A 57,671-nucleotide genomic window follows, 5' to 3' on the forward strand; every position below is an offset into this window, starting at 1 on the left:
TTGCATGTATTAGGCACGCCGCCAGCGTTCATCCTGAGCCAGGATCAAACTCTCCATAAAAGAAGTAAGCTTGATAAGCTCATTTTTGATTGGTTAAGCCAATCACTCTGAAGTACTTTCAGTACTCAATTATTGGAATTAACGTTGACATATTGTCATTCAGTTTTCAATGTTCATTATAAAATAATTTGGAGCGGGTGATCGGAATCGAACCGACAACATCAGCTTGGAAGGCTGAGGTTTTACCACTAAACTACACCCGCTTAGCTATATTAAAATTGATGAATGGTGCGGCCGAGAGGATTTGAACCTCCACGGGATTTCTCCCACTAGGCCCTCAACCTAGCGCGTCTGCCATTCCGCCACGACCGCGCATGGTTTGCAGTACTCAATCAATTTGTTATTTAAGTGACTGTCATTAAGTATATTACATTAAGTTTACAAAGTCAATAAAAATACTTAACTTTTTAATGTAATTTTACATCGAATAACTTGTCTTATTATTTGTTACGTTTCGTTCAAGCAACATTAACTATAATACGCCGGATCAATTATTTCGTCAATGCTTTTTCATTAAAAATTTAAATAAAAAGTACTACACTAGCATATTTTTAGTGTAGTACTTTCCCAATTATTCTTTATGTTATATTTTTTAACTTTCCACCACATGTTCCACATCTATATTTACGTGTATTAACACGTTTAATACGTTTGAATTCTGCCCTACATTGTCCACATTGATATAAATAGTTAGCACGTTCTTCATAACTTTGAACTGCTTTACAAAATCGTGGTGCCCCTACTTCGTTACTTAATTCTTTAAATGCTTTGTCTTTATGCTGATATCCTTTACCTTCTATATGTAAATGATAATGACAAAGTTCATGTTTAATAATATCTATAAGCGCTTCAACACCAAAATTTTCATATTGTTTCGGATTAATTTCTATATCATGACTATTTAATAGATACCTTCCGCCAGTTGTTCTTAACCTTTTGTTAAATACTGCATTATGTTTAAAAGGCTTATTAAAATATTCCATTGATATATTAGAAACAAGTTCTTGAAGTGCCTTATTGTCCATTAGGGTCTATCATAGTTAATGATACTTTTTGTTTTTCTTGGTTTACATCTAATACCCAAACATCAACTATATCTCCTACACTTACAACATTCATAGGATGCTTAACATATCCTTTAGATAATTTAGAAATATGAACAAGACCATCTTGTTTGACACCTATATCTACAAATGCACCAAAGTCTACAACATTTCGTACTGTACCACTTAAAGCCATATTTGGTTTCAAGTCTTCCATAGAAAGAACATCTGATTTTAAAATTGGTGTTTCAAATTCATCTCTTGGGTCTCTTAAAGGTGCTATTAACGAAGCAATAATATCTTCTAGAGTTGGTATACCTATATTTAATGTTTCACTTGTATCTTGTATATCTAATTTATTCAGTTTTTCTTTTAATACATCAGAACCAATATCTTCTTTTTGTAAACCAACATATTGAATCAGCGCATAAGCCGCTTCATAACTTTCAGGGTGAATAGCTGTTTTATCAAGTGGTTCGCTTCCATCTAGTATTCTTAAAAATCCAATACTTTGTTCAAATGTTTTATTACCTAATCTAGGAACTTTAGCTATTTCTGAATGATGTGTAATAACACCTTTTTCTTCTCTAAATTTAATAATGTTATTTGCAACTGTATTGCTAAGACCAGAAACATAACTTAGTAACGATGGAGATGCTGTATTCACATCAACACCAACTTGGTTAACAGCAGTTTCCACGACGAATTTTAAAGTTTCACTTAGTGCTTTTTGATTTACATCATGTTGATATTGTCCTACACCGATTGATTTAGGATCTATTTTAACAAGTTCACTTAATGGATCTTGTACGCGTCTACCTATAGATACAGCACTTCTCTCTTCAACTTTAAAATCAGGAAATTCTTCTCTAGCAATATCTGAAGCTGAATAAACTGAAGCGCCAGCCTCGTTGACGATAACAAATTGGCAAGGTAAGTTATGCTTTTTAATCATTTCAGCTACAAATTGTTCTGATTCTCTACTTGCTGTTCCGTTACCAATCGCAACTAATTCAATGTTATGTTTCTTTATCATATCTACAAATATCTTTTCCGCTTGATCAGTTTTAGAAACTGGTGGATGAGGAAATATCACGTTTTTATCAACAAATGAGCCATATTCATTAATAACTGCTAACTTACAACCTGTTCTGTAAGCTGGATCTAGTCCTAGAATTTTTTTACCTTTTAATGGTGCTTGTAATAAGAGGTTTTTTAAATTCTCAGAGAAAATCTCAATTGCATGTTCTTCAGCTTTTTGTGTTAATTCACTTCTAATCTCTCTTTCAATAGAAGGTAAGATTAATCTTTTTAAACTATCTTGAATGGCTTCTTTAATAACTTCAATATGTTTATGTACTTTTTCAACAAATTGAGCCGTTAAATAACTTTCTAATGATGCTGTATCTATTTCAAATCCTACTTTTAAAATGCCTTCTGATTCTCCCCGGTTAATTGCTAGAACTCTGTGAGGTACTATTTTCTTAATTGGTTCTTCATATGTATAGTACATTTCAAAGATATTTTTCTCATCTTCAGCTTTCTTTTTCTTCTCAGTAACTAATTTACCTTGTCTTTCAACACTGTTTAAAATGTATTTACGGTATTTAGGTTCATCTGAAATCATTTCAGCTATAATATCTCGCGCACCTTTGATGGCATCTTCATGAGATTCAACTTCTTCAGTAATATATTTTGAAGCTTCTTCTACTAAATCAATATTAGAAGTACCTTCTAGTATCCATTTAGCTAAAGGTTCTAACCCTTTTCGTTTTGCTTCTGTAGCTCTTGTTTTTTTCTTTTTCTTAAATGGTCGATATAAATCTTCTATTCTTTGTAATTTTGTTTGTTTTAAAATGTCATTTTTTAAGTCTTCTGTTAGTAAACCTTGTTCATCAATTAATCTGATGACTTCTTCTTTTCTATTATGCAAGTTAAGTGCATATGTATATTCATTTTCAATTTGTTTAATTTCAACTTCATCAAGTCCACCAGTTAATTCTTTTCTATATCTTGCTATAAAAGGCACGGTATTCTTATCTTCTAGTAATTCTAGTACAGTTTTAATTTGTTTTTCTGTAAAAGGATGATTTTTCTTTATGATTTCTATTAGTTCTTGATTCATAATTGCCTCCTAAAAATGGTTATATTCTATTTTAACATAAATAGAATATAACCATTTTTGATTTTAAAAAGAGACAGAAACATTTCAAATGTTTCTGTCTCTCCTAATATATGAATTATTTCATTGCAGCTTCTTTTAATTTTTTTATTGCTGTTCTTTGAAGTCTTGAAACATGCATTTGACTGAGACCTATTTTTTCTCCGGTCTCTTTTTGACTTAAGCCCGTAATAAAGGTGTATTGAATTATTTCTCTTTCTCTATCCGTTAAAATAGGCAGAATTTTTTCTAATATCATTCTTTTTTCAGTTAAATCATAACCTTCTTCTGATTCTCCCATAATATCTAGCAATGTAACGGTAGATCCGTCTTTATCCGCTTCGATAGAATGGTCAACACTTAAGGCATTATAACTTTGACCCATTTCCATTGCTTCTAGAACATCTTCTTCGGTTACTTCTAGTCTATTTGCAATTTCAATAATTTTAGGTGACCTTCCTAATTCATTAGTCAATTCTTCATTTGCCTTTTTTATTTTAGGGCCAATTTCTTTAATTCGTCTAGGTACATGTACACTCCAAGTTTTATCTCTTAAATATCTCTTTATCTCACCAATTACAGTTGGAACTAAAAATGCTTCAAACTTTCTTTCAAATGAAACATCAAATCTTTTTATAGCACCTAATAAACCAACCATACCAACTTGAACAAGATCTTCATGATGTGCTTGGCCTTTAGAATATTTATATGCTAAAGATTCTACTAATTTTTGATAATGTAATACTAGCTTTTCTTGAGCTTCGCTATTATCATTTTCTTGGTAATCTGCTATCCAAGCATTAATGTCTTCTGGAGAAACTTCATTATAAACTTTGGACTCTTCCGTCATGTGTTTGCACCTGCTCTTTAGATAAATACTTTGTCATACTTATTGTAACACCAGCATCTTTTTGGACACTTACTTCATCCATTAATGATTCAATAAGAAATAGTCCTAATCCACCTTGTCTCAAGAAATTGATATTATCACTTTCTTGGTATGGTCCAAGCACTTTTTTAGCTTCTTCATAATTAAAGCTTTTACCTGAATCTGATACAATGATTTCTATTTTATCTTCAAACACAAGATAACCTATTAATATTTCGCCTTCAACTTTATCACTATATGCGTGTTTTACTGCATTTGTTACCGCTTCTGACACTGCAATTTTTGAATCTTCAATATCTTCATATGAAGCACCAGCTCTATTAAACACGCCAGATAATGTCAATCTGACTAGACCAACATATTCTGGAGCTGCTGGGAATCTCATCTCTATATAATCATAGTTAGATGTCATCACGTTATACCTCCGTTCCTTTGTTGACATGCATTAATTCTTTAAGACCCGTAATATCAAATAATCTCTCAATTCTATCAGATACACCAAGCACATATAGTGATTTATCATGTTCATTGAGTGATTTTAATGTGCCAACAAATAAACCTAAGCCAGTAGAATCCATATAACTTACGTTCTCCAAATTAACATGTATATCATGCGTTCCTTTTTGTCTAATCGGTTGTAATACGTCTTGAAGTTGAGGCGCAGTGTACACATCCAATTCTCCGCCAACTTTAATTTCATAGTAATTTTCATGTTCTGTAGTTTCAATGTTAAGATTCATTCCTTGTTACACCCCTAAATGTATTAGACTTTCATCATTTATTTTTACCCGTTTTTAAAATATTTAATCTTATTTAACACATCTTAAATATTTTTACCTTACAACTATTTAACACGTTTAACAATTAATATCGTTAAATCATCTCTTTTATTTGGATTCTGTAGTTTGACAAGTTCTTCATATAAAATTTGAACGATGTCTTGCGGATGAAGTTGTTTGTACTCATCAATCATACTTAATAAATCTGTCGTTTTGATAAATTCATTTTGTTGATTACGTAATTCCGTGACACCATCAGTAAAGACGATAATCATATCTTGTAATTCTATTTTTATTTCACTTTGTTTATAACGTGTATGTTTATTAACGCCGAGCACAATACCTCGTTCAGACATTTCTTCAAATTCTCCAGTCTGACTTCTATATATGTATCCAGGCTCATGTCCTGCTGAACTATAATAAAGCATATTATTAATTTCTTCATATAAACCATAGAACATTGTCACAAACATATTTTGATTAACGTTCTTTTCCACAACTCGATTCAAACGTTTTAAACCGTCACTCGGCAATTGCGAATGGCCGTATGAATCCATGCCAAATTTAATCATACTCATCGCTAATGCTGCCGGTATCCCTTTACCGATAACATCTGCTACTGCAAAACTCATAGTTCCGTCATTATGATCAATTAAATTAAAATAATCTCCACTTACTTTTTGTGCTGGAACAGAAATTGCCCCAATTTGAATACTATCAAATTGAGGGATTTGAGGCTTTAGCATCGTTTGTTGCAAACTAGACGCAACTTCCATTTCTTTATCATGAATTTTAATCTTATTTAATAACTTCTTATAATCACGGTATGTAAAGCCATAACCTATCATGACTTCTAAAAGAACATCAAATGAACGAATGATTTGTTCTTTAGTCAAGTCTTGTTCCTGATCCATTATATTTACATGTAATTGTACTATCTCCTCTGGTGAAACATTATCTTCTATGGCTTCAGTTGAAAATGTTTGGCATGATGATAAAATTTCATCATCATTTGTTTGAACATAATCAAGTAATAATTGAAGATACTGTTGTTTCTTTTGTTCTGACACGAAGTCACCTCGTTTCAAATATACTAAAAAAGCTTTAGGTTAATCCTAAAGCGGAAGACGTTTTAAAGTAATATTGATTCTTTTAAAACTATTTCATTATGTATTACCTAATGTATCAAATTTTTGTTGCAAAGTTAGATTGAGGCTGATGGCAATAGCGATATCAACCTCTTTCATCTTTGCATCAGATAAATATGTTAATTTTTCTTTTAAGCGTTTTTTATCAATTGTTCTGATTTGTTCAAGCAAAATTACGGAATCTCTGTCTAATTTATATTTCGCTGCCTCAATTTCTACGTGAGTGGGAATTTTGGCTTTATTTATCTTACCAGTAATTGCTGCAACAATCACAGTCGGGCTATATCGATTACCTGTATCATTCTGGATAATGACGACTGGTCTTGTTCCCCCTTGTTCAGAACCTGTAACTGGTGAAAGATCTGCGAGATATACATCTCCTCTTCTCATTTATTCACCTTGCTGAGAGGCTAAATGCGATTCATTTGAATCACAAGCTTCGCATTCGCTATAGTATGCTTCAGATGCAAGGGAGAGATTTAAATCGGCCATTGAACGATAGCCTTCTTTCAGTGTTTGTTCTAAACTTTGTGTACGATTTTGCGTTAAAGATGTCATAACAAATACCTCCAGATAAAATAAATGTAAATTTTGTTGATTAAGTTATTAATATCATAACAAATGTAACTCTATTTGACTATGCTATTTTAATAATTCGTTCGTAATTTCAACATTTTCACCATCATGATATATACGTGGTAATCTTTTTTTCAAGTTACAAAGTACTTCATAATTAATGGTATCTTGCGCTTCAGCAATCTTTTCTGCTGATTGTTCTGAATCAACATCATTATCCATGAGAATGACTTTATCACCTGTTTGAACATCATCTGGCACTTTTATCATTGTTTGATCCATACATACTCTACCTATGACGGGACAATTCACACCATTTACATTCACGAGTGTATCTTGCATCTTTCTTAAATAACCATCTGCATAACCTATTGGCAATGTGGCTACTTTAATACGTTCACCAGCAGTAAATGTAGCACCATAACTCACTGTTTCGCCTGGTTCTAAATACTTTGTTTGAACGACTTCTGTTATTAATTGTGCAGAAGGTTTTAATTTTAAATTAGAAATTTCTTGAATATATTTTGATGGATAATATCCATATAATGAAATACCAAATCTAACAGCTGTGCAAATGGACGCATCATACCTTAAGGCTCCTGCTGAATTTTGAGCATGTATATATTCAGGTGTTTGAGACGACTCTACAAATTCTTCAAATAATTCATATTGCTTTTTAGAGAAATCATTTGGTTCATCTGCAGATGCAAAATGTGTGTACACACCTTCAAATATAAGACGTTCATGTTGTTGTATTTTATGCACGACATGTTGGTAACTTTCAATATCTTTTAATCCAATCCTACCCATGCCTGTATCAATTTTCACGTGCATCCATAAAGGTTTGTCAGAATCATCATCTATTGATTCTATTGCATCATCTAACCATTGTTCAGATGGAACGGTTAATGCAACTCTATGTTGAACAGCTTTATTAATATCTTTAGTATTAATAACGCCGAGTACTAATATTTTTGCTTTAATACCATGCATTCTTAATTCAATTGCTTCATCTAATGTGGCAACTGCAAAGAAGTCTACACCTTCATTCATTAAGTATGTCGCAATCGGTACACTTCCTAATCCGTACCCATTTGCCTTAACGACTGCCATAATCTTCTTATTTGGGTGAAGTCTTCCTACTGCTTGATAATTTTCTAGTATTGCCTTTAAATCGACGTTGATATAAGTTGGCCTATAATATTTTTCGGACAACAGCAAGGCACCTCCTCTTATAATATTTGTATTTTATCATATAGAAATCAATCTTGCTTAATATTTTCTATAATCACAATGGCTTCTGCATAATGTTTCGTGTGTGTAATGGAAGGATGAACACGATAGCCTTCACAAATGATTTCTGGTTTACCATTTTCATCTGGTAAACAATTAATCGAGTGAAAACCGTACTTTTTACCGATCCCTGTACCCATAGCTTTACTAAATGCTTCCTTCACAGCAAATCTACCGGAAATGAATTCGATTTTTCTTGATTCTAATTTAATTTTGTTGAAAATATTTAATTCGTCTTTTGTTAAAATTTTATTGACCATTTCTGGTCGTTTCGTATACCAATCTTGTATACGTTCTATTTCGACTAAATCTATGCCGACACCTTGAATCATCGTTAACACCTTCATTTTCACTGATTAAAAATCAATTTTCAATTCTATTTTGTATCGCGTGTTTAATACGGTTTGCCTTATCTTTATTTAAATATTGAATCATACGATTTCCTCCAGCCGTAGACAACGTAATATTAGCCAGGTTAAACTTTCTCATTATGAATCCTTCATATAAATCAACATTTTGAATTCTACCCATAGGTATCGTTGTTTCTCTAATCATAAAAATACCTGATTTAATGTTTATTTCATCGTCATTTATTTCATATCTGAAATTTCGATACATATAATAAGGCTGGATGATTAAACCATATATAGCTATTACTACGATAAGCGCTACTGGAATAAGAAGAAACCATTTTAAAGCTGTCGTCCACCATAGATTAAAAATAACTGCCATAACGATTAATATGATAATAAGTATTGAAATTGTAATGAGCGATCCAATACGTTCAACGACCATTCCTTTTTTATCCATTCTATATCTAGGAAGCATCTATGTGACCTCCTTTATCTTTATACCATTTATAAATATTTAACGTATCTTGTTTATTGATAAATCTTAATCCTTTAGACAACATACCATTTCCATATGCTATTTGAATTGAGAAATGTGCAATATCTTTACGTTTAATAATTGGATTTTCATGTAATTCAAAAGTTAAAATCTTATTTCTATTCGCCCAAATTGTTGTATATTCAAACGGTGTTGCATTCAATATGACAATTGAGTCGTCATAAATTCTATATCCAGATTTCAACGTAATAATACTTGCGTAAAATAGCATAACTAAGAATATCACTAATCCTATAATCCAAGTATAAGACCATAAATATATTTGGATAGGAACCACAATTAATAATAAAATAATTGTCGGAATCAACACTCTTCTACGAATACCTTGTTTAGGTAATCCTTTCTTTACTGAATGAAACTGAAACTGTGGAATAATGTCTTCAAGCAATTGATAAGCTTCTTTTTTCTTCATAAATGGCAAGATTGTCACAGTACCTACATCAGTATCTTCTCCATTTTCAAAATGTCCATCTGAAGTAATAATCGCTGATATTTTTGTGTATCCGATCACTTTTCTAAATATAGATTCTTCTTCTTTTAACGCTTGTATTCTTCTGATTGGAACGGTACGCTTTTGAACAGTTAACAGACCATATTTAACCGTTAAAAGTTCCCCATCAAATGTTAATTGATATTTATAATTTTTAATAAATACAATGAGTGATCCAATAATATAACTTAATATGATAAATACAAGCACAATTGAAATGATTACAAATGTTAAATTAACAACTTGATTAATTAGTGGGCTAATATAATCTTCGATATCGATTATTTGTGTTACAAATCCAAGTAATGAGCCAAGTGCCGCAAATACAATTAAAATACCACCACTTGTAAAACTCATTTTCAATAAATCTTTAGTTGATAATCTAAAGAACACGACTTCTTCTTTCTCATTAATAATATCTTGATGTTCAGAATCAGTCGACACAACTTGTTCCTCGTTTAAATCATCTTCGCTTTGCTCTTTATTTTTGATAGCAAATTTTCTTTCTTTTAAATATTTCGAAAGACTATCACTTTGTGACTTCGTAATTGTATCTAATTCAATGCCATCACTCGGTGTTTTAATACTTAAACTCACGCCACCTAACAATTGGTGTACTATATTTTGAGAAGTATCAACAGATTGAATCCTTTCAATATTTAACTCTTTACGATTTTTTGAAAAGACACCCCAAGTCATAATTAATTGGTCATTCTCAATCCAATAACGTGTATTGTAAATCTTAATTGCTTTAAAAATGCTACTTATAAGTGAAAAACCTAAAATAACAATAGGAAATGTAAGTTCCCAAATATTATCTAATCCACGTGTCATAACGATAAACGCAGCTATTATTAATGGAAATATATTTTCTTTTAAACTAGCTAAAAACCCACTAACATAAGATATTGGATGTAATCTTTGCGGATCAAACATCATCAGTCACCTCTTTAACCTTAGTCATGATATTTAATCTCGTTTGGTCAGCTATCTCTCGGCTGACCATTGGCAACACTTCTAAATTACCTGCTGTTACAACAACGACAAAATAAATATTAAACAATCTTGAAATTGGTCCGTGCTTTATCGTTACATATTGAATTCTGTCATAAGGCTGTACAAATCTCTTTTGATAATAAAGCCCACTTTGTACTTCAATATACTGTTCTCCAATTTCAAACGATGTTCTTCTAAGTCTTATGATCGGACTAATAAATCCTATCGCTATAATCAACAGCGCAATCGGTGTCACAATATAAATGAGAAATGTCCACCAATCATATTTATGCCATAAAAATACAAATACACTGTACAAAATTAAGATAACTATGACATTTACAATATGATTTACATACTCATATTTTATAGACTGTTTTGGCATTTTATGTTCGAGTATTGGTTTATACATATAATCTCCTCTATCGTTCAATTTACGTGTATTATATCATAAAAAAAGTGTGCGTAACCTTAGAGATTACACACACTTTTTGTTTAGTTTCTATTTTGAATGCTCAGCAAATGTTCTACCTGAGAATTGTTTTTTTGAACGTTGTTTGTTTGGTTTATTGTTTTTACCTTTGTTACGGTCAAATTGATTGTTTTTATCATTTCCGCGACGTTTGTTGTTTTTACCATCAAATCTAGTTCTAGATTTACCACGTGAGTTACCACCACGGTTACCTTGTTTGCCTCTATGATTAGATTTTTTAGATAATGGTTTTTCAAATGTTAGTTGAACTTCTGCATCGTTGTTAGAAGTAATTAACTCTTGTAATAATGCAGCAACTAATTTTTGGTCACCATATTCTTTAATTAATGATTCAGCAATTTTTTCAATGCGACCTTCGATTGGACTTTCTACCCAACCTTTAACTTTAGCTTTAACATCTGATTCTTTAGCTTTCATAACTTCACCTGGTGTTGGTGGACGTAAAGCACTCATTTGACGTTTATTAGCTTTTTCTATTTGACGGATATAATCCATTTCAATTGGATTTACAAATGTAACGGCAACACCTTGTTTACCCGCTCTACCTGTACGACCAATACGGTGAGTATAACTTTCAGTATCTTGAGGGATATCAAAGTTATAAACGTGACTTACGCCAGAAATATCTAATCCACGAGCTGCAACATCTGTAGCTACTAAAATATCGATTTGATCATTTTTGAATTTTTTCAATACTTCTAATCGTTTAGCTTGAGTAATATCTCCGTGTAAACCTTCAGCACGGTATCCTTTAGTAATTAACGCACTTGTTAATTCGTCAACACGACGTTTCGTACGACCGAATACAATCGCTAATTCAGGATTTTGAACGTCTAATAAATTCGTAAATGTCTCGAATTTTTCTAATTCTTTAACGATTGTGTAGAATTCATCAATTTGTGGATCTGACAATTCGTTAGACATTGTTTTAACGATTTGTGGACTCTTCATGAATTTTTGAACTAATTCTTGAATAGCTTTAGGCATTGTTGCTGAGAATAGTAATGTTTGACGATTTTCGGATGGAAGTTTAGACATTATAAATCTCATATCATCTATAAAGCCCATGTTCATCATTTCATCTGCTTCATCTAAGATCAATGTAGAAATTGATTCTGTTTTTAATGTTCTTCTATTTAAGTGGTCAATCACACGTCCTGGTGTACCTACTACAATTTGCGGACCTTTTTTAAGTGATTTGATTTGTCTGTCTATTGGCATGCCACCGAATACAGTTACAACACTTACGTTTTGTCCTTTACTGAAACTACGTAATTGTTCTGCCACTTGGTTTGCTAATTCACGTGTTGGTGCAAGAATCAATGCTTGTACACCTTGTTTATCTGCTACTTTATCAATTAATGGAATACCAAATGCACCAGTTTTTCCTGTTCCAGTTTGTGCTTGTCCTAGCACGTCCGTACCTTTTAATGTATGTGGAATACTTTCGATTTGTATTGGTGTTGGTTCAGTAAATCCCATTTTGTCCAAAGCATTTAAGGTAGCTTCAGAAATACCTAATTCTTTAAATTTTTGCAAAATAATTCTCCTTTTATATAGTTAATTCTTCTCGTCTTTTTTATTCAACTTCTATATACTACCACCCTTTTACCAATAGCGCAATGCGATTAAATCGTCGTTTACATTTAATTTTCATAAACAAAAACACAAAAAAACTGCACTAAAAAGGGATTTAGTACAGTTTTACTTCTTTATTTATTTTTAAATATAAATTTTTCAACTTCATAAAAAACTTTATAATTAACTTTTGATAAACAAATTTCATGTGGTCCTTTATCAATTTCAACTAAACGTGCATGCTTAATTCTCTTCACTAACGTTCTAGATTTTTCAATTGGAACAAGACCATCTATTGTGCCATGTATAATTAATGTTTTAGCTGATATTTGTTCTGGAACATATAGCGCACTTTGCTGTAATTTTTTAAAAGCTACAAATGATTTATAGTTAATTTTGACTGTGCGTCTCACCATGAAATCAAGAATTTTCAAATCTGCATATCTCATATTATTGATAAATGTATATGGTGATTTCACCAAGTATTGTATATTGATATTTTCAAAAGCTGGGGCAATTAACACTAATTGATCAGGTTGTTTAATTTTAGCTAACAAACCTGCAATAATGCCACCCATTGAAAATCCTATAACAATGACTTTATCTGATTTCTTCCTTAATGTCTCATATGATTGTTTCGCTCTTTCAAACCACATATCTTCATTTGTATCTTTAATCAATAAATTCAAGCCATGTCCTGGGTATTCCGGTGCTTCAAGTATAAAATCATAGCGACTACTCAAATATTCAATTAATGGTAATAACTCATAACGACCACCTGTATAACCATGTAAAAACAAGATACCTACTTTCATGTAAGTGCGTTAATAATCGTTTCGAGTGACATACCTCTAGAACCTTTAAACAAAGTGATAGAGTCTTCATTTAAATGATTTTTTAAATAGTCTGTGATTTCTTCTTTATCCTCAAAGTGATAAGTTTCAGTTATATATGCTTTCGCAATATTTGATATATGAGCCGCTTCTTCACCATATGTAATTAACGTTTGTATAGCTTTATGTTCTAAATAATAGCCAACTTGCTCATGCATCTCTCGACTCATTTCGCCTAATTCTAATACATCCGCAAGAATAAGTGTCTTATCTGTTTGTTCCATATTATGCAGTGTATCTATTGCTGCTTTCATACTCGTTGGACTTGCATTATATGCATCATTAATGAGTAGACCATATTGTTCTGTTTCAATTCTTTGCATACGCATATCGGTTAATACAAGATCATCTAAGGAGCTTTGAATTATGTCTTCCGTTACACCTAAATGTTTAGCAACTTGTATTGCATATGTTGCATTTTTAACATTGTGTTCACCTAATATATTTAAATGATAAATGAAGTGACTATTATTCAAATGAAAGTTTATACCGTGACTTGATGATTGATTCGTTTTGATGATGACATCATTATCATTCGCTATCCCTACAGATAGTTTGTCATGTTGCAATTTAGATACGAAAGGTTTAAGTAATGGCTCATCTCCATCGTAAATAAATAGTCCATTCTCTTTAAGACCTTCTGTAATTTCAAATTTGGCTTTTGCAATACCTTCTCTAGAACCTAAATCTTGCATATGAGACTCACCAATATTCGTGATAATCGCAACATCAGGTTCTGCTAAATGAGTTAATTCACTAATTTCACCAAATCCACTCATACCCATTTCTAGAATGGATACTTCAGTATCTTCATTTAAGTCTAGTATCGTCAATGGGCAACCAATCTCATTATTATAATTTCCTTGTGTCTTCTTAACTTTAAATGATTTATTCAATACACATTCAACCATATCTTTAGTTGTTGTTTTCCCATTTGAACCGGTAATCGCAACAACTTTAGGGTTTACATATTTTAAATATGCTTTAGCTAAATTTTGTAATGCTGCTAATGTATTATCAACAAAAATAATGGGTCCTTCTGGCGGATTCGGAACATCTTTTTGCCAAAATGATGCACCTGCACCATCATCAAGTGTTTGACGTACAAATTTATGACCATCTACATTTTCACCTTTAAATGGTATAAACAAATTTGATTCAGCAATTTTTCTTGAGTCTATACATGTACCTTGAACAACGACATCAAGATATTCATCTTGAATTTCACAATCAATCCATTCTTTTATTTTACGTAAATTAATATTCATTCTATTTACCCTCAGTCAATTTTATATTTGATATTCTTCTTGTTATCGTATCGTTCAATAGCAAGTTCAATTAACTTAGTTATAAGTTCTGTATAGCTTAAGTTCATGTTCTCCCATAATAATGGATACATGCTATATTGTGTAAATCCTGGCATTGCATTTGTTTCATTAATATAAATTGTATTGTCTTCTGTTAAGAAGAAGTCTGCTCTTACTAATCCAGAACAATCTGTTGCTTTAAAAGCTTCAATAGCCATATTTCTTAAAGTTGTTGCTGTTTCTTCATCTACATCAGCAGGTATTTGAAGTTTAACTTTGCCATCTTTATATTTAGATTTATAATCATAAAATTGTACATCTTTCACAACTTCACCTGGTAAAGTTGTTTCTGGATAATCATTACCTAATACAGCTACTTCAATTTCTCTTGCATCAACACCTTGTTCGATAACAAGTTTACGGTCAAATTGAAATGCTTCTTCAATACCAGAAATTAATTCTTCTTTATTCGTACATTTACTAATACCAACACTTGATCCTAAATTTGCTGGTTTAACGAAAACAGGATATTCAAGTTTATTTTGAATAAGCTCCACTATATTACGTTCATATTTCTCGTATTCACTTTTTAAGAAACTTACATATGGTAATTGAGGTAATCCTCTGTGAGCGAATAAATGTTTCATAACTAATTTATCCATTGAACTTGATGCTGCAAGCACACCATTACCAACATAAGGAATATCCAATACTTCAAATAAGCCTTGAATTGTACCGTCTTCTCCGTTAGGGCCGTGTAATAAAGGAAATACTGCACTATATGCGTTTCCATCATTACTCGCTTCTAATAATTTAGATATTGGTGTTAATGTTTCACTTGTTAATTTTAATTGTTCAACATCTTCGACTTTTCCATCAATAGATTGGTCGCTTTTAATCCAATCCCCATCATTTGTAATATAAATGATATCAATTATGTATTTAGATAGATCAACTGCATTGATCACATTTTGAGCCGTTAAAATTGATACATCGTGCTCTGCACTTTTCCCACCATATATAATGCAAATATTTTTTTTAGACATATATAAGCCTCCAAGTAGATTATTAGCCTATATTTTATCATGTTTTTAGCTATTGTTGCACGTATCAACATGACTATTTTAAAAATAACGCTTTTCTGAATAGCAAAATTGTATCACTTTATGTACAATCAAGTTATAATAAAAATTATGAAATTTAGTGTTAATTAAAGGAGTCTTTTAATGGAAACTTCTACTCGTACATTAAATAAATCGTTTCTAGAAAGAATAGATTGGCGATTAATCACGATTATTCTTATCCTATTTGGAACGAGTTGTTTAATAATCAATTCTGCAATGTCTGGCGGACAATATGAAACAAACTTTTTACTTAAACAAGTCTTGTACTATGTGCTTGGTTTTATTTTAGCCATTGCCTTAATGTTCATATCTCCAAAGACACTAAGAAAATATGTTTGGATTATATACATAATTGGAAACTTATCATTAGTTGGACTATTAATTCTACCTGAATCTAGCTTTACACCTATTATTAATGGTGCTAAAAGTTGGTACAGACTGGGACCTATCAGTATCCAACCATCTGAGTTTATGAAAATCATTTTAATTATTGCGCTATCTAATGTTATCTATCAACATAATAGATTTACTTACAATAAATCATTATCAAGAGACTTTAATTTATTACTAAAAATTGGTTTAACTTCTTTAGTACCAATGTTATTAATACTTTTGCAAAATGATTTAGGAACAACACTTGTATTAATTGCGATTATACTTGGTATCGTTGTTGTTTCTGGCGTAACATGGAGAATACTCGCACCAGCATTCATCGCATTATTCGGACTTGGTTCAAGTATCATTTTATTAATGATTTTTAAACCAAGTGTTATTGAGAAAGTTTCGGGTATTAAGACGTATCAATTAGGACGTATTAATTCCTGGCTAGATCCTTATGCATACAGCTCAGGCGATGGATACCATTTAACAGAATCTTTAAAAGCAATTGGTTCTGGTCAAATATTTGGTAAAGGCTTAAATAACGGTGAAGTTTATATTCCTGAGAACCATACCGATTTTATATTTTCAATCATTGGTGAAGAATTTGGATTTATCGGAACGATGGCAGTACTAATTATTTTCTTAGCTTTATTCATACACTTAATTAGAATGGCTACTACGACACGTCATCCGTTTAATGTTGTATTTATAATCGGATATTTATCATTCGTACTATTCCACGTTGTACAAAATATCGGTATGACAATTCAACTGCTACCTATCACGGGTATCCCATTACCATTTATAAGTTATGGTGGGTCAGCTTTATGGTCATTAATGGCAGGTGTCGGTATATTACTATCCATCTATTACCACGAAAAAGATAAATTCACAGAATCTGGTCAAAAAGCCGACATATAAAAAAACCGCATCCTCAAATCGAGGATGCGGTTTTTTAGTTCACCTATTTATTTCAACTTGTTAGTTGCGACATTCGGCAAACTACGCATTATTTCTATTCGTGACTTAGTTTCTGTTATGTTTACGCCTAATGATGATAAAAGTTTGACCACATTCTTTACCTTTGACTTAGGTTGATTCATGGGTACCACCTCTTATTCAATTTAATTACCTTAAGTTCATTCTACTCTAAATTAAGTAGTTTGACTATAGTTCATTCGGCCTATATTGTTATTTTTTTGTTTAATTTGTTATTTTTTTATAATAATTATATGAATGATTTCTTAAACAACTTCATATCCAGCATCGAAAATAGCATTTTCGATATTATCGATACTAGCAGGATCTTCATAAACGACACGTACTTGATTATCATCAGGACTAGCGACAACTTCTTTAACACCGATTAATTGACCAACTGATTCCTCAACTGCTTGTTTGCAATGCCCACAAGACATACCTTCAACATTAATAATTTGTTCTTTCATTTATAACACTCCTATATATTTAAATGATATTTTAATTGATGCCTTTTCATAATCATTATATGCATATGTTTTAGAAGGGTCAAATACAACCTTTTCAATTTTAATTTAAATGTATTATACTAGTTTAAAGATAAAGAAACGGAGGCATTGGTATGAACTACTTCTCATATTTTTCATTTGATTTTTCCATCATAGTATCAGTGCTACTTATTACAGCATTTATTCTGAATGTTGTGTTTGGATTTATTATCATATTCTTAGAACCAAGAGAAGCTGGTGCGATTTGGGCTTGGTTGTTAGTGCTTTTATTTATTCCAATATTAGGATTTATACTTTACCTACTATTTGGGAGACAAATTCAAAGAAAGAGTATTTTCAACTTAGATGAACAAGATAAAATAGGTCTTGAACACATCATTAATGAGCAAATCAAAGCAATTGATGAAAATAATTTCGAAATTGATAAGCCTGAGATATCTAATTATAAGCATCTTATTCATATGTTGCTTTACAATAACTCAGCCTTCTTAACAACTGACAACAAAGTTGAAATGTTTACAGATGGACATGATAAATTCAATGCACTTATTGAAGATATTAGAAAAGCTGAGTCATATATCCATATTCAATATTATATCTTTAAGAAGGATAACTTAGGTAAAAAGATCTTATTTGAACTTGAAAAGAAACTTCAAGAAGGTTTAGAAGTTAAAATGTTATATGATGACATGGGATCTCGTAAATTAAATTTATCTTCATTCAAGAAATTTAGAGCACAAGGTGGAGAAGTTGCAAGTTTCTTCCCTTCTAAACTCCCACTCATTAACTTTAGAATGAACAACCGTAACCATAGAAAGATTGTTGTTATTGATGGAAAAGTTGGTTACGTAGGTGGCTTTAATGTCGGAGATGAATATTTAGGTTTAGATAAAAAATTTGGTTATTGGCGAGATACGCACTTAAGATTAGAAGGTGACTCAGTCAATGCGTTACAGCTTAGGTTTATGTTGGACTGGAACTCTCAATCTACACGTGACAAGATGCGCTATGAATCTAAATACTTCCCTGATGTTGAATCTGGCGGAAAAGTTGGTATTCAAATTGCTTCAAGTGGTCCTGATGAAGATTGGGAACAAATCAAATATGGGTATTTAAAAATGATATCAGAAGCTAAAAAACATATTTACATACAAACACCTTATTTCATTCCAGATTTATCATTTTTAGACGCCATTAAGATAGCTGCCCTTTCCGGAGTAGATGTTAATGTGATGATTCCTAATAAGCCCGATCACCCATTTGTTTATTGGGCAACATTTGCCAATGTCGGCGAATTAATAAAAGCTGGTGTCAATGTTCATATTTATGAAAAAGGCTTTATACACACTAAGATGGTAGCCATAGACGATGAAGTTGTAAGTATTGGTACAGCAAACATGGATAATAGAAGCTTTGTATTAAATTTCGAAGTTAATGCCTTTATTTACGACGATGAAATCGCTAAAAATTCACGCTTAGCTTATGAGAATGATATGACACATTCATCATTATTAACAGTTGAAAGATATGAAAACAGAAGCACGTGGATTAAATTAAAAGAAGGTATAGCACGATTGCTATCACCATTATTGTAAATACTTAGCGGGTAGAAGAGACGATTGTTCAAACTTTTCTACCTGTTTTTTTTAAGGAGAAAGATATGAATAAAGAACAAATTATTAAAGAAGCAGAATCATATGTTAGCACATTACACAAAAACGATACGACTGGACATGACTTTGAGCATATTTTAAGAGTTAGACATCATGCTCTAGATATTGCTCAGTTTGAGGAAGTGGATTTGTTTGTAGTTGAATTAGCAAGTTTACTACACGATGCTGTCGATAAGAAATTATTTAAAGATGGCAACACAGCTTGGCAACAACTTTATCAATGGATGAAAGACATGGAGATAAGCGAATCTATTCAAACAGAGATTATCCATATTCTAAAGTATATTAGTTATAATGGTGGTAAAAATGAAGGTAAACTTACAAGCTTAGCAGGAAAGATCGTCCAAGATGCAGATCGAATTGATGCGATTGGCGCTATAGGAATAGCAAGAACATTTCAATATGCTGGTCATTTTAAAGAGCCTATGCATATCTCCACTCAACAACCACGCAATTTAAATGATTTACAAGAGGATCAATATCATAATGAACCGAATACGGCAATTAATCATTTTTACGAGAAATTATTATTATTAAAGGATTTAATGAATACTAAACGGGGCAAACAAATCGCTGAAGAACGCCACTTATTTATGGAGAACTTTTTAAAACAATTTTATAAAGAATGGGATATAACTAAAAAAACAAACTAATCACGATGATTAGTTTGTTTTTTTGATTTTATTTCTTTTTCTTCTTATTAGATACGAGTTTAGCTGGTTTCTTCTCTTTATTAGCTTCTTGTTGATTTTTCTCATGTGCTTCAATGATTGGTTTCATTTCTTCTTCTACTTTGTTGTTATAGAAGACGTTACCTAACCATGTTTGAACAACTAAGAATGCACCACCGACTGCCCAGTATAAACCTAATGCAGATGCTGAAATGTATGACATCCAAATAATCATAATTGGAGAAATAAACATCATCATTCTCATCATATTTTTCTGTTCATCTGGAACATTTGCATACTTCATAGAAACAAATGCTTGTAATGCATAAATGATACCTGCAATGATTGTAATAATTAAATCAGGTTCAGTTAAATTAAACCATAAGAAATTCGGATATTCTGTAATTCCGCCTTCAGTAGGATATTTTAATACATAGAATAATCCCATGACGATTGGCATTTGTATAACGATTGGTAAACAACCCATGTTCATTGGATTAATACCATGTTTTTTGTATAATGCCATCATTTCTTGATTGGCTGCCATTTTTTCTTCTTGAGTACGAGCACGCTTAACTTTTTCTTGAATTGCTTCCATTTCAGGTTTAGCAAGTTTCATTTTTTCACGCATTAACTTTTGATTCTTATACGTCTTCATCATAAATGGGAATAACGCAAAACGAACAATTAATGTTATAACGATAATAGCTAGACCATAATCGTGATTCAAATTTGTACCAAGCCAATGAATAACACTATCCATCGGTTTTACGAATGTATTATAAAAGAATCCATCCCTATTCTCAGGTTTAGAATAATCACAACCAGCTAGCACAACCATTACACCAAATAATAATGGCCATAAAGCTTTTTTCTTCATTTTTCCACCTCTATTGATATACTCACATAAAACTCATTCTATCATAGAATAGCGACAACATAAATCAATATATTAATTTTATCAAATATTTTTATACTGTTTATGAAAGCCCTTCACAGTTTGTTCAATATTTTGACTTTTCGCTATAGCAGAAATAACACTTACGCCATTTGCGCCCGCTTTAATGAGCGGTTGCACATCAACTTCAGTTATACCACCGATTGCAACGATAGGAATATCTTGATTGATTTTTCTCACCTTCTCAATCATTTGATATCCACCTTCATCTCCTGCATCAGCTTTAGAATTTGTAGAATGTATAGGTCCCGTTCCAATATAATCGACTTCAGATATATCAGAGTGATCATATTCAATTTTATTTGCAACACTCAAGCCAATTATTTTATCTTTAAACTTATCTTTAAACTCAGATACATTTCGGTCATCTTGTCCAACATGAATACCATCTGCATTTAATTTAATTGCTAAATCTACATCATCATTGACGATAAATGGAACTTGATATTGTTTACACAACTCAAATAATGATTGCGCAAGTGCTTCTTTTTCTGATCCTTTTTTACTCTTCTCACCTTTTTCACGAAACTGAAACATCGTGATGCCTGCTTTTAAAGCTTCTTCAACAACACTTATTAGATTACCATCAGCAATATCTTGACTACCTGCTATAAAATATACTTTCAAAGTTTTTGGATCAAACATTTAGTTCACTACTTTCACGATTTTTTTCTCATTAACAAGTTCTTCAGTTATTACATTAAGTTGATCTATAAATGAAATTTGGAATGTACCAGGTAAATGTGCACCAGGTTGTTGATATGCCAAATCACTTGCTATATTGTATGTTGCTAATGCTTCTTCTAATACATCAATAGTAATTGTTTTTTCATGAGATAAGAATGCAGCTATTACGCCACCTAATAAACAACCTCCACCAGTTACTTTCGTTAACATCTCACTACCATTGTGCAATTCTATAATTTTGTTATTACAAGCAATGACATCAACTTTTCCAGTTATGATAATCGGTAACTTTAATTGCTGATGCGCTTTTTTCGCAATTTTAATAGCATCAAGCGTATCATCACTATCCGTACCTTTCATAATTGTGTCTTCTTCAATAAGTGCTAAAATTTCTGATGCATTACCTCTAATAATATCGACAACTTCATCATTTAATAACGTCGTACAAAAAGTCTTTCTTAATTGTGATGCACCAACTGCTACGGGATCAAGAACTACTGGAACACCATTTCCATGCATAATTTCAGCATATTTCTTCATATCATAAGCTTTATCAGTCGTAATCGTCCCTATATTAAGAAGAAATGCTCCTGCTGCTTTTGAAAATTCTTCTGCTTCTTCAGGTTCTTCACTCATTGCGGGGCTTGCGCCTAATGAAATTAAACCATTAGCTGTAAAGTTTTTAACGACATCATTTGTATAACATACGATTAATGGACTATTTTCTCTAATATTTGTTAATTTACTCATAATCTAATCCCTCTATCTTTTGGTATACAAAGTGGTTCACTGGACCTCTACCTTTGCCTATTTCAGGTGTATATTGAATAGCTAACGTAATAAATCGTTTAGCTACTTCTACCGCTTCCTCAATTGAATGACCTTTAGCTAACTCTGCTGTTATCACTGCACTAAATGTACAACCTGTTCCATGTGTATGTTTCGTACTAAATCTTTCACTTTTCCAGCTTTTCACGCCATTCTCAGTAAATAAATAGTCGATTGCATCCCCGTCCAGATGTCCACCTTTTATAACAACACCTTTAGATCCAATTTCATTTAAGAAAAATGCACCAGCTTTATTAATTTCTTCTTCAGTTTGAATTTTAAATCCAGTAATATCTTCTGCTTCTGGAATATTAGGTGTAACAACTGTAGCTAATGGTAGTAATATTTCTTTAAGTTTCCCTTTCCCTTCATCATCCATTAGCGCATCACCACTTTTAGCAACCATTACTGGGTCAATAACATACGGCTTTCCAGATTGTTCAATAAATGGTTTAATCGTTTGCATCATTTCTTCTGATGCAATCATGCCTGTTTTTATAGCATGTGGCACTTCATCATCAAAGACACTTTTTAATTGGCTTTCAATAACTTCAACAGGTAAATGGTAAACATCTTGTACACCTAAACTATTTTGTGAAACGATACTTGTAGCAACAGCCATTCCATAAACGCCTGATGCATGAAATGATTTTAAGTCCGCCATAATACCCGCTCCACCACTTGGGTCCGTTCCAGCAATTGTTAATGCTATATTCGGTTTTTTCATTGTAATCCACCTCAAATTTATATTTATAATTCTATTATTCATAACTTCATAAAAAATGACCTCTTTCATAAGAAAGAGGTCAATTAATAGTTGTAAAAACGTTCATCGACCACTTTCCTACGTTGGCATTATCCAAATCAGGTGTTAAGGGACTGAATTTAATCATCTCAGCCAAATGGCGCCCCTAGCAGTCACTCATATATTCAGTTTACTTAAGATTATCAAATAGACGTATTGTGGTCAAATTAAAAAATCGCCTAGGATATTTCCTAGACGATTGGATTAATTAATTTATAACCACTTTAGATTAAAGTGTATGGCTTACCACCATCCGTTAGCTTGACGGAAAGCAATAGCAGCTGATTCTGAACCGTAACGGTTTTTAGCGTAGTTTAACATACCTTGAGTTTGTGTAGCTACTGATCCAGTACCCCAAGATTCTTTAGTTTGACCAAGACCTTGGTAACCATTTGGACTTACTGCATTTGGATTACCACTTGATTCTGGTAATACAATCGCATTCCACATAGCTTCTGAACCACCAGCAGCTAAGAATTGAGCTTTAGTAGATCCACCAGTGCTAGCTGTTGAAGTTTGAGTAGTTCTAACTTTTTGAGCTGGTGCTTGGTATGATTGTTGAGCTGGCGCTTTATATGTTTGTTGAGCTGGCGCTTTGTATGATTGAACAGGCGCTTGGTAGCTTTGTTGTTGAGCTGGAGCTGCAACTTGTTCTTGTGTTTGTTGAACTGGCGCTTGTTGTGCTACAGGCGCTTTAGCTGGCTCAACTGATTGAGCTGGAGCTTGTAATGATAAAGTTTGTCCAACAATGATTAGATCTGAAGATAAGTTGTTCCATGCTTTTAATTGAGATACAGTTACATCGTATTTAGATGCAATTTTACCTAAAGTATCTCCTGATACTACAGTGTATTCTGTAGTTGATTCTGAACTTTTCTCGTTAACCTTGATTACTTGGTTAGGGAAGATTAAGTTAGATTTTAAACCATTTTCTGCTTTGATAGCACTTACTGAAGTACCGTATTGTTGTGAAATACTACCTAAAGTATCACCAGATTTTACTGTATGTGTTGCTGCATCGGCTGTAGCTGTTACCCCTGTAGTAACTGCAACTGCCGCAGTTGAAACTGCTAATAATTTTTTCATGATTGAATGTTTCCTCCTGTAAGGTTTTCACTTTTTATATGATTTTTACTGTTTAAACTATACCACTTATTTTTATGTCATAGGTTACAGGTATATGAAAAAATTACAGCTAATATTACAGTTAGATTACGTTAATTTTCAGACAATATTCTGAATATTAATGAACAAAATACCTAAACAAAGCCATTTATAAAGATTGAACAAAATTAATTATCAGACAATTTGTCATATTCATGTAATTTTTTAAACAATTACTTGTAATTATGTATACTTGCTGCCCTACAGCAAGACAGCAAGTCTCGGAATTTAGAATCAAGAATATTTATTTTCGGAAGTATTTCTATAAACAGTTTTATTGAAGTTTAATGCTATGAGGTTGTTACTTTTGTTGCATTCGGATCAGGGGCTTGTTGTTTAGCTTCATCAATAACGTCAACGACATTATGATAATCTTTATATAACTTATCATCTAAATTGTTTGCACCATTCTCTTTTGCTAATGCTTCAGCTCGTAATTTTTCTTTTGCTACTTTAGATGAAAGGTCACTAGCATAACTTTCAGCACTTTCACTAATTAATTCACTCATTTCATCTTTCGTTTGAGGAATCGTTGATTTACTTGATGCAGGCATATTTAAGAATTTGATCGTTTCACAAATAATTTCTGTTATATAATGTTTCTTATCATCTTTAACATATGCTCTTGATTGAATTTGTCCAGTTAATGCAACAAGTTGTCCTTTCTTTGTATACTCATGAATATTATTTGCAAGTTTACCAAATGCTTTACATACAATAAAATCAACAGCAATCGTGCCATCTTTAGTCTTATATCCACGTTCAACAGCTAAACAAAATGTAGAAATGATGATTTCACCTTTCTTATAATATGCAGGGTCCTTAGTTAAACGTCCAACTAATACAGATTTATTTAACATATTCTCACCTCCTTATACTTATAATATAATGAGTCAATTTTTTCAGTCAAAGTCCGATAAATCATAAAATAAACACTTATTCTTCACTTTATTTTATGATTATTGTTATTTCATGCAAAAGTGCTTTATAATAGATAACAAAGTTAAACATTCGTAGATTTAACGATAAGGGGGATGTTTATGAAAACATTTAAAGCCGTACGCTTTCAAATTGTAGACGATGAACAAATTACAGAATATGAATTATTAGATGGTATCATTATTAATAAAGAAAATAGTGGTACAGGATGGCTACTAGAGATCTTAATTTCAGATATCCATTATGAACAAATGAAAGAATATCACGATAACCAAACCTTACTTGATACACGTGTTGTAATAACTAGACCTTCAAACGACCCAGCATTATTTGATGCAACCATAAAATACATAGAACAACTAGAAGATAAAATATCAGTCGTATTTGAATGTCATATCTATACATTACGACAAGTTTATGCAGAACGATTACTAGAGCAACTCATAGATGAAGGCTTATCAGGAGATGAGCTTAAAACTTCATTTAATAGATTGATGCAATCTAAACCGAAATTAAAAGACGAAAAAAGCAATATATAAATAAAAATCTAGGACAGTTTGTGGTCCTAGATTTTTTATTACATGGATATTTAGGTGTTTTACTTCCATTATTCCGAATTCTGGTAGTTAGGTGGGCGCTCATTTACGGACATTTCTAGGAATTCTGTCCCTAACAGCACCTCTTACGGACATTTTCCGGAATTCTGTCCCTAACGACACTTCTTACGGACATTTCTCAGAATTCTGTCCCTAACAATACCTCTTACGGACATTTCTCAGAATTCTGTCCCTAACAATACCTCTTACGGACATTTTCCGGAATTCTGTCCCTAACAACGCCTCTTACGGACATTTCTAGGAATTCTGTCCCTAGCGACACTTCTTACGGACATTTCTCAGAATTCTGTCCCTAACAAAATCAAATTCCATATATAAGCAGAAAAAAGAGAAAACAGCTGCCTGTTTTCTCTTTTTTATTTATTGATCTACAATAGCAAAGCTAATTTCACAACTACATGCAACTTCTCCATCTACTGTTGCTTTTGCTGTTCCTTTTCCTATTGGACCTTTTATTTTGTTTATTTCTACTTCAAGTCTTAAAGTGTCACCTGGTGTAACTTGTTTTTTGAATCGACATTTATCAATTCCTGCAAACATTGCTAGTTTACCTTGGTTTTCTTCTAAGCGTAACATTGCAACTGCACCTGTTTGTGCTAATGCTTCTACGATTAATACGCCTGGCATTACGGCATAATCAGGAAAATGTCCTTGGAAAAATGGTTCGTTACCTGCTACTTGTTTAATACCTACACAACGTTTACCGTCTTCTAATTCTACTATTCTATCTAATAATAAAAATGGGTAACGGTGAGGTATAATTTTTTTAATTTCGTTAAAGTCATAAATAGTTTCCATTATGAGCTCCTTCCAGTTAAATCAAAGATGTGTTGCCAAGTTTCGGGATTAAACACCCCAAATGGATTATGAAGTATACCGTATCCAATCATAGTTCCAACAATAAATAATAAAATCATTAATACTAATAATATAAGTAATTTAATCCATAATGGAATGACACGATGCTCTACTTCCACTCCTTGAATTGTTTCTACTCTATTTCTTTGAAGTTTCTCTTTAACAGATTGATAAGTTGACTTTCTTTTTTTATCGTCAGATCTTGATGATTGTGTTTCAGCCATACTAAACCCTCGCTTTATCGTTTAACTTGCCATTATCATTGATGCGTTCAACGTCTGCACCTAATGCTTTAAGTTTACCATGAAAATCAACATAACCTCTATCTAAATGTTTAAGTTCTGTTACGTTTGTATATCCATCAGACACAAGTCCAGCAAGAATCAATGATGCACCTGCTCTTAAGTCTGTAGCTTTTACATCTGCACCTTGTAATTTACTGTTACCAGTAATCATTGCACTTCTACCGTTAATGAAAATATCTGCATTCATACGTTTGAATTCTTCTACATGCATAAATCTATTTTCAAATACTGTTTCAGTTACTTTACTCGTACCATTTGCTGTTAATAATAAAGCCATTATTTGAGATTGCATGTCTGTAGGGAATCCTGGATGTGGCATTGTTTTAACATCAATTGCTTTAATTTCACCAGGTACTTGAATATTTAATCCATCTTCGATATCAGTAATTTGAACACCAGCTTCTTCTAATTTAGACACTAAGCTTGTCATATGTTCTCTAATTGCACCAATAACATTGACATTTCCTCTAGTAATCGCTGCTGCAATCATAAATGTACCAGCTTCAATTCTATCTGGAATAATAGCATGTTCTGCACCGTGTAATTGATTAACACCAGTAATTCTAATTGTATCTGTGCCAGCACCGTGTACTTGTGCACCCATTTCATTTAGATAGTTAGCTAAATCTACAATTTCTGGTTCTCTTGCAACGTTTTGAATTTCAGTTTTTCCTTCTGCAAGTACTGCTGCCATCATAATATTTTGAGTAGCGCCTACACTTGGGAAATCTAAATAAATTTTAGCTCCTTTTAAGCCATTAGGTGTTGTTGCTTCAATAAATCCGTTATGTAGTTCAATTTCTGCACCTAAAGCTTCAAATCCTTTTAAATGTTGCTCAATCGGTCTTGAACCAATTGCGCAACCACCAGGTAAAGCGACTCTAGCATGACCTTCTCTAGCTAATAAAGGACCCATAACTAAGATACTTGCTCTCATCTTACTTACATATTCATATGGAGCTTCGATTTTTAGTGTATTTGATGCATCTATTTTTACAGTGTTATGATCTGCATCATATTCTATATATGCATTTAAATGCGTAAGTACTGTGTTAATTGTATCTACATCACTTAATTTAGGTACATTCGTCAATACACTTTGACCAACACTTGGTAAAAGTGTAGCTGTTAATATTGGTAATACTGCGTTTTTTGCCCCTTCGACTACAACTGTGCCATTAAGACTTGCTCCGCCTTTCACGACGATTTTATCCATATAATTATCCTCCAAAAAACTTCACTTTTATTTATTTTACAAATGTATATATTTATTTAATACACATTTTTCTTGATTCATAAACATCACCAAAATATTATACTACTTTTTTGTTCTTTTTTCATATATTTATGTAATTTTTTCTTATTATTAGAATAGCAATCTTAATTGTAGCGAATATTGGAGTATATCTAAAATAAAACGACTTACAGCCGTACCTAATAGTATAGATAAAATGATAAGAAATGTTTGTGCTTGCGCAATATGATTTTTCTTAAAAATTTGTTCTAATCGTACGCCTTGGAGTGCCCAGAATGCCAAGCATACACAAATGACATGTAGTAAAAGTCCGATAATACCTAATTGACCATAATATTCCATATTAACAACTCCTTCTAAAAATATAAGGGAGTGGGACAGAAATCTATTTAGATAAAAACATTTCGTCGTCCCGCCCCGGCAAGGATGACTAGAGTTGAAAAAGCTTGGTACAAGCGCATTTTCAATTCAGACATCTACTGCCAAGATATTAAAAGAGTCTGAGACATTACATTATGTCCCAGACTCTTTTATTTTATCTAAATTTAGCCACTTCAATTCGATTAATTGCACGATGAAGTGCACGTTCAGCACGTCTAAAGTCTACTTCATCACGATTCATTTTCAATCGTTCTTCAGCACGTTCTTTAGAATTAATCGCACGGTCTTTATCTATTTCATCGGCAGTTTCAGCCGCTTGAACTAGAACTGTAACTTTATTAGTTCTTACTTCAACAAATCCTTCGGAAACAGCTAAATACTCCGTACCACTTGCTTTGTTTACTTTAACGTATCCTGTTTTCAAAGCTGCAACAGTTGGAATATGTCCAGCCATTACACCCATTTCACCAGTTTCAGTATGTAAAACAACAAGTTCTACTTCTTTTGCTGAGTAAACAGATCCATTAGGAGTGACAACATCTAAGGTAAATGTATTCATTTTCCATTCCTCCTAATTATTATTAGACCTCTACACCCATGTTTTTAGCATTTTCAAGAACTGCTTCAATACCACCGACTAAACGGAAAGCATCTTCTGGGATATGGTCATATTGTCCTTCTAGAATAGCTTTGAAATCTTGTACAGTTTGACTAACTGGCACGTATGAACCTTTTTGACCAGTAAATTGTTCAGCTACATGGAAGTTTTGAGATAAGAAGAATTGAATACGACGAGCACGTTCAACTGTTTTCTTATCTTCATCAGATAATTCATCCATACCAAGTATGGCAATGATATCTTGTAACTCTCTATATTTTTGTAATGTTTGTTGTACACGACGCGCAACATCATAGTGTTCATCTCCAACAATTTCTGGAGTTAAGGCACGTGATGTTGAAGCTAATGGGTCAACGGCTGGATAAATACCCATTTCCGTTAATTTACGTTCCAAGTTAGTAGTAGCATCTAAGTGAGCGAAAGCTGTTGCTGGCGCTGGGTCAGTATAGTCATCGGCAGGTACGAATACTGCTTGGATAGATGTAACTGATCCTTTATTTGTAGATGTAATACGTTCTTGTAATTGTCCCATTTCAGTAGCAAGTGTTGGTTGGTAACCAACGGCAGATGGCATACGGCCTAATAATGCTGATACCTCTGAACCTGCTTGTGTAAAACGGAAGATGTTATCGATGAACAATAACACGTCTTGTCCTTGTTCATCACGGAAATATTCTGCCATTGTTAAACCAGAAAGTGCAACTCTAGCACGCGCACCAGGTGGCTCGTTCATTTGACCGAATACCATCGCTGTTTTCTTAATAACACCTGAATCGCTCATTTCATAGTATAAGTCATTTCCTTCACGTGTACGTTCACCTACACCTGCGAATACTGAAATACCACCATGTTCTTGTGCGATGTTATTGATTAATTCTTGAATAAGTACTGTTTTACCTACTCCGGCACCACCGAATAAACCGATTTTACCACCTTTAATGTAAGGTGCTAATAAGTCTACTACTTTAATACCAGTTTCAAGAATTTCTACTTTAGTAGATAAATCTTCGAATTTAGGTGCTAAACGGTGAATTGGATCACGACGAACGCTATCATCAATTTCTTCACCTAAATCAATTTTTTCGCCTAATACATTGAAAACACGACCTAATGTAGCATCACCAACAGGTACTGAAATAGGTCTTCCTGTATCAGTAACTTCTTGTCCACGTTTAACACCATCAGTTGATGCCATTGCTATAGAACGTACAACATCATCACCAAGGTGTAATGCAACTTCTAATGCTAAATCAAAGCTTGATCCATCTGGACGTTCAACTTTAAGTGTTAAAGCATTATTAAGTTCTGGCAATTCACCGTGTGGGAAGCGTACATCAATAACTGGCCCTGTAATTTGCGTTACTCGGCCTAATCCCATGTAAATTCCTCCTAATCATTATTCGAGTGCAGCTGCTCCGCCTACAATCTCAGTAATTTGTTGAGTAATTGCAGCTTGACGAGCTCTGTTATATTGTAATGATAAATCATCAATTAATTCTGAAGCGTTATCTGTCGCATTCTTCATAGCTGTCATTCTTGAAGCATGTTCACTAGCTTTTCCATCTAGTAATGCACCATATATTAAACTAATCGCATACTGCGGTAAGATAACTTTTAAAATCGTTTCTTTATCTGGTTCAAATTCATAACCAGCCATCATACTTGAACCTTTTCCAGTATCTTCATCAGATAATGGTAAGATTTTTTTAGATTTCACTTGCTGTTCAAGCACACTAACGAAATGACTGTAGTAAATTGTTAACTCATCATAAAATTCTTCATTAAACAAGTCTACAGCTTTTTCAGTTAAAGCTTGTACATTTTTAAATGTTGGTTGGTCAGGTAAACCTACATACTCTTCAATAATGTTATAACCTCTAGCTTTGAAGAAGTCTCGGCCTACACGTCCGACAACAATAATGCCGTATTCGTCACTATTGTTGTTATGTTTTTCTTTAATATCATTAACGACATTTTTCAAAATGTTAGCACTATATGGTCCTGCAAGTCCTTTATCACAAGTAATAACTAAGTAACCAGAACGTTTTACAGGTCTTGTTTTAAGCATTGGATGATTAACATCTGTACTCTTAGACGCAATAGCTGTAACAGCATCTTGAATCTTATCCATATAAGGTTGAAATGCTTTCGTATTCTCCTCTGCTTTACGCAATTTAGAGTTTGAAACCATATTCATCGCTTTTGTAATTTGACTAGTCTTTTGAGTAGAAGTAATTCTACCTTTGATTTCTCTTAGTGAAGCCACAATTTCACCACCTTTTATTTAAAGCTTAATATTACTCTACATGAGATTTATTAAATACTTTTTTGAATGCATCGATTGCTGAAACAAATTTATCATCAGATGGTAATTGTTTTGTTTCACGAATTTCTTTAAATAGATCGCTTGCATTTGCATCAATCCAATTTAAGAATTCATCTTCGAATCGCGTAATATCTTCAACTGGAATATCATCTAAATGACCTTTAGTTAAAGCATATAAAATAACAACTTGACGATCTACAGTCAATGGTTTGTTTTGATCTTGTTTAAGTACTTCTACTGTACGTTTACCACGTTCTAATTTAGCTTTCGTAGCTTGGTCTAAATCTGAACCAAATTGAGCGAATGATTCTAACTCACGGTATGATGCTAAATCTAGACGTAAAGTACCTGCTACTTTTTTCATCGCTTTAATTTGAGCTGAACCACCAACACGTGATACAGATAAACCAGCGTTGATTGCAGGTCTTACACCAGAGAAGAATAAATCTGATTGTAAGAATATTTGTCCGTCAGTAATTGAGATAACGTTTGTTGGAACGTATGCTGAGATATCCCCTGCTTGAGTTTCAACAAATGGTAATGCAGTAATAGAACCGCCACCTAAGTCATCATTTAATTTAGCAGCACGTTCTAATAAACGACTGTGTAAGTAGAATACGTCACCTGGGTAAGCTTCACGACCTGGCGGACGACGAAGTAATAATGATAACTCACGGTAAGCTGCTGCTTGTTTTGTTAAATCATCATAAACGATTAATACATGTTTACCATTAAACATGAATTCTTCTGCCATACTTACACCCGCATAAGGTGCAATGTATAATAATGGCGCTGGTTGAGCTGCTGATGCAGATACAACGATTGTATAATCTAAAGCACCATGTCTACGTAAAGTTTCTACCGCTGTACGAACAGTTGATTCTTTTTGACCAATCGCAACGTAGATACAAATCATATCTTCGTCTTTTTGGTTAAGAATTGTATCAATCGCAACTGTTGTTTTACCAGTTTGACGGTCACCGATGATTAACTCACGTTGTCCACGTCCAATAGGTACTAATGCATCAATCGCTTTAATACCAGTTTGTAATGGTTCATCAACTGATTTACGATCCATAACACCTGTTGCAGGTGATTCTACAGGACGAGTCTTAGATGTATTGATTGGACCTTGTCCATCCAATGGTTGACCTAATGGATTTACAACACGACCAATTAATTCTTCCCCTACAGGTACTTCCATAATGCGACCAGTTCTTTTAACTTCGTCGCCTTCTTTAATACCTTCTGCAGGTCCTAAAATTACGATACCTACATTATTTTCTTCTAAGTTTTGTGCTAACCCTAAAACGCCAGTATGGAACTCTAATAGTTCGCCAGCCATAACGTCATTTAAGCCATGAGCTAATGCAATACCATCGCCGACTTGGATAACTGTACCAACATCGGTAACTGACATTTCTGACTCATAGTTTTCAATTTGAGAGCGTAATAAAGCACTGATTTCTTCAGCTTTAATGGCCATCTATGTCACTCCTTAATATTATTTCATTTGTTGAAATGATTTTGCTAATTGATTTAAGTCATTCTGAATGGAACCATCGTATACTTTTGTACCTATGGAAACACGAATACCACCAATTAATGAATCATTAACTTGATTTTCTAAAATAAGTTTTTTCAAACCTGTTCTTTTGATAAATGCTTTACCAATTTCGTCTAATTCTTCATTAGATAATGGATACACAGATTCAACTTTCATTAAATCTTGGCTATGTACCTGATTGTATATTTTGCTAAAATCTTTATGAATTTCTGGAATTAGTGACAATTTACTGTTATTAGCAAGTAGGTATAATGTGTTTAACAAAGGTTTAGAAGCACCTTTAAATACATTGTCAACAAATTGTTGTCTGTCGTTTTTTGCTAATTTAGGATTGTTATCAATAGCTTTTAAATCACTAATTTGTTCTTTAACACTTTCTGCTACTTGAGTAAGTTCATCTAAGACGCTGTCTGTTAAATCTTGCGCTTCAGCTACATCATATAAGGCTTGGGCATATTTCTGACTAATATTCGCCATTATTTATCCCCTGCCTCTTTAATGTATTTTTCAACAAGGTCTTTTTGATCTTGTTCAGAGATTTCTTTATTGATTACTTTAGAAGCAATTAATACAGAAAGTTCTGATACTCTATTATTAATATCTGCAATAGCTCTTTGTTTCTCTTGTTGAATTTCTGCTTGAGCTGATTGTACTAAGCCATTTGCTTTAACATTTGCATCATTAATAATTTGCTCTTGTTGTACTTTAGCTTGATGTTTAGCATCATCAAGAATTGTTTGTACTTCTTCTTGAGTTTTTCTTAATAGATTTCTATTTTCTTCTTCTAATTTCTTAGCGTTTACTTTTGCTTCATGAGCATCATCTATATCTTTATTAATAGCGTTCTCACGCTCATCCATAATTGATTTTAATGGTCCCCAAGCAAACTTTTTTAATAAGGCAAGCAGGATAATAAATGTGATCAATGTAAATAAGACTGTTCCCCATTCGACACCGCCACCTGCTGCTCCTAAAACTAATACGTTTTGATCCACTGCCAACTACACTCCTTTCACTGCAATTAAAGATGAATAACATCTCATAAATGAATGGCGAAATCCTTTTTAGATAGACTCCGCCTGTTCTAAAAATATTTTAGCTTATCGATTCATTACCATGAATGCTACTACTACTGCAATGATAGGAAGGGCTTCAACTAAACCAACACCGATAAACATTATTGTCATTAATGGACCACGTGCTTCTGGTTGACGTGCAACACCTTCTACTGTTCTTGATACGATAAGACCGTTACCGATACCTGCTCCTAATGCTGCTAAACCAATCGCGATTGCTGCTGCTAATACACCTAAACTCATTATAATTTTCCTCCTAGAAATAAAAATATTAATTGTTTTTTTAAATTATATATTAATGATCGTCTGCCACTTTATGGGACATATAAACCATTGATAACATTACGAATATGTAAGCCTGAATTGAACCAATGAATATTGAGAATCCTTGCCATACTATCGCTGGTAAAACTGCTCCGAACGCGCCTAAAACGCCTCCAGCTGCTAATGTTGCTAATAATCCAAGTAATACTTCACCTGCGAATATATTACCGTATAAACGTAGACCAAGCGTTAATGTTGAAGCAAATTCTTCAACAATTTTGAATGGCACCATAAATGCTACTGGTTGTACAAATGATTTCAAGTACGCGCCAGTACCACGCATTTTAACACCATAATAATGTGTTAAAAGAACCATCAATGTTGCTAACGTTAATGTAACTGTTGGATCTGCTGTAGGTGATTTCCACCATAATGTATGTCCTACAACAATTGAGAACGGTAAACCTAACATATTTGATACAAATATGAAGAATATAAGTGTAACCGCCAAGAAGTGAAATCTTCCTCCGTCTTTCCATGCCATATTGCTTTGGATAATACCTTTTACAAAGTCAAATACCCATTCAATAAAGTTCTGTTTACCAGTAGGTCTAATTTTTAGATTCCTAGTACAGACAACAGCTATTACAAAGACGATAACTGCAGAAACTAACAACATTAACATACTTGAAAGATTGAAAACTAAATCAAATCCTCCCAAATTGATGGACCACATAGGTGATTCGTGTTCCATATCTTCACCTCTTTTCACAATTTTAATTATTTAATCGAGACTTTTCAGTGATTTAAACATAATTAATACATATGCTATCATCAAACCAAATAAAATCCCGATAATATCAACGATTAGTGGATATTTAAGCCAAAAACAGCAAGCAACGATTGTCACAAGATATCTGACCCAGTTTCCTGTTGATAATTGTAATGATTCAGCATTTTTAGCTCGATTGAGGTAAACTTCCCATGAAAACAAGTTAACAGCTGATGCTATTGTTCCAATAATAAGTCCTAAAACGAACTCATGTTTCAAGAAGAAATACACTACAACTAGAATAATAATAAAGAAAATAAAATACTGTAAATAAGACTTGAAAAAGCCCTTTATATCAAACATTCAGCTGAAACTCCTTAGATAAGTGGCATATCTTTGAAAACCGTTTCATCACACAATTTTCATGATAATATAGTGGACTTATAGTGTCAATGCTATGACAAAAATAGAAAACAAATTTTTGTCATTTTTTTGTCACAGAATTGACACAAACCACCACTTTAATTATTTTGTTCTAAATGGTTCCGGTGCTTCTTTCAGAATATCAAAATAATATTTAATATTTTCACATATTCTCTTAGAAGCGAGACCATCCCCATAAGGGTTTTGAGCGATACTCATTTTTTCATATAATGATTGATCATTTAGTAACGCTCTAGTTTCGTTATAGATATTCTCTTCTTCTACACCTACAAGTTTCAATGTTCCAGCTTCAACGCCTTCAGGTCTCTCAGTCGTATCTCTTAAGACAAGTACTGGTTTACCTAATGAAGGTGCTTCCTCTTGAACACCACCTGAATCTGTTAAGATCAAGTGAGAATTAGCTGCAAAGTTATGGAAATCTATGACTTCTAAAGGTTCGATCAATTCTATACGGTCATGATCACTCAATATTTGGTTAGCAATTTCTCTAACCTTAGGATTTTTGTGCATTGGATATACGACAACAACATCTTCATGCTCCTCAACAATTTGTCTCACAGCTTTAAAAATGTTCTCCATCGGTTTACCAATGTTTTCACGTCTATGCGCAGTTAATAGCACGATGCGTTTACCTTCGTGACGTTTAATAATTTCACTTTCATAATCGTCAGTTACAGTAGTTGATAACGCATCTATAGCTGTATTACCTGTCACAACAATAGATTCGTCTTTTTTATTTTCCTGAAGTAAATTATGTTTAGACTGATCAGTTGGTGAGAAGTGTAAATCAGCAAGGACCCCCGTCATTTGTCGATTCATTTCTTCTGGGAATGGAGAATATTTATTCCAAGTTCTTAACCCTGCTTCTACATGGCCAATTGCAACTTCATTGTAGAATGCTGCTAAACTGCCTGCAAAAGTAGTAGTTGTATCTCCATGTACCAATATCATATCTGGCTTAGCTTCTTGAATAACACTTTCAAGTCCACCTAATACTCTTGATGTTACTTCTGAAAGTGTTTGCCCTTGTTTCATAATATTTAAATCATAATCCGGTGTAATATCAAATGTTTCTAGAACTGAGTCTAGCATTTCTCTATGTTGTGCTGTTACAACAACAATTGGTTGTAACTCCGGATCATTTTTTAATTCTAAAACTAAAGGTGCCATTTTAATAGCTTCAGGTCGCGTACCAAATATCGTCATAATTTTCTTCATTGTAATAAAATCCTCCTATTATCTATTTAGTGCCAAATAATCGATCACCTGCATCACCTAAACCAGGTGTAATGTATGCATGGTCATCTAATTTTTCGTCTAATGCAGCAATATAAATATCTACGTCTTCATGTGCTTCTTGTAATGCTTTAACCCCTTCAGGTGCAGCAATTAAGCCCATAAAACGTATTTTATTTGCTCCACGATTCTTTAATGATTGAATCGCTTCGATTGCTGATGCACCTGTAGCAAGCATAGGATCTACTACAATAATTTCTCTTTCTTCAATATCTTGTGGTAATTTCACAAAATATTCTACCGCTTCTAAAGTTTCTGGATCACGATATAACCCTACATGCCCTACTCTAGCAGCTGGAACGAGTTTCATAATACCATCTGTCATTCCAAGGCCAGCACGTAAAATAGGAATAAGTGCTAATTTCTTACCAGATAATCTTTGAGCGTTCATCTTAGTTACGGGTGTTTCGATTTCAACATCTTGTGTTTCAAAATCTCTCGTAACTTCATACGCCATAAGCATACCGACTTCATCGACAAGCTCTCTAAACTCTTTAGTGCCAGTTTTACGATCACGAATATAACTCAACTTATGCTGAATTAATGGATGATCAAAAACGTGTACTTTACCCATAAGTCTAGCCTCCAATAAATATTTATTTGTTGTAAAGTGGAAACTTAGAAGTTAGTGACAATACGCGTTCATGTGCCTCTTTTAATGTTTGTTCATCTTCTGGATTTTTAAGCACAAGTGCTATAATTCTACCTACTTCTTCAACTGCTTCCTCATCAAATCCGCGAGATGTTACTGCTGGTGTACCTAAACGAATACCACTTGTTACGAAAGGTTTTTCTTGATCAAATGGAATTGTGTTCTTGTTACATGTAATACCAACTTCATCTAAAGCATTCTCAGCTAATTTACCAGTAATGCCTAGAGAACCTTTAACATCTACACAGATAAGATGATTATCAGTACCGCCTGATACAATTCTTAAACCTTCTTCTTCTAGAGTTGCTGCTAATTTCTGAGCATTCTTAATTACTTGTTTTTGATATTCCTTAAATTCTGGTTGTAATGCTTCACCAAATGAAACTGCCTTACCAGCGATAACATGCATTAATGGACCACCTTGAATACCAGGGAAAATTGTTTTATCAATTTCTTTAGCATATTCTTCTTTACAGAAAATCATGCCGCCTCTTGGTCCTCTTAATGTTTTGTGTGTTGTCGTTGTTACAAAGTCAGCATAATCAACAGGGTTCTGATGTAAACCTGCTGCTACTAAACCAGCGATATGAGCCATATCAACCATTAATTTAGCGCCAACTTCATCTGCTATTTCTTTGAATTTCTTAAAATCAATTTGTCTTGGATAAGCTGAAGCACCTGCTACGATTAATTTAGGTTGCGCTTCTTTTGCAACTCTCAAGATTTCTTCATAGTCAATTTGTTCATTTTCTTCAGAAACACCATACTCTACAAAGTTATATAACTTACCACTGAAGTTAACTTTTGCTCCATGAGTTAAATGTCCACCATGACTTAAGTTCATTCCAAGTACAGTATCACCCGGTTCTAAAGCTACAAAATATACAGCCATATTTGCTTGTGATCCTGAATGAGGTTGTACATTTACGTGTTCTCCACCGAAAAGTTGTTTAGCTCTATCGCGTGCTAAATCTTCAACGATATCAACGTATTCACAGCCACCATAATAACGACGACCTGGGTAACCTTCTGCATATTTGTTAGTTAATACAGAACCTTGTGCTTCCATTACTGTTTCAGAAACAAAGTTCTCTGATGCTATAAGTTCGATATTATTATTTTGTCTATCAAACTCTTTTTCCATTGCTTTGAAAAGTTCTTCGTCTTGCTTTTTAATTAATGACATGTACAATCCCTCACTTTTAAGAATTTAATACTTTGCTCTTTCGCCACCTATTAATTTAGGACGACTCTTAGCTATTGTAACAATAGCTTCTCCAATGCGCTTAGTTTCAATTGATACAGGTACTGCGACGTGCTTTAAATGCATACCAATTAGTGTTTGACCAATATCAATACCTTTATCGCATTGAATGTGTTCAACAACTATTGGGTCTTTCATGTGTTGGTATGCATAAGTTGACAAACTACCTCCAGCATTGGCTTGTGGTACAACAGAAACTTCAGTCATTGTATAAGGATCAAATATTTCTCGCTCGATTGTTATTGCACGGTTAATATGTTCGCAACCTTGAAACGCAAAGTGAACACCTGTCTCTTTATGTATAAAATCAAGACTTTCATAAATAACCTTAGCGACATCAATCGAACCATCTGAACCTATCTTTGAACCTTTAACTTCTGATGTAGAACACCCAATGATGCATAGTTCTTGATTGTTAAAGAAATCAATAGACTTAAGTTCATTCAACAATTGTTTTAAATCTTCTTTCATGAACAACCGCCTTCAATCTTGTCTATACGTCTTTGGTGCCTACCGCCTTCGAATTCACTTGTCAACCAAGTCTTGACGATGAGAAGTGCTAAACCTTCACCTATAACACGTTGGCCCATTGCTAATACATTAGAATCGTTATGTTGTCTCGTCACTTCAGCAGTAAAAACATCATGCACAAGTGCACAACGAATCCCCTTTACTTTATTCGAAGCGATAGACATACCAATTCCAGTTCCACAAATCAAAATTCCTTTATCAAACGTTCCATCAGCAACACTTTCAGATACTGGTCTTGCATAATCTGGATAATCTACCGACTCACCTTTATGTGTACCAAAATCTTTATATTCAATGTTCATTTCATCAAGTAATTGTTTGATTGCTTCTTTGTATTCATAGCCACCATGGTCTGCTGCAATAGCTACTTTCATCTTCCCACCTCCCAATTTGTTTATACTATAATATTATAACTTATTTTCTATGTGTGTTATAGCAATTCTGCAAATTATTTGAATTCTTAATTACTTTGTAATAAATCTTCAATCAGTGCTCTCAATTCTTCGTAAGTATTTTGATAAATGATTTGTGACTGACCAAAGGGATCTGAGACATCTCCCTTTTCGCCTCTTACGTATTGCTTTATTGAATGAATGTTGTGATGTTTATATTGTGATTCTAGAATCATTTTATGAGTTTCAGTCATGGTTAAGATAATATCAGCATCTAAATCTTGCTCTGAAAATTGTTTGGCAGTATCAGGTATGGGCAAATCATTTTTAAAGATGATATCCATTGATTGCGGAGATATTGGTGTCCCATCAAAAGCTGAAATGCCTCTAGATTGAATATTATATTCAGGTTTAATATCTTTGGCTATCGCTTCAGCCAATGGACTTCTACAAGTGTTGCCTGTACATACAAAAACTATTTTCACAATTCATCTTCTCCTTTAATATTATGACCACTTGCTTTATCAATTCTATTCATTAGTGCGATCGTATCGTCATTTCTTTCGTAGCCACTTATATAAATTTCATCAATATTTGTAAGTTGATCTGCTATTCGCAAAGCATCATACAAATCGTGATGCGCACCTTTAATATCTGAAACATCTCTACCAAGCGGTATAAAAGTCATTTGTTCTGAGATTAATGGCTCAATACTTTTAGGACCTATTACTGCTATCTTTTTAGAAATATCATCAGACAAACTCATTTGTTTTGTAATACCACCTTCTATTAATGTTACAGGTTGCGAAGGTGCATAATGTTTATATTTCATACCTGGCGCAATTGGTTTTTCCAGATCTAACTTTTCGTTAATAATACTGTTTGGCAGCACTTTATTAATCATCTCTATTGTTATTGAACCAGGTCGTGCAATTTTAAATGGATAACTAGTACAATCTATTACAGTACTTTCTATACCTTCATCAATATCTTCTGCTTGAATGATGCCATATATTCTTCCATCCAAATCATGTTTAACATGTTCAAATTTAGTTGGTGAAGGTCGTCCACTTATGTTTGCACTTGGTGCCGCAATAGGTAAATTTGTTAATTGTAGAACTGCTCTACCGACATGATGACTTGGCATGCGTACAGCAACAGATTGTAAACCACCCGTAACACGATCACTTAAAAATCCTGACTTGTAAGGAACAATAAAAGAAATGGGTCCTGGCCAAAAAGCATCCATTAAAATTTCAGTTTCTTTAGATATATTTTGGGTGAAGTCATTTAATTGAGATTTATCATGTATATGTACAATAAGTGGATTATCAGACGGTCTACCTTTTGCTACATATATTTCTTTAACTGCTTCTTCATCTTTTGCATTAGCACCTAATCCATATACCGTTTCAGTTGGTAAAGCAATCAATTTATTTAGATGATATCCTGCAATAATCTCATCGATTTGTGGATAACTTTGTAAGTTATGAACATACTTACGCACATCCCAAACATTTGTTTCCAATGCATTTCTTCCCTTCTTTAAAGCATTTATTGTATTAAAACAAAAGTTATCCACACAACGTGGATAACTCCCGTTAAATGTGCATAACTTCTATTGATTATTCCAATTAAATTGTATCATACGATTGTTTTGATTTATATCTTGAATGATTTTTACATCTTCAACATTCAAATGGATTTGAATAAAGTCTTTTAATATCTCACCTTGCAAATGACCAATTTCAAAAATGACGAGTCCATTATCTGACATAACGTGTTCTAAACTTAGAATAATATCTTTATATATCGCTAAGCCATCATCTTCAGCAAATAAAGCCAAATGTGGTTCATAATTTAAGACAGTATCAGACATTTCTTTTTGTTCTTCATATGAAATGTACGGTGGATTTGAAACGAGCACATCCACTTTAATATTTTCTTTAATCAGCGGTTCTAAAGATTTACCCTTTAGAAATTCTATCGGTGCTTCAAGTGTTGATGCATTTGTTTTGGCAATTGATAGTGCTTCTTCACTAATATCAGTCGCGATAACAGATAAATCAGGTCGCTCTTTTTTCAGCGTGATCGCAATAGCACCTGTACCTGTTCCTATGTCACATACGACTACTTGCTTGTTCTGAATCATTTGTAATGTTTGATAGACAAGTTCTTCTGTTTCTGGTCTAGGTATTAATACATGTTGGTTCACTTTGAACTTTCTACCATAAAATTCTGCGAAACCTGCAATATATTGTACGGGCTCACCTTCATACATACGTTCTCTACTATTTAAATAAGCATCCAAAATATTAGAAGGTACATCTTGATTTAAATTCATGGCAATTTGCGTTCTAGACATACCCGAAATATCCTCTAATAACCAATCAGCACGAGAGGTTTCAAACCCTCGTGCTGATAATCCATCATAAGTTTCATTTAGTAACTGTTGAAAATTATAATTGGCCATTATTCAATTCTTCCAATTTTTCCGTTTGTTCATGCAACGTTAATGCATCGATAATTTCGTCAACTTTACCTTCCATAATTTGATCTAACTTCTGTAAAGTTAATCCTATACGATGGTCAGTTACTCTGTTTTGAGGATAGTTATACGTTCTAATTCTTTCTGAACGATCTCCTGTACCAACAGCTGACTTTCTTTTTTCAGCATATTTAGCATTTTCTTCTTGAACCATCATATCGTAAACTCTGGCTTTCAATACTTTAAATGCTTTTTCACGGTTCTTAATTTGAGATTTTTCAGATGATGTCGCAACAATACCAGTTGGTAAATGTGTAATACGTACAGCTGAGTCTGTCGTATTGACGTGCTGACCACCAGAACCACTAGAACGGTATGTTTCGATTTTTAAATCTTCAGATCTAATATCAATTTCAACATCTTCAGCTTCTGGTAATACTGCAACTGTTGCTGTAGAAGTATGAATACGTCCACCTGATTCAGTTTCTGGTACACGTTGTACACGGTGTGCGCCATTTTCATATTTAAGTTTACTGAATGCACCGTTTCCTTGAATAGAAAAGCTGACTTCTTTATAGCCACCATGGTCACTAATATTCTCTTCAACAACGTCAATTTTGTAGCCATGTGCTTCAGCAAATCTTGAATACATTCTGAATAAGTCGCCTGCGAAAATAGCCGCTTCATCTCCACCTGCTGCGCCACGAATTTCCATAATAACGTTCTTATCATCGTTAGGGTCTTTAGGAATAAGTAGGAATTTTAATTCAGATTCTAATTCAGGTACACGTTTAGTAAGACTATTAATTTCTTCTTTCAACATATCTTGTTCTTCTTTATCTGTTGTTTCGTTTAACATTAATTTAGCATCTTCAATGTCACCTTTAACAGATTTATAAGTTCTATATACATCAACTGTCTTTTGTAAGTCAGATTGTTCTTTTGAATATTTTCTTAGCTTGTCTGTATCCGAAACGACATCCGGATCACTAAGTAATTCATTTAATTGTTCATATCTATTTTCAACAATTTCTAATTGATCAAACATTTATATCACTCCTTATTTCAGTTCTAATTATATGATGATCTCTACATCTTGGTTCATAACTTTCGTCAGCACCTACTAAAATAATCGGATCGTCAATATGGGCAGGTTCACCATTAATAAGTCTTTGTGTTCGACTTGATGGAGATCCACATACTGCACATACCGCTTGTAATTTCGTAACAATTTCCGCAACTGCCATCATTTCAGGCATTGGTTCGAATGGCACACCTTTAAAGTCCATATCTAATCCAGCTACAACAACTCGATAGCCTTCTTCTGCTAACTTTTGTGCTACGCTTACGATTTCATTATCAAAAAATTGGACTTCATCTATTCCAATAATATCGATGCCTTGTAAATCATATTTTAATATTTGACTAGAATGTTCTATGCTGATTGCATCAAGTTGATTTCCATTATGAGATACTACAGCTTCTTCACTATATCGATTATCAATAGATGGCTTAAATACTTTTACATTTTGTTTCGCATATAAACCTCTTCTCAGACGTCTTATAAGCTCTTCTGACTTACCACTAAACATACTTCCGCAAATACATTCTATCCATCCGGAATGGTAATTTTCGTACATATTACTTATCCACCTTTTTCAACATAATCGCTTAATTATATCATATTATTTTTACTTATTTATTAATTTTTACAAAAAAAAAGCACCCTTTATAAAAGGATGCTTGATTCGCTTCATAATTAGTTGTTTGATTTGAAACCAAATTTTTTGTTGAAGCGTTCCACACGACCATCCGCAGATGCGAATTTTTGACGTCCTGTATAGAATGGATGTGAATCTGAAGAGATATCTAAACGGATAACTGGGTATTCGTTTCCATCTTCCCATTCCATAGTTTCATTTGAAGTACGTGTTGAACCACTTAAGAATTTGAAGTCTGTAGTTGTATCTAAAAAGATAACTTTATTATACTCTGGATGAATTCCTTGTTTCATTTTTTTCAGCTCCTTTGCCCTGAACCATCTGGAACAGAGTTTATTTGTGACTTATTCACTCAATACTTACATATTATATATGTTGAAGAATTAAAATGCAACCTTAAATTTATATAATCGGTTTACCAGTCTTGGCACTATCGACCATAGATTTTCTTAAGACTTCAAAGAATTCTTCGTTAGAATTCGTGCGTTTTAACTTTCTAATAAATCTTTCAGAGAAATCATTTGAATCAGTAAATAAATTACGTAACTGCCAAATCATTTCAAGTTCTTCTTTATCTAATAGCAATTCTTCTTTACGTGTTGAACTTCTTCTAATATCAATTGCAGGGAACACTCTCTTCTCAGACAATTTACGATCTAAGTGAAGTTCCATATTACCTGTACCTTTAAATTCTTCATAAATCATATCGTCCATACGAGAACCTGTTTCAACTAATGCAGTCGCTAAAATTGTTAAACTGCCACCCGCTTCAATATTTCTAGCAGCTCCGAAGAAATGTTTAGGTCTATGAAGGGACGCTGGATCTAAACCACCTGATAATGTTCTACCACTTGGTGGCACGACTAAGTTATATGCTCTTGCTAATCTTGTTAATGAATCCATTAATATAATTACGTCTTCACCGATTTCAACAAGACGTTTAGCTCTTTCAAGTAATAATTCAGCCACTTTAACATGATGTTCTGGCGGCTCATCGAATGTTGAGTTAACGACTTCAGCTTGTTCAACAGAACGTTCAATATCCGTTACTTCTTCTGGACGTTCCCCAATTAATAATACAAATAATTTCGCTTTTGGTTGGTTAATTGCGATAGCATTAGCAATTTCTTTAAGTAATGATGTCTTACCAGCTTTAGGTGGCGCTACAATCATTCCACGTTGTCCTAGACCTATTGGCGTAATTAAATCCATAATTCTAGTTGAATAATTTTTACTTGTAGTTTCTAATTGGATACGTTGTTGTGGGTATAGAGGGGTTAACGCTTGAAAGTGTGGTCTTTTTTTAACTTCTTCTGCATTTTGATCATTTACAAAGTCAACTTGTAACAATCCGTAATACTTTTCGTTTTCTTTAGGTTTTCTAACTTTACCAGTTACTTTGTCACCTTTTTTAATCTCAAAGCGTCTAATTTGGCTAGCAGATATATAAATATCTTTTTCACCTTTAGAATAGTTAACGGTACGTAAAAAGCCATAACCATCAGGTTGAATATCATCTAAGATACCTTCCATATAATAGTTGCCGTCTTTTTCCATTTGAGCTTCCATAATTGCTAAGACAAGTTCTTTTTTATTTAATTTACTATAATTTGTTATTCTCAGTTCTTTTGCCTTTGATGTTAATTCTTTAGTTGTATAGTTCTTGTATAATTCGTGAAACGATTCATACTGAGGACTTGTTCTAACTCTTTCAGCCATTTTTATGACACCCATTTCTTAAAAATCTCATTCATTTTTATCAGATTTATAATCTGCCTTTAAACTATAGCATTTTTTTATGAAGATGACAAAATAAGTTATATATAAATTATGTTAAAATATTTCACTTTTTTAAACAATAATAACCATCATACAAAAAGACTGAAACACCTAAATGTTCCAGTCTCAAAAATATATTATATTTTGTAATTTTACTATTCTTTAAAATAACCTGGAATTGCTTTAATTTCTAAGAATTCTTCAATTCCATAGTCGCCCCATTCTCTACCAATACCTGATTGTTTATAACCACCGAATGGTAAATTAGGTTTTCTACCTGCATCATTAATTTCCACAGTACCTGCTTCTAATGCTTTAGCAACTTCTCTTACACGTTCTAAATCTTTACCATATACATATGCTGCTAAACCATAAATTGTATCATTAGCAATTTCAATTGCTTCATCTAAGTCTTTATAAGTAATAATTGTACCTACTGGACCGAAGATTTCTTCTTGAGCAATTGTCATATCATTTGTTACATCAGTAAATAATGTTGGTTTAACGAAGTAACCTTTTTCAAGGCCGTCTGGTTTACCAACACCACCATGTAATAATGTTGCACCTTCATCGATACCTTTTTGAATATAGCTTTGAACTGTATCAAATTGTTTTTTAGATACAACTGGACCAGCATCTTGGCCAGCTTCTCTAGGATTACCAACTTTAACATTTTCAATTGCTTTTTTAGCTGCTGCGATAAATTCATCTTTAATACTTTCTGGTACTAATGTACGCGTACCTGCTGTACAAACTTGACCAGTATTTTGTACGAATTTAGCAACTGCACCTTTAGCTGCTTCTTCGATATCTACGTCATCTAACACTACTAATGGTGATTTACCACCTAGTTCTAATGATACTTTTTTGAAGTCTTTAGCAGAGTTTTCCATAATTTTTCTACCAGTTGGGCCAGAACCCGTAAATGACATCATACGTACATCAGGATGTGAACTTAATGGATCACCAACACTTTGGCCATCACCATTGACTAAGTTGAACACACCTTTAGGCACGCCAGCTTTTTCAAATATTTCAGCTAAAATAATTGCTGCAAATGGTGTTTCTTCAGATGGTTTTAAGACTACAGGTGAACCTGCAGCAAATGCACCAGCTAATTTTAATGATGTTTGGTTAGTTGGGAAGTTCCATGGTGTTACTAATCCAGAAACACCGATAGCTTCTTTAATAACTAAATCATCACCACGACGTTCTTCAAATTGAATTGAATCGATTGCTTTACTTGCTTCTCTAAAATGATTTAAGCCCATTTGATAATGAACAGATTCTGATTTTTCAATTGGTGAGCCAAGCTCATCCGTCATAACATCTATTAAATCTTCTTTTCTATTTTCGTATTCATCTGCAATTCTTTCTAGTAAAGCTTTTCTTTCTTCTAAAGAAGTATTTCTAAATTTCACGTACACTTTTTTAGCGGCAGCTACAGCGTCATCAACATCTTGTTTGTTACCTGCAGCAATTTTACCCATTACTTCTTCTGTAGCAGGGTTTATAACATCTAATGTTTTTCCACTATGACTTTCAACCCATTCGCCATTTATATATTGCTTGATATCTTGTCTCATGAATTATCTACTCCTTTATATTTGTTACATTGTTTATTATAGTATGGATGATAGTCATAATTAAAATAATCTGTTTGGGAATTGAATAATTTAAATTTCAAACAAATAAAACACCCGCCAACGAAATGAGTTTCATCGCATTGACGGGTACTTTATAATATTCAATTCGTTTAGGAATGATTTTCTTGCAATTCCACATTTTTTTGTGCCCACTCTTCTAATGGTACAAGCGCTTGTGCTAATTCGTATCCTTTAGTTGTTAAATGATATTCAACTGATAGAGGCGTTGTTGTAACAACTTTCTTCTCAACTAATCCCCAATCACTTAATTCAGTTAATTTAAGAGATAATGCTCTAGGTGTAATACGTCTTAAGTCTCTTTTCATATCAGAAAAATGAGCCGAACGTTCATCACAACGTGACAAATAATTAAGTATTAAACCATTCCAACTGCGTCCTATTACTTTAAAAGTTTCTTCCAAATAAGGACATACTTCCATGTTACTCACCTCTTTAACTTCTATATTGCCATTATACTACACTTTATATACAAAGTATATATTTTATACTTGTTATACGGTTTCAGTCCAAATATCAGCACCGAGTGCTTTTAATTTTTCAACAATACCGCTATATCCTCTATGGATATGCTTCACATTATATACAGTTGTAACACCTTCAGAGATTAAACCAGCAATTAATAAAGATGCACCTGCTCTTAAATCACTTGCTGCTACACTTGCGCCTGTCAATTTAGATGGGTAATAAATAGCTGTCCCGTTTTCTAAATTCACATTAGCACCCATTCTAATCAATTCATCAACATGTTTAAATCTTGCAGGATAAATTGTTTCTGTTATTTTACTTTGACCATTTGCTTTTAATAATAAAGGTGTGAACGGTTGTTGTAAATCTGTCGCAAATCCAGGATAAACAGCAGTTTGTATATCAACTGGTTTATATTCATCTTTACCTTTAATTAAGACCGAATCTTCACCTAAATCGATTTCAGTACCCATCTCTCTTAATTTAGCGATTAATGGTTCTAAATGTAAAGGAATGATATTCTCGATGTACACTTCTTCACCCATGGCTGCTGCTGCACACATGTATGTACCTGCTTCTATTCTATCAGGAATAATTGTATGTTTCGTACCATGCAAGGATTCTACACCTTCAATTTTCAATGTATCTGTACCTGCACCTCTAATTTTAGCGCCCATATTATTTAATAATGTCGCAACATCAACAATTTCCGGTTCTTTCGCTGCGTTTTCAATTACTGTTTTACCTTTTGCTAAAGAAGCTGCTAACATAATATTGATCGTTGCACCAACGCTAACAACATCCATAAATATTTTAGCACCAACTAATTCTTCTGCTATTAAATACATCGCACCTTGTTCGTTTGTTACTTTTGCACCTAGTGCTTCAAAACCTTTAATATGTTGGTCAATTGGTCTAGGGCCTAAAGGACAACCACCAGGTAAACCAATTACACATTTTTTAAAACGTCCAAGCATAGCACCCATCATATAATAAGATGCTCTTAAAGATTGTACTTTATTGTTAGGTAAAGGGAGATTCACTGCATCGCTTGAATCAACGACAAGCTGATCACCATTTAATTCTGTTTTTATATTTAAATCACCAAGTAGGCTCATTAAAGTTTTGACATCTGAAATATCTGGTAGTCCATCTAATGTCACAACATCATTCGCCATTAAACTTGCTGGAATAAGTGCAACTGCACTATTTTTAGCACCACTTATTTGCACTTTACCATTTAATTTTTTGCCACCATTTATTTTTATAACTTCTTGAGACATATGTTTACTCCTTTACTTCATCGTCTTAGAGAATGCATACTCTCTCAACATGAATAGATAATTATTTCCATTATATACTATTCAATAAGATAAACGCAAAAACATAAAAAGTAAATAGAAATGACATAATTTACTACGAAAGAAGTATCAAATTTTAAATTTTTGACATTAAAATAAATTGAGTAAACGTATTGAATAAATATTCAATTTTTCTTTAAAAACAGAAAAAACTACTACAAGCACGATGCTTGTAGTAGTTTGAATTTAATTAAAATTAAGCTTGGTTAGAAGTACCAAATTCTTGGATTTTACCTTTAACTGTTGCTTTAATTGCTTCACGAGCAGGTCCTAAGTATTTACGTGGATCGTAAACTTCGCTGTCGTTATTTAACACTTCACGAACTGCTTTAGCAGATGCGATTTGGTTTTCAGTGTTAACGTTGATTTTAGCTGTACCGAAAGTGATAGCTTTTTTGATATCGTGAGTTGGGATACCAGTACCACCGTGTAATACTAATGGTAAACCAGTTGAAGCACCGATTTCTTCCATTTCTTTGAAACCTAAGTTTGGTTCACCTTTGTAAGGTCCGTGTACTGAACCTAATGCAGGAGCTAAAGTATCAATACCGGTTCTTTCAACTAATTCTTGACATTCTTTAGGATCAGCATAGATAACGCCTTCTGCAACTACGTCATCTTCTTGTCCACCAACAGTTCCTAATTCAGCTTCAACAGAAACACCGTTAGCATGAGCATATTCAACTACTTTAGAAGTAATTTCGATGTTTTCTTCGAATGGGTGGTGAGATGCATCGATCATTACTGAAGTGAATCCAGCATCGATAGCTTCTTTACATTTTTCGAAACTTGAACCGTGGTCAAGGTGAATAGCAACTGGAATTGTAATGTTGTAATCTTCAATTAAACCTTCAACGATTTTAACGACAGTTTTGAAACCACCGATATAACGTCCAGCTCCTTCAGATACACCAAGGATAACAGGAGCATTTTCTTCTTGTGAAGCTTGAAGAATAGCTTGTGTAAATTCTAAGTTATTGATGTTGTATTGACCAACAGCATAACCATTTTCTTTTGCTTTAATTAACATTTCTTTCATTGAAACTAAAGGCATTGAGTTTCCTCCTAATGTGCAAGGCACGAATTATTTACAAAATTATTATATCAAACTTTGTGAACATATGCACCTTTTGAAAGCCCTATCCTAAATGTTTTCTTACAATTTTCATAACTTCTTCAATTGTAAACGGCTTCATTAGCACGCCTGTAATATTCCCTTTTTTTAAAACTTTTAACTCGGTAGATGATTGAAATGCTGAAATGATATAAACTGGTATATTTTTATCAGATTTTCTAATTTCAGCAAACACTTCTTCTCCAGAAATTCCAGGCATTCTTTTATCTATAAAAATCAGTTTATAAGTATTTTTATGAAATAATTCAATGCCCTCCGCTCCATTTTTAGCAGTATCTACATTAAAATGATTTAATTCCATAATTTCTTTTAATAATTGTCTAATATTCTTTTCATCATCTATAATAAGTACATCCATTGAAGATACCCCACTTTTTCTATAAAATAAATTTAATGACGTTAATAAGGAGAATACAAATTGCTTAAAATATTTAATACACAATTAAACGGCATATTTAGTAAAATAGATGCCCAAATTGAAGAAATTGAAATTGCATCCCAACTGCTTATGCAAGCGGCAAACGGTGAAGGCAAAATACGCATTAAAACTTTCGACGAAATCAATCATTTTCAAGCATTTATGACTGACAGTAACGAAAGCTTACCACATTCAGAAACACTCAATACTTTAGATGAAATCAAAAAGATCGACTCTACTGACCGTGTATTATTAGCCGGAACTTCCTTTACTGAAGAACTCAACGAATGGATTACAAAATTAAACGAATACGATATAGATTTTGTCGTAATAGCTAATAAAGATAAAGACAATAAAACACATGAAGCACTTATGCATTATATTGACTTATCAACACCAAGAGCAATCGTTCCAACCGCTGATTACAGTAAAATTATTACCCCACATCTTATGGCTTTAAATTATATATATTATATCATGTTTGCTGAAATGCACGAGATTACACAAGATTTAAATGAAGAAATCTAGTAATAGTAGATAATGGGGTTGAGTTTTATGAGTTGGTGGATAATGGAGGTTTTAGTTACAATTCATATGAGTTTTGTAATTAAAGACTTTCTTAGTTACATTTCCTCGGACTTTTGTTACTATGGGCCTCCTTAGTTACATTTCCGCCGACTTTTGTTACTATAGGCTGCCTTAGTTACAATTCATATGAGTTTTGTAATTAAAGACTTCCTTAGTTACATTTCCTCGGACTTTTGTTACTATGGGCCTCCTTAGTTACATTTCCGCTGACTTTTGTTACTATGGGCCTCCTTAGTTACATTTCCTCGGACTTTTGTTACTATGGGCCTCCTTAGTTACATTTCCGCTGACTTTTGTTACTAACAGCCTCCTTAATTACAATTCCGCTGACTTTTGTTACTAACAGCCTCCTTAGTTACATTTCCTCGGACTTTTGTAATTACCGCACCCGTTATGAACAAGTTTGGCCAGAAGTGTTCACAACACACCCGTTACGAACAAGTTTACCCAAAAGTGTTCACAACGCAGCATACTATAATCTTCAATTATATAATCCCACAAAAAGTGCCCTCTATCTTAAATACTTGAAAAAGTATTAGGATAAAGGGCGCTTTATATATATTATTTATTTTGAATACTTGCTTCTACAAATCCTCTGAATAATTTTTGTGGACGTGTTGGTCTAGATAAGAATTCTGGATGGAATTGACATGCTACAAACCATGGGTGATTTTCTAATTCTACGATTTCTACTAATCTACCATCTGGGCTTGTTCCTGAGAATTTCATACCTTTTTCTTCTAATCTTTCGCGATATTCATTATTAAATTCATAACGGTGACGGTGTCTTTCGTCTACTTCTAATTCACCATAGACTTTATGTGCAATTGTACCTTCTTCAATTTTACATGGGTAAACGCCTAATCTTAATGTTCCGCCTAAATCTTCGATGTCTTTTTGTTCTGGTAATAAATCGATAATTGGGTATGGTGTGTTTGGATCTAATTCAGCTGAATGTGCATCGTTTAATCCAACTACGTTTCTAGCAAATTCTACTGTTGCTAATTGCATACCTAAACAAATACCTAAGTATGGTACGTTATTTTCACGTGCATATTGAATTGCTAATATCTTACCTTCTACACCTCTATCTCCAAATCCACCAGGTACTAAAATACCATCTACATCTGCAAGTTCTTTTTGATAGTTTGTTTCGTTTAATTTTTCAGAGTCAATCCATTTAATTTCAACGTCTGATTTAAAATCATAACCAGCATGTTTTAATGCTTCAGCAACTGATAAGTATGCATCTTGTAAGCTAACATATTTACCTACTAAACCAATTTTCACTGATCCTTCTAAATTACGAACAGTGTCTAATAATTGGTTCCACTCTGTTAATTCGGCTTCTGGTGCAGCTTCTAAGTCTAATCTTTCAATGACGATATCATCCATATGTTGTTCTTTTAATGCTAATGGAATTTGATATAACGTATCAGCATCTCTACATTCAATGACTGCACGTTTGTTAATGTCACAGAATAATGCAATTTTATCTCTTAAATCTTGAGTCATTTCATACTCAGTACGTACCACAATTAAATCTGGTTGAATACCTAAACCTCTTAACTCTTTTACACTATGTTGTGTTGGTTTTGTCTTCATTTCACCAGCAGCTTTAATATATGGAAGTAACGTACAATGGATGTACATAACATTTTCACGACCAAGATCACTCTTGATTTGTCTAATTGCTTCTATAAATGGTAAAGATTCAATATCACCTGTTGTACCACCAATTTCAGTAATCACAACATCAGCATTTGTACTTTCGCCAGCCATTAATAATCTTGATTTAATTTCATTTGTAATATGCGGGATAACTTGGACTGTACCACCTAAGAAATCGCCACGTCTTTCTTTTTTAAGTACGTGAGAATAAACTTTACCTGCTGTTACATTTGAATATTTATTAAGATTAATATCAATAAATCTTTCATAATGTCCTAAATCTAAGTCTGTTTCTGCTCCATCTTCAGTTACAAAAACTTCACCATGTTGATATGGACTCATTGTACCTGGATCAACATTTAAGTATGGGTCAAACTTTTGAATCGTTACATTTAATCCTCTATTTTTAAGTAATCTCCCTAGTGATGCTGCTGTAATACCTTTACCAAGAGACGATACTACGCCACCTGTTACGAATATGAACTTTGTCATGTTTGTACCTCCATTTATTTTTTAAAAAATAAAAAACGCTCCCACTTACATTGTTAAAAATGTAAGGAGGGAGCGCTATATTTATACGATTGTCCTATTTAAAGGAGCCCAAATAAAATATTACCATCTTTTAAAGAAAAGTCAATTAAAATTCGTCTTCTTCGTCTTCCTCATCTTCGTCTTCTTCATCTACAACAAGACCAGCTTCATCTAATTCATCTTCTACTTCTTCATCTTCAGGGTCTTCAGGATCATTTAAACCTTCTTCATCATCTTGATCAATTGTAATATCAAGTTCTTTAGTTTTGTCTTCTTCCCCTAATAATGAAATTTCTGAATCAGCTTCATCGTCTTCATCTAGAACATTGAATTTTTGAATTGTTGGTGCGATTTTTTCTTCGATATCGTCAACTGAATACCAGTCACGAAGTCCCCAAATATTCTCACCCACACTTAAGAAGCGTCCATCAGTATTTAAGTCCGTATAAAATTGTAAAATACGATTCTCAATTTCTGAATCAGTGTAATTACCTAAGCTTTTGAATTCGTCTATCATATCATATAAGTTTGTTTCTTTACCGTTCTCTGTTAATAAAATATAAGCCATTTCGATAAATGAATGCTCATCTACCATTTCTTTTGTGAAATCTTTTAATTTCATGCTTTACTCTTCCTTTCAACAATCGAACTATTGTCGCACATTAATATTTATAATCATAACAGTTTACGATTATAATTGACAAGATGATTTTTAGCAAATGTTAGTTAATACTTAATATATTTCATGAGTTTAATATAGTCCTCTGATTTTTGTATTTCTACAAATCGTGCTTTCTCACATAACGGTTTCAATTTATTGTTCGAACCGAATAAAGTGATGTGTATTTCTTTCTTATCTTCAAACCTTCTTCTAACAAAAGTACTTAACTGTCTTAAAGCACTCTCTGCGATACCTTCTTTTCTTTCGTCTTCTTCAACTTCTATACTACGAATATCAAAATAGTGATCTTTATCTTCTAATACGATGATACCTACTTTTTGATTATCTTTCATTAAATGTATATCGACAAATTCATTATCTAAATCATCTTCATTTAATACAAGTTTCAATGAAGATACATATTTTGAATCTAAATCTAAATAATATAATCGTTCTTTACCTAATGGTCCTTCTTCTTTTGTAGCTGTATGCATAAAGCCAGCTCTTTCATATAAATTCCATGCTGCCTCATTTTCAGCATCTACTACTAAATATAAATGATCAAAATCAGGGAACACATGTTGAACATACTCAGGTAAATTCATCATTATAGTCGTGCCATACCCATTTCCTTGATACTTTTCATTGATTGATAATGAACGTATATAAACAACATTATGCGGTGTATCATAACCTTCGTGTTGATAATACTTATGCAATACAAAGAAACCAACTATGTCGTCTTGTTCATTTACAACGACATTAGGTCTTCTATCAGGATCTTCGATAGCACCATCCAACACTTCTTTAGGTAATGAAGAATAAATTTGTTGTCGTTCATTTAATTCAAAATCATATAGTGCCGTTCTCATATGTTCTTCAAATGGTTTAATGACGATTTCACCGAATGATTTAGCTTTCATGATTGATATCCCTCCGTTTGTTTATATATATCATAACGAATTTTACATTCAATGCGCAATTAAGAACCTTAGGAAACGTAATTATAATCCACATGTTAGTTTGATTTGGATGAGGGTAATAGAAATAAGACTGCATAATTTAAAGGGGGATATTAATGAAACAGTCAAAAGAAAATACAGACAGGCATAATAATAAGACAACATTAGTATTTTGGGTATCAATGTCTATTATATTATTAGTGACTTTAATTGCTGGAATTTTTCCAAATGGTTTTGGTAAATACGCTAATATATTATATACATTTATATCTAACAGTACAGGATGGTTATTCTTAATCATCGTATTCGTTTTAGATATTTTTTTAATTGGGTTAGCCATAACAAGGTTTGGTCGATTTAAACTCGGTAGAGACGACGAAGAACCAGAATTCTCATTTATATCATGGGTCGGCATGTTATTCTCTGCTGGTCTCGGTGTCGGGATTGTATTCTGGGGTGTAGCTGAACCAATGACACATTACTTAAAATCACCACTTCCAAATGAAGTAGATGGCTCTACATTAGAATCAGCTCGACTTGCAATGGGTTATACATTTTTCCATTGGGGCATTTCACAATGGTCTATCTTTGCAATGGCAGGGCTTATAGTAGCTTACTTCCAATTTAGAAAAAGAAGAGACGGTTTAATATCTACAGCAATGGAACCTGTATTTGGTGAAACTTATAAAAAACCATTCAGAAATATTATCGATATCCTAGCAATAGTCGCAACAGTCATGGGTATTGCCACTTCAATTGGTCTCGGTATAATGCAAATTGGCGGCGGACTTCATCATGTTTTTGATATTCCCAATAATAATTGGACTAAAATTATCATCACCGTCATTATGACCGTACTATTTCTTGGATCAGCAGCATCAGGTCTTAATAAAGGTGTTAAATGGCTAAGTAATGCTAACATATTTATTTGTTTTGCTTTACTTATATTTATACTTATTTTAGGACCGACACAATTTATATTTGAAACATTTACAGTTGCTATAGGTGACTATATTACAAACTTTGTACAATATAGTTTAAGATTAAATCCTTATGAAGGCGACAATTCTTGGATTCAACAATGGACTGTGTTCTATTGGGCATGGGTCATTGCTTGGTCTCCATTTATCGGAGGATTTGTAGCCAGAGTATCAAGAGGCAGAACGATTAGAGAATTTGTAATTGGTGTGTTAATTATTCCACCACTTATTTCATTTAGTTGGATTGCCACTTTCGGTGGAACGGCCATGTATTTAGTTATTAATAAAGGTGCTTCTATTGCGGAAGATGTCAAAGGAGATTATACAGTTGCACTATTCTCTCTATTATCTAACTTCCCATTTTACGAAGCAACAAGTATTCTAGCAATAATATTAATCTTCTTGTTCCTTGTTACAAGTGCGGATTCAACTACTTTTATCTTATCAAGTATGTCTGATAAAGGTTCAATCGTACCGCCATTCAAGTATAAATTAGTTTGGGGAATATTAATTGGTGCAATTTCAGTTGCCATGACATTAGCAGGTGGTTTAGAAAGTTTACAAACCGCTTCTGTCGTTGCCGGTCTACCATTCGCTTTTATACTATTCTTAATGATGTTCTCAATCATGAAAGCATTACGTAGAGAACCATCTAAACATTTCAAAATGACTTATATAGATGATGACACAGATTTCTCTAAGTCATTAGAAGAACGTGAAGAAGAAGAAAAATAATTAAAATAGGCACCATTCATTGTTTAAATTAATGAATGGTGCCTTTTTGATTGTCGTAACTTCATAATTTAAAACGAATGGATCGAAAAATATACCCAATAGACGATTATCCATACGATCAACCATAGTAATATTTTTATATATCGATTAACGTTTTTAAACATAATATGACTGAGTACATATGCTAGATAGCTCGTTAATATAAATCTCAAGAGTCTTGCAATGAAACTTACGAGTATAAATACAATAAATGATATACCTTCGTGATAGCTCATCATTGCATAAAGTTTATATGGAACACCAAATAAAGGTGCTTCTATTAATCCGAGCACACCTTTATATTCTAATGAATGTATCACATGTTCTATCATATAAGGATGAATACCAGGAATCTTAATCATGATTATTTCAACAAAGTGCAAATGTTGAATTGAAATAATGTAAACGATGATACCACCTAGAACTGCACCTATAATTGCAATCAGATTTGCACATAATAATTTAAATTTACTTTTTTGCATGATTGCATAATAAGTTAAAGCAACATCAGGGATAATA

General features: G+C 33.1%; 65 protein-coding genes, 2 tRNA genes, 1 rRNA gene and 1 riboswitch (1 of these 69 running past the window's edge). Of the genes, 6 read left to right on the plus strand and 62 right to left on the minus strand.

The annotated features are described in order from the left end of the window. The 20 genes from LQ675_RS08030 to LQ675_RS08125 form a co-directional block, all read right to left on the minus strand. Nucleotides 1–60, minus strand: a 16S ribosomal RNA gene (locus LQ675_RS08030); the annotation flags it as partial. A 129-nt stretch (nt 61–189) separates the two neighbouring features. Further along, nucleotides 190–263: transfer RNA gene (locus LQ675_RS08035), tRNA-Gly, on the minus strand. Between the two features lie 23 nt (nt 264–286). Beyond that, nucleotides 287–372, minus strand: a tRNA-Leu gene (locus LQ675_RS08040). A 266-nt stretch (nt 373–638) separates the two neighbouring features. Continuing rightward, nucleotides 639–1,085 carry a SprT family protein gene (locus LQ675_RS08045; protein ID WP_048540864.1) on the minus strand — a complete coding sequence of 149 codons (447 nt, stop codon included), beginning with the start codon at nt 1,083–1,085 and terminating at the stop codon, nt 639–641. Next, on the minus strand, nt 1,075–3,228 hold the full coding sequence (locus tag LQ675_RS08050) for a Tex family protein (RefSeq protein ID WP_048540865.1): 2,154 nt from the start codon (nt 3,226–3,228) through the stop codon (nt 1,075–1,077). Before LQ675_RS08050 ends, LQ675_RS08045 begins: the two co-directional genes overlap by 11 nt. A gap of 115 nt (nt 3,229–3,343) precedes the next feature. Then, nucleotides 3,344–4,114, minus strand: coding sequence for an RNA polymerase sigma factor SigB (sigB, locus tag LQ675_RS08055; RefSeq protein ID WP_037589755.1), 771 nt, complete (start codon nt 4,112–4,114; stop codon nt 3,344–3,346). Then, nucleotides 4,089–4,565: an anti-sigma B factor RsbW gene (gene rsbW, locus LQ675_RS08060; protein ID WP_025904514.1), complete on the minus strand. Its 477-nt coding sequence runs from the start codon at nt 4,563–4,565 to the stop codon at nt 4,089–4,091. Before rsbW ends, sigB begins: the two co-directional genes overlap by 26 nt. 4 nt (nt 4,566–4,569) lie before the next feature. After that, a complete protein-coding gene (locus LQ675_RS08065) occupies nt 4,570–4,893 on the minus strand; it encodes an anti-sigma factor antagonist (RefSeq protein WP_025904513.1) in 324 nt (107 codons plus the stop codon). 104 nt (nt 4,894–4,997) lie between these two features. Continuing rightward, nucleotides 4,998–6,002 (minus strand): PP2C family protein-serine/threonine phosphatase, encoded by a 1,005-nt coding sequence (locus LQ675_RS08070; RefSeq protein ID WP_048540866.1) that lies wholly within the window; start codon nt 6,000–6,002, stop codon nt 4,998–5,000. 96 nt (nt 6,003–6,098) lie between these two features. Beyond that, entirely contained in the window at nt 6,099–6,470 is a 372-nt protein-coding gene (locus LQ675_RS08075; RefSeq protein WP_048540867.1) for a type II toxin-antitoxin system PemK/MazF family toxin, read from the minus strand. Beyond that, nucleotides 6,471–6,638 (minus strand): type II toxin-antitoxin system antitoxin MazE, encoded by a 168-nt coding sequence (gene mazE, locus LQ675_RS08080; RefSeq protein ID WP_048540868.1) that lies wholly within the window; start codon nt 6,636–6,638, stop codon nt 6,471–6,473. 84 nt (nt 6,639–6,722) lie between these two features. Continuing rightward, nucleotides 6,723–7,871 carry an alanine racemase gene (gene alr, locus LQ675_RS08085; RefSeq protein ID WP_048540869.1) on the minus strand — a complete coding sequence of 383 codons (1,149 nt, stop codon included), beginning with the start codon at nt 7,869–7,871 and terminating at the stop codon, nt 6,723–6,725. Nucleotides 7,872–7,918: 47 nt separating this feature from the next. After that, nucleotides 7,919–8,281, minus strand: a complete 363-nt coding sequence (gene acpS, locus LQ675_RS08090) for a holo-ACP synthase (RefSeq protein ID WP_058591084.1) — start codon at nt 8,279–8,281, stop codon at nt 7,919–7,921. A gap of 31 nt (nt 8,282–8,312) precedes the next feature. Next, nucleotides 8,313–8,777 (minus strand): PH domain-containing protein, encoded by a 465-nt coding sequence (locus LQ675_RS08095; RefSeq protein WP_107601776.1) that lies wholly within the window; start codon nt 8,775–8,777, stop codon nt 8,313–8,315. After that, entirely contained in the window at nt 8,767–10,287 is a 1,521-nt protein-coding gene (locus tag LQ675_RS08100; protein ID WP_048540875.1) for a PH domain-containing protein, read from the minus strand. The genes LQ675_RS08095 and LQ675_RS08100 overlap by 11 nt, the downstream gene beginning before the upstream one ends. Continuing rightward, entirely contained in the window at nt 10,277–10,756 is a 480-nt protein-coding gene (locus tag LQ675_RS08105; RefSeq protein WP_107601775.1) for a PH domain-containing protein, read from the minus strand. Before LQ675_RS08105 ends, LQ675_RS08100 begins: the two co-directional genes overlap by 11 nt. A 90-nt stretch (nt 10,757–10,846) precedes the next feature. Continuing rightward, complete coding sequence (gene cshA, locus LQ675_RS08110; protein ID WP_048540879.1) at nt 10,847–12,376, minus strand: degradosome RNA helicase CshA; 1,530 nt, start codon at nt 12,374–12,376, stop codon at nt 10,847–10,849. Between the two features lie 173 nt (nt 12,377–12,549). Continuing rightward, nucleotides 12,550–13,230 carry an alpha/beta hydrolase gene (locus LQ675_RS08115; RefSeq protein ID WP_058612366.1) on the minus strand — a complete coding sequence of 227 codons (681 nt, stop codon included), beginning with the start codon at nt 13,228–13,230 and terminating at the stop codon, nt 12,550–12,552. Continuing rightward, nucleotides 13,227–14,576, minus strand: coding sequence for a UDP-N-acetylmuramoyl-tripeptide--D-alanyl-D-alanine ligase (locus LQ675_RS08120; RefSeq protein WP_107610356.1), 1,350 nt, complete (start codon nt 14,574–14,576; stop codon nt 13,227–13,229). The genes LQ675_RS08115 and LQ675_RS08120 overlap by 4 nt, the downstream gene beginning before the upstream one ends. Before the next feature lie 11 nt (nt 14,577–14,587). Continuing rightward, entirely contained in the window at nt 14,588–15,661 is a 1,074-nt protein-coding gene (locus LQ675_RS08125) for a D-alanine--D-alanine ligase (protein ID WP_048540884.1), read from the minus strand. Between the two features lie 180 nt (nt 15,662–15,841). On the opposite strand from LQ675_RS08125, the gene LQ675_RS08130 reads away from it, so the two are divergent. Continuing rightward, nucleotides 15,842–17,041, plus strand: a complete 1,200-nt coding sequence (locus LQ675_RS08130; RefSeq protein ID WP_058591089.1) for an FtsW/RodA/SpoVE family cell cycle protein — start codon at nt 15,842–15,844, stop codon at nt 17,039–17,041. A gap of 47 nt (nt 17,042–17,088) precedes the next feature. On the opposite strand, the gene LQ675_RS08135 is transcribed toward LQ675_RS08130, so the two are convergent. Continuing rightward, nucleotides 17,089–17,223 (minus strand): Lmo0850 family protein, encoded by a 135-nt coding sequence (locus LQ675_RS08135; protein ID WP_224658879.1) that lies wholly within the window; start codon nt 17,221–17,223, stop codon nt 17,089–17,091. Between the two features lie 141 nt (nt 17,224–17,364). Then, nucleotides 17,365–17,568 carry a copper ion binding protein gene (locus LQ675_RS08140; protein ID WP_025904499.1) on the minus strand — a complete coding sequence of 68 codons (204 nt, stop codon included), beginning with the start codon at nt 17,566–17,568 and terminating at the stop codon, nt 17,365–17,367. Nucleotides 17,569–17,720: 152 nt separating this feature from the next. On the opposite strand from LQ675_RS08140, the gene cls reads away from it, so the two are divergent. After that, entirely contained in the window at nt 17,721–19,202 is a 1,482-nt protein-coding gene (gene cls, locus LQ675_RS08145) for a cardiolipin synthase (RefSeq protein WP_107610357.1), read from the plus strand. A gap of 65 nt (nt 19,203–19,267) precedes the next feature. Further along, on the plus strand, nt 19,268–19,933 hold the full coding sequence (locus LQ675_RS08150; protein WP_048540891.1) for an HD domain-containing protein: 666 nt from the start codon (nt 19,268–19,270) through the stop codon (nt 19,931–19,933). 28 nt (nt 19,934–19,961) lie between these two features. On the opposite strand, the gene yidC is transcribed toward LQ675_RS08150, so the two are convergent. The 6 genes from yidC to LQ675_RS08180 form a co-directional block, all read right to left on the minus strand. Next, a complete protein-coding gene (gene yidC, locus LQ675_RS08155) occupies nt 19,962–20,831 on the minus strand; it encodes a membrane protein insertase YidC (RefSeq protein ID WP_048540893.1) in 870 nt (289 codons plus the stop codon). 81 nt (nt 20,832–20,912) lie between these two features. Further along, nucleotides 20,913–21,554 carry a thiamine phosphate synthase gene (thiE, locus tag LQ675_RS08160; protein ID WP_048540896.1) on the minus strand — a complete coding sequence of 214 codons (642 nt, stop codon included), beginning with the start codon at nt 21,552–21,554 and terminating at the stop codon, nt 20,913–20,915. After that, nucleotides 21,555–22,346: a hydroxyethylthiazole kinase gene (gene thiM, locus LQ675_RS08165; protein ID WP_239727474.1), complete on the minus strand. Its 792-nt coding sequence runs from the start codon at nt 22,344–22,346 to the stop codon at nt 21,555–21,557. Beyond that, nucleotides 22,339–23,151: a bifunctional hydroxymethylpyrimidine kinase/phosphomethylpyrimidine kinase gene (thiD, locus tag LQ675_RS08170; RefSeq protein ID WP_107610358.1), complete on the minus strand. Its 813-nt coding sequence runs from the start codon at nt 23,149–23,151 to the stop codon at nt 22,339–22,341. Before thiD ends, thiM begins: the two co-directional genes overlap by 8 nt. Before the next feature lie 97 nt (nt 23,152–23,248). After that, nucleotides 23,249–23,347, minus strand: a riboswitch (TPP riboswitch). A 125-nt stretch (nt 23,348–23,472) separates the two neighbouring features. Next, on the minus strand, nt 23,473–24,315 hold the full coding sequence (locus LQ675_RS15080) for an aggregation-promoting factor C-terminal-like domain-containing protein (protein WP_048540902.1): 843 nt from the start codon (nt 24,313–24,315) through the stop codon (nt 23,473–23,475). Nucleotides 24,316–24,683: 368 nt separating this feature from the next. After that, on the minus strand, nt 24,684–25,253 hold the full coding sequence (locus LQ675_RS08180) for a single-stranded DNA-binding protein (protein ID WP_048540904.1): 570 nt from the start codon (nt 25,251–25,253) through the stop codon (nt 24,684–24,686). A gap of 180 nt (nt 25,254–25,433) precedes the next feature. Between LQ675_RS08180 and LQ675_RS08185 the strand changes: the two genes are divergently transcribed. Beyond that, nucleotides 25,434–25,871 carry a YwpF-like family protein gene (locus LQ675_RS08185; RefSeq protein WP_025904490.1) on the plus strand — a complete coding sequence of 146 codons (438 nt, stop codon included), beginning with the start codon at nt 25,434–25,436 and terminating at the stop codon, nt 25,869–25,871. 438 nt (nt 25,872–26,309) lie between these two features. Here the strand turns inward: LQ675_RS08185 and fabZ are convergent, their stop codons facing one another. The 30 genes from fabZ to LQ675_RS08335 all read right to left on the minus strand — a co-directional run bounded on the left by fabZ (nt 26,310) and on the right by LQ675_RS08335 (nt 50,925). After that, nucleotides 26,310–26,747, minus strand: a complete 438-nt coding sequence (fabZ, locus tag LQ675_RS08190; RefSeq protein ID WP_025904489.1) for a 3-hydroxyacyl-ACP dehydratase FabZ — start codon at nt 26,745–26,747, stop codon at nt 26,310–26,312. After that, nucleotides 26,747–27,031 carry a DNA-directed RNA polymerase subunit beta gene (locus LQ675_RS08195; protein WP_053076874.1) on the minus strand — a complete coding sequence of 95 codons (285 nt, stop codon included), beginning with the start codon at nt 27,029–27,031 and terminating at the stop codon, nt 26,747–26,749. The genes fabZ and LQ675_RS08195 overlap by 1 nt, the downstream gene beginning before the upstream one ends. A gap of 1 nt (nt 27,032) precedes the next feature. Next, on the minus strand, nt 27,033–28,328 hold the full coding sequence (gene murA / locus LQ675_RS08200) for a UDP-N-acetylglucosamine 1-carboxyvinyltransferase (protein WP_048540907.1): 1,296 nt from the start codon (nt 28,326–28,328) through the stop codon (nt 27,033–27,035). A gap of 150 nt (nt 28,329–28,478) precedes the next feature. Continuing rightward, a complete protein-coding gene (locus LQ675_RS08205; protein ID WP_048540909.1) occupies nt 28,479–28,709 on the minus strand; it encodes a DUF1146 family protein in 231 nt (76 codons plus the stop codon). Nucleotides 28,710–28,902: 193 nt separating this feature from the next. Beyond that, entirely contained in the window at nt 28,903–29,307 is a 405-nt protein-coding gene (locus LQ675_RS08210; protein WP_025904485.1) for a F0F1 ATP synthase subunit epsilon, read from the minus strand. A gap of 22 nt (nt 29,308–29,329) precedes the next feature. Beyond that, on the minus strand, nt 29,330–30,745 hold the full coding sequence (atpD, locus tag LQ675_RS08215; protein WP_048540911.1) for a F0F1 ATP synthase subunit beta: 1,416 nt from the start codon (nt 30,743–30,745) through the stop codon (nt 29,330–29,332). 18 nt (nt 30,746–30,763) lie between these two features. Continuing rightward, nucleotides 30,764–31,633, minus strand: coding sequence for an ATP synthase F1 subunit gamma (gene atpG, locus LQ675_RS08220; RefSeq protein WP_048540913.1), 870 nt, complete (start codon nt 31,631–31,633; stop codon nt 30,764–30,766). Nucleotides 31,634–31,664: 31 nt separating this feature from the next. Continuing rightward, a complete protein-coding gene (gene atpA / locus LQ675_RS08225; RefSeq protein ID WP_025904482.1) occupies nt 31,665–33,179 on the minus strand; it encodes a F0F1 ATP synthase subunit alpha in 1,515 nt (504 codons plus the stop codon). Between the two features lie 18 nt (nt 33,180–33,197). Then, nucleotides 33,198–33,737 (minus strand): F0F1 ATP synthase subunit delta, encoded by a 540-nt coding sequence (locus tag LQ675_RS08230; protein ID WP_025904481.1) that lies wholly within the window; start codon nt 33,735–33,737, stop codon nt 33,198–33,200. Further along, nucleotides 33,737–34,261 carry a F0F1 ATP synthase subunit B gene (locus LQ675_RS08235; RefSeq protein WP_048540915.1) on the minus strand — a complete coding sequence of 175 codons (525 nt, stop codon included), beginning with the start codon at nt 34,259–34,261 and terminating at the stop codon, nt 33,737–33,739. The genes LQ675_RS08230 and LQ675_RS08235 overlap by 1 nt, the downstream gene beginning before the upstream one ends. Before the next feature lie 99 nt (nt 34,262–34,360). After that, the gene (gene atpE, locus LQ675_RS08240) at nt 34,361–34,579 is read right to left on the minus strand and encodes a F0F1 ATP synthase subunit C (protein WP_016998905.1); all 219 of its coding nucleotides are present in this window, start codon (nt 34,577–34,579) and stop codon (nt 34,361–34,363) included. A 52-nt stretch (nt 34,580–34,631) separates the two neighbouring features. Continuing rightward, nucleotides 34,632–35,354, minus strand: coding sequence for a F0F1 ATP synthase subunit A (gene atpB / locus LQ675_RS08245; protein WP_025904479.1), 723 nt, complete (start codon nt 35,352–35,354; stop codon nt 34,632–34,634). Between the two features lie 30 nt (nt 35,355–35,384). Continuing rightward, nucleotides 35,385–35,735: an ATP synthase subunit I gene (locus tag LQ675_RS08250; RefSeq protein WP_025904478.1), complete on the minus strand. Its 351-nt coding sequence runs from the start codon at nt 35,733–35,735 to the stop codon at nt 35,385–35,387. A 162-nt stretch (nt 35,736–35,897) separates the two neighbouring features. Beyond that, nucleotides 35,898–37,034, minus strand: a complete 1,137-nt coding sequence (wecB, locus tag LQ675_RS08255) for a non-hydrolyzing UDP-N-acetylglucosamine 2-epimerase (RefSeq protein ID WP_048540917.1) — start codon at nt 37,032–37,034, stop codon at nt 35,898–35,900. Nucleotides 37,035–37,056: 22 nt separating this feature from the next. Beyond that, nucleotides 37,057–37,686, minus strand: a complete 630-nt coding sequence (gene upp / locus LQ675_RS08260; protein ID WP_025904476.1) for a uracil phosphoribosyltransferase — start codon at nt 37,684–37,686, stop codon at nt 37,057–37,059. Nucleotides 37,687–37,708: 22 nt separating this feature from the next. Then, a complete protein-coding gene (gene glyA, locus LQ675_RS08265; RefSeq protein ID WP_075578110.1) occupies nt 37,709–38,950 on the minus strand; it encodes a serine hydroxymethyltransferase in 1,242 nt (413 codons plus the stop codon). 24 nt (nt 38,951–38,974) lie between these two features. After that, nucleotides 38,975–39,499: a TIGR01440 family protein gene (locus tag LQ675_RS08270; RefSeq protein ID WP_048540920.1), complete on the minus strand. Its 525-nt coding sequence runs from the start codon at nt 39,497–39,499 to the stop codon at nt 38,975–38,977. Then, a complete protein-coding gene (gene rpiB, locus LQ675_RS08275; RefSeq protein ID WP_025904473.1) occupies nt 39,496–39,933 on the minus strand; it encodes a ribose 5-phosphate isomerase B in 438 nt (145 codons plus the stop codon). Before rpiB ends, LQ675_RS08270 begins: the two co-directional genes overlap by 4 nt. Nucleotides 39,934–40,019: 86 nt before the next feature. Continuing rightward, complete coding sequence (locus LQ675_RS08280; RefSeq protein WP_048540922.1) at nt 40,020–40,436, minus strand: low molecular weight protein arginine phosphatase; 417 nt, start codon at nt 40,434–40,436, stop codon at nt 40,020–40,022. After that, entirely contained in the window at nt 40,433–41,479 is a 1,047-nt protein-coding gene (locus LQ675_RS08285; RefSeq protein ID WP_107601770.1) for an L-threonylcarbamoyladenylate synthase, read from the minus strand. The genes LQ675_RS08280 and LQ675_RS08285 overlap by 4 nt, the downstream gene beginning before the upstream one ends. A gap of 90 nt (nt 41,480–41,569) precedes the next feature. Next, entirely contained in the window at nt 41,570–42,424 is an 855-nt protein-coding gene (prmC, locus tag LQ675_RS08290; protein WP_048540925.1) for a peptide chain release factor N(5)-glutamine methyltransferase, read from the minus strand. Continuing rightward, on the minus strand, nt 42,411–43,487 hold the full coding sequence (prfA, locus tag LQ675_RS08295; RefSeq protein ID WP_048540928.1) for a peptide chain release factor 1: 1,077 nt from the start codon (nt 43,485–43,487) through the stop codon (nt 42,411–42,413). The genes prmC and prfA overlap by 14 nt, the downstream gene beginning before the upstream one ends. Continuing rightward, nucleotides 43,480–44,079, minus strand: coding sequence for a thymidine kinase (locus tag LQ675_RS08300; RefSeq protein ID WP_025904468.1), 600 nt, complete (start codon nt 44,077–44,079; stop codon nt 43,480–43,482). Before LQ675_RS08300 ends, prfA begins: the two co-directional genes overlap by 8 nt. 119 nt (nt 44,080–44,198) lie before the next feature. Then, on the minus strand, nt 44,199–44,453 hold the full coding sequence (locus LQ675_RS08305) for a type B 50S ribosomal protein L31 (protein ID WP_025904467.1): 255 nt from the start codon (nt 44,451–44,453) through the stop codon (nt 44,199–44,201). Nucleotides 44,454–44,562: 109 nt separating this feature from the next. After that, nucleotides 44,563–45,879, minus strand: a complete 1,317-nt coding sequence (gene rho, locus LQ675_RS08310) for a transcription termination factor Rho (RefSeq protein WP_048540930.1) — start codon at nt 45,877–45,879, stop codon at nt 44,563–44,565. 215 nt (nt 45,880–46,094) lie between these two features. Beyond that, nucleotides 46,095–47,525, minus strand: a complete 1,431-nt coding sequence (locus LQ675_RS08315; protein ID WP_075578111.1) for an aldehyde dehydrogenase family protein — start codon at nt 47,523–47,525, stop codon at nt 46,095–46,097. A 170-nt stretch (nt 47,526–47,695) separates the two neighbouring features. Next, nucleotides 47,696–48,025, minus strand: a complete 330-nt coding sequence (locus tag LQ675_RS08320; RefSeq protein ID WP_025904464.1) for a winged helix-turn-helix transcriptional regulator — start codon at nt 48,023–48,025, stop codon at nt 47,696–47,698. A gap of 72 nt (nt 48,026–48,097) precedes the next feature. Next, nucleotides 48,098–49,354: a UDP-N-acetylglucosamine 1-carboxyvinyltransferase gene (locus LQ675_RS08325; RefSeq protein WP_048540934.1), complete on the minus strand. Its 1,257-nt coding sequence runs from the start codon at nt 49,352–49,354 to the stop codon at nt 48,098–48,100. Nucleotides 49,355–49,628: 274 nt separating this feature from the next. Further along, complete coding sequence (gene fdaB / locus LQ675_RS08330; protein ID WP_025904462.1) at nt 49,629–50,486, minus strand: class IIb fructose-bisphosphate aldolase FdaB; 858 nt, start codon at nt 50,484–50,486, stop codon at nt 49,629–49,631. A gap of 85 nt (nt 50,487–50,571) precedes the next feature. Then, on the minus strand, nt 50,572–50,925 hold the full coding sequence (locus tag LQ675_RS08335) for a response regulator (protein ID WP_048540937.1): 354 nt from the start codon (nt 50,923–50,925) through the stop codon (nt 50,572–50,574). A 60-nt stretch (nt 50,926–50,985) separates the two neighbouring features. Here LQ675_RS08335 and LQ675_RS08340 point away from each other — a divergent pair, with 60 nt between their 5' ends. Continuing rightward, a complete protein-coding gene (locus LQ675_RS08340) occupies nt 50,986–51,513 on the plus strand; it encodes a DUF2529 family protein (RefSeq protein ID WP_048540939.1) in 528 nt (175 codons plus the stop codon). 621 nt (nt 51,514–52,134) lie between these two features. Here LQ675_RS08340 and LQ675_RS08345 read toward each other — a convergent pair. The 3 genes from LQ675_RS08345 to LQ675_RS08355 form a co-directional block, all read right to left on the minus strand. Further along, nucleotides 52,135–53,736: a CTP synthase gene (locus LQ675_RS08345; RefSeq protein ID WP_025904459.1), complete on the minus strand. Its 1,602-nt coding sequence runs from the start codon at nt 53,734–53,736 to the stop codon at nt 52,135–52,137. A gap of 145 nt (nt 53,737–53,881) precedes the next feature. After that, the gene (gene rpoE, locus LQ675_RS08350) at nt 53,882–54,397 is read right to left on the minus strand and encodes a DNA-directed RNA polymerase subunit delta (protein ID WP_048540943.1); all 516 of its coding nucleotides are present in this window, start codon (nt 54,395–54,397) and stop codon (nt 53,882–53,884) included. A 104-nt stretch (nt 54,398–54,501) separates the two neighbouring features. Next, entirely contained in the window at nt 54,502–55,362 is an 861-nt protein-coding gene (locus LQ675_RS08355) for a GNAT family N-acetyltransferase (RefSeq protein ID WP_167388713.1), read from the minus strand. A gap of 152 nt (nt 55,363–55,514) precedes the next feature. Between LQ675_RS08355 and LQ675_RS08360 the strand changes: the two genes are divergently transcribed. Then, nucleotides 55,515–57,113 carry a BCCT family transporter gene (locus tag LQ675_RS08360; protein WP_048540946.1) on the plus strand — a complete coding sequence of 533 codons (1,599 nt, stop codon included), beginning with the start codon at nt 55,515–55,517 and terminating at the stop codon, nt 57,111–57,113. Nucleotides 57,114–57,181: 68 nt separating this feature from the next. Here LQ675_RS08360 and LQ675_RS08365 read toward each other — a convergent pair whose 3' ends face one another. Further along, nucleotides 57,182–57,671, minus strand: the 3' portion of a protein-coding gene (locus LQ675_RS08365) for a YqaA family protein (protein WP_088592226.1). Its footprint extends 47 nt past the window's final position; the window shows 490 of its 537 coding nt (coding positions 48–537); the start codon falls outside the window, past its right edge; it ends in the stop codon at nt 57,182–57,184.

This window comes from Mammaliicoccus sp. D-M19 (assembly GCF_022386695.1).
Taxonomy (GTDB): Bacteria; Bacillota; Bacilli; order Staphylococcales; family Staphylococcaceae; genus Mammaliicoccus; species Mammaliicoccus sciuri.

Coding starts and splice junctions, on each gene's coding strand:
- prmC (WP_048540925.1), bottom strand. CDS start 42,424: ATGGCCAATTATAATTTTCAACAGTTACTAAATGAAACTTATGATGGA.
- LQ675_RS08345 (WP_025904459.1), bottom strand. CDS start 53,736: ATGACAAAGTTCATATTCGTAACAGGTGGCGTAGTATCGTCTCTTGGT.
- LQ675_RS08140 (WP_025904499.1), bottom strand. CDS start 17,568: ATGAAAGAACAAATTATTAATGTTGAAGGTATGTCTTGTGGGCATTGC.
- LQ675_RS08325 (WP_048540934.1), bottom strand. CDS start 49,354: ATGTCTCAAGAAGTTATAAAAATAAATGGTGGCAAAAAATTAAATGGT.
- LQ675_RS08125 (WP_048540884.1), bottom strand. CDS start 15,661: ATGTCTAAAAAAAATATTTGCATTATATATGGTGGGAAAAGTGCAGAG.
- LQ675_RS08205 (WP_048540909.1), bottom strand. CDS start 28,709: ATGGAATATTATGGTCAATTAGGTATTATCGGACTTTTACTACATGTC.
- LQ675_RS08135 (WP_224658879.1), bottom strand. CDS start 17,223: ATGAATCAACCTAAGTCAAAGGTAAAGAATGTGGTCAAACTTTTATCA.
- LQ675_RS08250 (WP_025904478.1), bottom strand. CDS start 35,735: ATGTTTGATATAAAGGGCTTTTTCAAGTCTTATTTACAGTATTTTATT.
- LQ675_RS08100 (WP_048540875.1), bottom strand. CDS start 10,287: ATGATGTTTGATCCGCAAAGATTACATCCAATATCTTATGTTAGTGGG.
- LQ675_RS08335 (WP_048540937.1), bottom strand. CDS start 50,925: ATGGATGTACTTATTATAGATGATGAAAAGAATATTAGACAATTATTA.
- thiD (WP_107610358.1), bottom strand. CDS start 23,151: ATGAAAAAACCGAATATAGCATTAACAATTGCTGGAACGGACCCAAGT.
- atpD (WP_048540911.1), bottom strand. CDS start 30,745: ATGGGATTAGGCCGAGTAACGCAAATTACAGGGCCAGTTATTGATGTA.
- LQ675_RS08305 (WP_025904467.1), bottom strand. CDS start 44,453: ATGAAACAAGGAATTCATCCAGAGTATAATAAAGTTATCTTTTTAGAT.
- thiE (WP_048540896.1), bottom strand. CDS start 21,554: ATGTTTGATCCAAAAACTTTGAAAGTATATTTTATAGCAGGTAGTCAA.
- sigB (WP_037589755.1), bottom strand. CDS start 4,114: ATGACGGAAGAGTCCAAAGTTTATAATGAAGTTTCTCCAGAAGACATT.
- LQ675_RS08115 (WP_058612366.1), bottom strand. CDS start 13,230: ATGAAAGTAGGTATCTTGTTTTTACATGGTTATACAGGTGGTCGTTAT.
- LQ675_RS08095 (WP_107601776.1), bottom strand. CDS start 8,777: ATGCTTCCTAGATATAGAATGGATAAAAAAGGAATGGTCGTTGAACGT.
- atpB (WP_025904479.1), bottom strand. CDS start 35,354: ATGGAACACGAATCACCTATGTGGTCCATCAATTTGGGAGGATTTGAT.
- cls (WP_107610357.1), top strand. CDS start 17,721: ATGAACTACTTCTCATATTTTTCATTTGATTTTTCCATCATAGTATCA.
- LQ675_RS08130 (WP_058591089.1), top strand. CDS start 15,842: ATGGAAACTTCTACTCGTACATTAAATAAATCGTTTCTAGAAAGAATA.
- LQ675_RS08230 (WP_025904481.1), bottom strand. CDS start 33,737: ATGGCGAATATTAGTCAGAAATATGCCCAAGCCTTATATGATGTAGCT.
- glyA (WP_075578110.1), bottom strand. CDS start 38,950: ATGTCATTAATTAAAAAGCAAGACGAAGAACTTTTCAAAGCAATGGAA.
- LQ675_RS08195 (WP_053076874.1), bottom strand. CDS start 27,031: ATGGCTGAAACACAATCATCAAGATCTGACGATAAAAAAAGAAAGTCA.
- atpE (WP_016998905.1), bottom strand. CDS start 34,579: ATGAGTTTAGGTGTATTAGCAGCAGCAATCGCGATTGGTTTAGCAGCA.
- atpA (WP_025904482.1), bottom strand. CDS start 33,179: ATGGCCATTAAAGCTGAAGAAATCAGTGCTTTATTACGCTCTCAAATT.
- LQ675_RS08180 (WP_048540904.1), bottom strand. CDS start 25,253: ATGTTAAATAAATCTGTATTAGTTGGACGTTTAACTAAGGACCCTGCA.
- LQ675_RS08105 (WP_107601775.1), bottom strand. CDS start 10,756: ATGTATAAACCAATACTCGAACATAAAATGCCAAAACAGTCTATAAAA.
- LQ675_RS08150 (WP_048540891.1), top strand. CDS start 19,268: ATGAATAAAGAACAAATTATTAAAGAAGCAGAATCATATGTTAGCACA.
- mazE (WP_048540868.1), bottom strand. CDS start 6,638: ATGACATCTTTAACGCAAAATCGTACACAAAGTTTAGAACAAACACTG.
- rsbW (WP_025904514.1), bottom strand. CDS start 4,565: ATGACATCTAACTATGATTATATAGAGATGAGATTCCCAGCAGCTCCA.
- rpiB (WP_025904473.1), bottom strand. CDS start 39,933: ATGAAAGTAGCTATTGCAGCAGACCATGGTGGCTATGAATACAAAGAA.
- acpS (WP_058591084.1), bottom strand. CDS start 8,281: ATGATTCAAGGTGTCGGCATAGATTTAGTCGAAATAGAACGTATACAA.
- fdaB (WP_025904462.1), bottom strand. CDS start 50,486: ATGCCTTTAGTTTCAATGAAAGAAATGTTAATTAAAGCAAAAGAAAAT.
- LQ675_RS08045 (WP_048540864.1), bottom strand. CDS start 1,085: ATGGACAATAAGGCACTTCAAGAACTTGTTTCTAATATATCAATGGAA.
- rpoE (WP_048540943.1), bottom strand. CDS start 54,397: ATGAAATTAAAAGATTTCACAAAAGAAATGGTAGATGAGCATTCATTT.
- LQ675_RS08360 (WP_048540946.1), top strand. CDS start 55,515: ATGAAACAGTCAAAAGAAAATACAGACAGGCATAATAATAAGACAACA.
- LQ675_RS08270 (WP_048540920.1), bottom strand. CDS start 39,499: ATGAAAGAAGATTTAAAACAATTGTTGAATGAACTTAAGTCTATTGAT.
- yidC (WP_048540893.1), bottom strand. CDS start 20,831: ATGAAGAAAAAAGCTTTATGGCCATTATTATTTGGTGTAATGGTTGTG.
- prfA (WP_048540928.1), bottom strand. CDS start 43,487: ATGTTTGATCAATTAGAAATTGTTGAAAATAGATATGAACAATTAAAT.
- LQ675_RS15080 (WP_048540902.1), bottom strand. CDS start 24,315: ATGAAAAAATTATTAGCAGTTTCAACTGCGGCAGTTGCAGTTACTACA.
- murA (WP_048540907.1), bottom strand. CDS start 28,328: ATGGATAAAATCGTCGTGAAAGGCGGAGCAAGTCTTAATGGCACAGTT.
- LQ675_RS08320 (WP_025904464.1), bottom strand. CDS start 48,025: ATGGAAGTATGTCCTTATTTGGAAGAAACTTTTAAAGTAATAGGACGC.
- LQ675_RS08185 (WP_025904490.1), top strand. CDS start 25,434: ATGAAAACATTTAAAGCCGTACGCTTTCAAATTGTAGACGATGAACAA.
- LQ675_RS08300 (WP_025904468.1), bottom strand. CDS start 44,079: ATGTACGAAAATTACCATTCCGGATGGATAGAATGTATTTGCGGAAGT.
- rho (WP_048540930.1), bottom strand. CDS start 45,879: ATGGCTGAAAGAGTTAGAACAAGTCCTCAGTATGAATCGTTTCACGAA.
- LQ675_RS08075 (WP_048540867.1), bottom strand. CDS start 6,470: ATGAGAAGAGGAGATGTATATCTCGCAGATCTTTCACCAGTTACAGGT.
- LQ675_RS08065 (WP_025904513.1), bottom strand. CDS start 4,893: ATGAATCTTAACATTGAAACTACAGAACATGAAAATTACTATGAAATT.
- LQ675_RS08210 (WP_025904485.1), bottom strand. CDS start 29,307: ATGAATACATTTACCTTAGATGTTGTCACTCCTAATGGATCTGTTTAC.
- upp (WP_025904476.1), bottom strand. CDS start 37,686: ATGGGTAAAGTACACGTTTTTGATCATCCATTAATTCAGCATAAGTTG.
- fabZ (WP_025904489.1), bottom strand. CDS start 26,747: ATGGAAACTATTTATGACTTTAACGAAATTAAAAAAATTATACCTCAC.
- thiM (WP_239727474.1), bottom strand. CDS start 22,346: ATGAGTAAATTAACAAATATTAGAGAAAATAGTCCATTAATCGTATGT.
- LQ675_RS08050 (WP_048540865.1), bottom strand. CDS start 3,228: ATGAATCAAGAACTAATAGAAATCATAAAGAAAAATCATCCTTTTACA.
- wecB (WP_048540917.1), bottom strand. CDS start 37,034: ATGAAGAAAATTATGACGATATTTGGTACGCGACCTGAAGCTATTAAA.
- LQ675_RS08120 (WP_107610356.1), bottom strand. CDS start 14,576: ATGAATATTAATTTACGTAAAATAAAAGAATGGATTGATTGTGAAATT.
- LQ675_RS08315 (WP_075578111.1), bottom strand. CDS start 47,525: ATGAGACAAGATATCAAGCAATATATAAATGGCGAATGGGTTGAAAGT.